Origin of the sequence: Xenorhabdus sp. SGI246 (assembly GCF_040838225.1) — a bacterium.
GTDB lineage: Bacteria > Pseudomonadota > Gammaproteobacteria > Enterobacterales > Enterobacteriaceae > Xenorhabdus > Xenorhabdus indica.
This window is the reverse complement of sequence record NZ_JBFPEZ010000048.1, coordinates 1-57,671: the sequence shown is the minus strand read 5'-3', so window position 1 is coordinate 57,671 and position 57,671 is coordinate 1. Positions and strand designations below refer to the sequence as shown.

Genomic DNA, 57,671 nt, shown 5'->3' with positions numbered 1-57,671 from the left:
ATCTTAATTCTGATTAAGCATCCAGCCTGCCTTCAGGCAGAATCAGTAATAAAAAACCTGCGTAATCAATGCGCAGGTTTTTTATATGTGACAGAAGAGATCACTTCTTACTTTTTAGTCTGGCAAGAAGAGGATTTATCAAAACGGATTTTACCTGTCTGAATTAATGCATTATCAAATAACCCATCTTCCATTGAAGGACGAAGCGTATAATATCCTTCCACTTCCACATAAACAGGCTTTTCACCTTCCACGCCCGTTGCGCTGTAACCTCGTTCCAGCTCGATATTTTCCGATGCATCATAGAATTTTCCGCTGTGGCATTCGATAAAAGTAGCACTGTCAGCAAAATAGCGATACTCACCTGCCAGTTTCTTCGGAGTCACTTTTGCCAGCTTATAATTTAATTCTGACTGGATCGGCTCGCCTTTAATATCCAGCATAACCAGATCCTCTCCTGTCATCTGGTAATAGGCTTTTTCACCTTCATTACTGGTTAAATTTATTTTTTTACCATTGACAACCCAATGCCCTATTTCAAAAAAGGGTTTTTCTTGTCCGGATTCCAAATAAGTTTGTCCCAGAATATATGTGCCGCCATTTGAAAGCTGTAAGGTAGTCTCAATACCGGCACAATCGGCGCAAGGTATCACACCGTTAAACACTTTCTCATTGATTCGAAACTGATTCTGAGGTGTCGAATCATTCTGATGAGTAGGATTATGCTGACACCCAACCACTGTTAGCACTCCTGATGCTACAAGAGCAAGTAATATGTTTTTATTCATCGCCATTTCCATTCAATAAACCTAGCAGATACACCATCTTTATAACATCAGTCTTGTATAAGATATGAAGTTTTCTTAATCAGGTTGACATTACTTTACCGTATCTCAAAATTCACAGTGAAAAGCCAAGTAATAATGGCGTAATTTTGTTGCGTAATGGTAGAGTAAGGATTTAACCTACTGACTTTTTCAAAGTAACTCAACAGACTTATCCAGTCATCAAGGAAAAGTTACTATGCTATAGTCGAAGGTAGCATTTTTGCATTTGAGTTTGGTCAATCACGGGCGGCACGATAACCGCCACTAACATAGTGGTGAGCAAATATGTCTATAGATACTGAATATCAACCAATTAACTGTGATGATTACGATAGCCTTGAGCTAGCTTGCCAAAACCAGCTTCACTTACACATCCAGCTACGGGGTGGTGAAATATTTGAGGGAAAAGCTAATAAATTGATTTTGAGAAAAAAAGTCGAATATATTCTCGTAGAATCAAATGAAGAAACCCGTGAATTAAGATTAGATCACATTATCAGTTTCAGTAATCCAGAAATTGGAACAATTGTTATTGAACATTCTTCATTATAAGTAGCATGTAGAACACGTTTACTACACAACAAAGGCTGACTACATAACAAAAAGTCCTCGCACTAAGTGAGGACTTTTATCGTTGAAAAAGTAAATTTCCCATGTAAATCAGACATAAAAAAACATTCTTCTTACCATTTTTCATGATACTCGCAAACGTCAACATAACCTAATTATAAAACGAATCATTCAATAGCATCCCAGGCACCTTTTCCGCTATTTCCAGATACAACTGTTGATGATCCATCGCCAATAAAAAAACCTAATAATGAATTATTATCATCAAAAAATAATATGCCTGCAGTTGCAATAAATGTGTTGGCCCAATAATTAGTGGTATATCTCAAAAGCTTTTCATAATCAATGGCGTAACATGTCCCCCAATATTTCCCCCACCCAAGTGTACCTAACGCATCTCCCTTTCCGTTGAATGTCCGATCAGTGCTACTTAAATAGACAGTAATGTATGTTTTAAGTATAAAGCTAGAAATACTAAAAGTTGCATCATAAAAATGACTTAATTTAATCAGAGCAAACGCGTGACATATTTCATCAATCTTATTTTGATCCAGTTTATCTTTCATTGCTGTAGAAAATGACTGTAAAATTTGAATCTTAGTTTCACGCTTATTATTTTCAGTACTCATAACAATAACCTTAATCAAAATGAAACACCAAATAAATCACAAAATTATTTTCATGACAGAGTTATATTTAAATATTTTTCTCAAAAATCTGTGACACCAGATTATTATCCGATGTTTTTCATTATTCACTCATTTGAGAGTAAATTGGGTTAAATTTATAGTGATATTTATTTTTATAATAAATAACTCCACAAGATAAAACTTATTTGAATTTATAATCGGCTATACCTCTTAAAAATCATCCTATATTTTAAAATTTAGTACACATTCTTATAATTTCAATAATAAATTATTATATCTTGCGTTTTTTAATTTATCGCGTTAACACCTTAAAATTAATTCATTAAATAACAAGAAATTACATTATCCCTAATGTAATCTCCTAAAACCGCAATTCAGACTCCTACCATGAGTAACTAAGTATGAGGTAAGATAGTATGAGGTAACATTTTCTGCCACTGAACTGAAAAACCTATCTCTTCAGCCAAAGGTTGCCCCTCTTTCGTCACAAAAACCCCCAATGCTGCAATGAGCTTATCATCATAGTAGAGCAATGGCGTTCTTTCCCTGAGCCAGGGTGCCACACCGAGCTCCTGCCATAACTTTTTGCTATGGCGGGAATGCTGCCGCCCCACGATATTGATATTTCCCTGAACCCCAAAGCGGATTGCAACCCGCTCATTATTCTTAGGTGCTCTGATGTTAACCGTATCTCCTTTATTCTCCCCACTTTCGGAAAGGAAAAGTGTTCCCAGACCATCTGGTAATGGCAATTCCTGTTCTGTATTCCATTCGATAACCATACCAGCAAGTGATTGATATTGAGAAACCAGCCATAACTGTTGTCGATAACGACGGATATCAAACTGCCCTAACCTGAAACAAGGTTCTGCATCCTGTCGGGAAAGTGCCACTTCTGACCAGATCCGTTGAAGCTGTTCACGAGCGGGCATTTTCACGCCATGCCGATTGAGCCACCGACGTAGTAATGCGTTACGTTTAGCCACAGAATATGTTTCCAAAGGGGGAATGACTATCGCTCCCTCTGGAGTTATCAGCGAATTCAATAAATCATCAAGCAATTCATCCAGCAATTGTTCTTGCTCACCACACAAACTGGCACTACGGGAAACTGCTTGTGAAAAGTGTGGCCAACGCTGGTTGAGCAGTGGCATGATATTCAAACGCAAGAAATTGCGATCATACCGATCATCCTGATTACTATCATCTTCAATCCATCTAAGCCCTTGTTCTTGTGCATAGTTCTCTAATTCTGCACGGCTGACATTCAGTAATGGGCGCATGAGTGTTGTCTCAGCAAATGACATAGAGGATGGCATGGAAGATAAGCCAGCCGGTCCACTTCCCCGTTTTAACGCCAACAAAAATGTTTCAGCCTGATCATCAAGGTGCTGTGCCGTTACCAGAATCTCACCCTGTTGCAACTTATGCCGAAAAACCTGATAGCGGGCATCACGAGCCGCAGCTTCGACACCTTTCTTGCGGCTATCCAGGCTCACTCTTTCGGCGTGGAAATCAACCTGCCAGTCAGCACAAATTTGACGACAATGAGCAACCCACTCATCCGCTTTTTCGTTTAAGCCATGATGGATGTGGATTGCCCTTAATGTGATAGAATTCTGTTTATCACAGCCCGCTTGTGAAGATTGCTGGCGCAGACGAACCAGCAAATGCAGCAACACGGTAGAATCCAGTCCACCACTAAACCCAACCAAGATTTTTTTATGTGTCCCTATCTGATCCGTCAACGCAATCATCAGAGGCTCATGTGTACTATTCATTGTGGATAAAACTCTTTTTTTAATTCGGAATATCAATCCTCAATCAAATCATCCGACAATTTCTTTTTCGTCGAAGTTTCATTCTTTGCACTGATACAAAGGACCCCGGATAGGATAACAAGCCCTAATCCGACCACATAGGCCGGAACGAATTCATCACCAAAAAACAAAATCAACCACATCATCGACAATATTGGTGATAAAAATAGGATCGAGGCAATTTTCGGTGAATCAGGGCTGCTCATAGCCTTGAACCAGATAATATAGGAGATCCCATTCAATATGATGCCATTTAGCAGTGTTGGCATCAGTGAATCTCCCATAGGCCACTGGAATTTGCTAAACGCGAATAAAAATATGAGAGATACCACAGTTGAGTTAGCGAAAACCCAAAACGTACTGATATAAGGATCAATAGCAAAGTGTTTTGATAAAACAGACAGTAACGCAAAACAAAACGCGCCGCTAAACACCAGTAATAGAGCCTGTGGATGCTGCACAGAAATTTGAGTGATATTACCTTGAGTAAAAGTGATGACAACTGCAATAAAACCAATTGTCATACCTATCATCTGCTTGATAGACAATTTCTTTTTGAACAAAAGAAATGATAGTCCAATTATCATCAACGGCCAGCTATATTGAATGACCAAAACAGCAACGCCATTTTCGATAGAATAGCCATAGTAGAGCAGTAAATAAAAGAAACAGTCCAAAGCCCCTAATATGAGAACCTTAATCATTACAGGAAAAGGAATAAATAAGAGTTGCTTCCAGTTTCTCCCCATCATAACCGCAACCAGAAAGACAGCTAAAACTGACAGTACATTTGACCAGAATAAAAATTGGAAATGATCCATCTCTTTCTGACCAAAACGCGATATAGACGGAATAAAACTCCAGATGAATACACAGGAAAACGCATAAATAATATATTGATATTTGGCCATCGAAAACCCAACTTATTATTTTTAATACCCTGTAAATAAGATAATTTATCTCAACGTGTAATAAGAACGATAATATTGTTCAATATAGTTTCTGCTGATTTTTTTACCATATTCAATAAAACAGGTGGAAATAATGAAGAATCTCTATCCTCCAATACTTCCACCTGTAGAAGACACCTGTAAAAGAATTACCTGCAAAAATGATATGTAAAATTATACTCAATCAGGTTATCAACAATAGCCATACTGCATTAAACGTTCATAACGACGGTTCACTAATTCTTCACTGCTGAGCTCACTCAATTCAGTAAGATCAGCCAGTAATTGTGCTTTCAGCGTATCTGCTATTACTTCGTAGTTACGATGTGCACCACCTAATGGCTCCGGGATCACTGAATCAATCAATTTCAGCTCTTTCAGGCGGGGAGCTGTATTTCCCATCGCTTCTGCTGCCAAAGGGGCTTTATCAGCACTTTTCCATAAAATGGAAGCACAACCTTCCGGCGAGATGGTGGCAAACGTACTGTATTGCAACATGTTCACTTTATCACCAACACTCAGTGCCAATGCACCACCGGAGCCACCTTCACCGATAACCGTACAGATAACAGGCACAGACAAACGAGACATTTCACGCAGGTTACGAGCGATAGCTTCTGACTGCCCACGCTCTTCTGCTCCCACACCCGGATACGCGCCCGGAGTATCAATAAAAGTGATGATTGGTAGTTTGAAACGCTCTGCCATTTCCATCAATCGCAGAGCCTTGCGATACCCTTCTGGCGATGGCATACCAAAGTTACGACGGATCTTTTCTTTTGTCTCACGACCCTTTTGGTGCCCAATCACCATCACCGGACGACCATTAATACGCGCCAATCCACCGACTATCGCTTTGTCATCTGCATAAGCACGATCACCAGCCAATTCTTCAAAATCAGTAAAAATACGCTGAATATAATCCAGTGTATAGGGACGAAGGGGATGACGTGAAAGTTGGGAAATCTGCCATGCTCCCAGATCAGAAAAAATTTTGCGGGTCAGCTCTACGCTTTTTTCCCGCAAACGCTGGACTTCTTCATCCAGATTGATATCTAGCTTTTCGTCTTGACGGCTAACTGCGGTGAGCGAATCGATTTTCGCTTCCAGCTCGGCAATCGGCTGTTCAAAATCCAGAAAATTCAGAATCATAACGTTCCTATTTTAGTCAAATTCTAATTCTACCTGCTCGCTACCCAGCAGAGTTCGTAGATCTGTCAAAAGGGTATCCGTTGGAGTTACCCGCCATGTTGCCCCAAATCGTAAACGGGCGCGGGCATCCACCCGCTGGTAATAAAGATGAACCGGTATCGTACCTGAACGGTGTGGCTCCAATGTTCCACGGAGACGGTTCAATAATTGTTCATCAATTTGCCTGTCTGACAACGAGATAGCAAGCCCACGTGCAAATTTTTCACGGGCCTCACTGATATCCATTAATTCCCGGGCTGTCATTTTAAGCCCACCACTGAAGTCATCAAAGCTGACTTGTCCGGTTGTGATTAAAATTTTGTCCTTCTCCAGCAAATGCTGATATCTTTCCAGGGCATCAGAGAACAACATAACTTCCAGCCGTCCTGAGCGATCATCCAATGTGCAGATACCAATACGATTACCCCGTTTGGTCGTTACAATTTTGGATGCCAGCACCAAACCTACCACAGTTGTAACTTGCCCACGAGGTGTTGGATTCACATCTTTTAGACGTAATCCATTTGTATATCGTTCAATCTCTTTTAAATAACCGGTGATCGGATGACCGGTCAAATATAGTCCTAGTGTCTCCCGCTCACCATCCAATACCACTTGGTCCGGCCATTTTGGTGTACTGGCATATGAACTCTCAACCTGTTCAGGTTCTTCCGCCAGCACGCCAAACATATCCGTTTGCCCAATGGCTTCGGCCTTAGCATGTTGATCTGCTGCTTTCAGAGCATCTTCCAGTGAGGACATTAAAGCTGCACGGTGTGGTCCTAGCCTATCGAATGCTCCTGACATAATCAGTTTTTCCATCACCCGGCGGTTCAGTTTTTTGATATCAACACGGGCACACAGTTCAAACAGTTCCTTAAAATGTCCACCTTTCTGACGAGATTCAATAATGGCTTCAATCGGCCCTTCACCAACACCTTTGATCGCACCAATGCCATAAACAATTTCACCTTCATCATTGACGTGAAAATGGTATAAACCGCTATTAATATCAGGAGGCAGAACTTTCAGCCCCATACGCCAGCATTCATCCACTAAGCCAACGACTTTCTCGGTGTTATCCATATCAGCGGTCATTACAGCAGCCATAAATTCTGCCGGATAATGGGCTTTTAGCCATAATGTCTGATAAGAAACCAATGCATAGGCAGCAGAGTGAGATTTGTTGAAGCCATAACCTGCGAATTTCTCCACTAAGTCGAAGATTCTCATTGCAAGTTCGCCATTTATCCCCTGTTTTACCGCGCCATCTTCAAATACTGAGCGCTGTTTAGCCATTTCCTCCGGTTTTTTCTTCCCCATCGCACGGCGTAGCATATCTGCACCACCGAGGGTATAACCTGCCAATACCTGAGCAATCTGCATCACCTGTTCCTGATACAAGATGATGCCATAGGTTGGCTCCAATACAGGTTTTAAGGACTCATGTTGCCATTCGACATCTGGATAAGAAATTTCTTCCCGCCCATGTTTACGGTCAATAAAGTTATCCACCATGCCTGATTGCAGTGGCCCCGGACGGAACAGTGCTACCAGAGCGATCATGTCTTCAAAACAGTCTGGGCGCAGACGCTTGATCAAATCTTTCATGCCACGGGATTCAAGCTGGAACACAGCCGTTGTTTCAGAACGTTGCAGCATGTCAAAACTTTTCTGGTCATCCAGTGGAATTGCCGCAATATCAATTGGTTCCAGATTTTTCTTGGCGCGACGTGCATTTACCATCTCAAGTGCCCAGTTGATGATGGTTAATGTTCTCAGTCCGAGGAAATCAAACTTCACCAATCCGGCATATTCCACGTCATTTTTATCAAACTGGGTAACCGGGTTCTGACCTTCTGGATCGCAGTAAATAGGAGCAAAATCAGTGATTTTAGTTGGCGCAATAACTACCCCGCCCGCATGTTTACCTGCGTTACGAGTTACCCCTTCCAATTTACGCGCCATGTCAATCAACGCTTTGACTTCTTCATCCGCTTCGTAAATTTCAGGTAACTGAGGCTCTGCCACAAATGCCTTTTCCAGTGTCATTCCCGGATCAGGAGGAACCAGCTTTGATATTCGATCAACAAAACCATAGGGATGCCCAAGTACTCGCCCAACGTCACGAATTACTGCTTTTGCCGCCATCGTACCAAAAGTGATGATCTGTGACACAGCATCCCGTCCGTACATATCAGCAACGTGTTCAATAACCTGATCGCGTTTTTCCATGCAGAAATCGACGTCAAAGTCAGGCATGGAAATACGCTCTGGGTTAAGGAAACGTTCGAACAATAAATCGAATTCAAGTGGATCGAGATCAGTAATTTTCAGGGCATAAGCGACAAGAGAACCCGCACCAGAACCACGCCCTGGCCCTACTGGTACACCGTTATCTTTCGACCACTGGATAAATTCCATCACGATCAGGAAATAGCCCGGAAAACCCATCTGGTTGATCACTTTCAACTCAATATCCAGACGCTCATCATATTCTGGGCGCTTTTCTGCCCTGATTGCCGGATCAGGATAAAGGAATGCTAAACGCTGCTCTAAACCCTGTTTTGATTTTTCAATCAGATAGTCTTCCGTGCTCATTCCCCCTGTCGGGAACTTTGGCAAGAAATATTCACCAAGACGGATCGTAACATTACAGCGTTTCGCAATTTCTACGCTATTTACTAATGCTTCAGGGATGTCAGAAAAAAGCTCACACATCTCCTGCTCACTGCGCAAATATTGCTGGGGACTGTAATTTTTCGGACGCTTGGGATCAGAGAGGGTATAGCCGTCATGAATGGCAACTCGAATTTCATGAGCCTCAAAATCTTCACTTTCCAGAAAACAGACATCATTAGTTGCTACAATCGGCAGATTTTTTTCTGCTGCTAATTCAACAGCAGCATGAAGATAAGTCTCTTCATCCTGACGTCCAGTACGGATGAGTTCCAGATAGTAGCAGTCTGGAAAGTGTTTCTGGTAAAAATCAAGACATTGCTCAACTAACACCTGGTTGCCACGCAGCAAAAACTTGCCGACATCGCCCATACGTCCGCCAGACAACAATATTAGTCCCGCTTTATATTTTACCAGCCACTCTTGTTTGATGGTTGGGCCAATTGCGCCATAACCTTTCTGATAGGCTTCGGAAATCAGTAAAGTCAGATTCTGATAACCTTCATTATTACGGGCCAGAATGGTCAGATGGGCGTATTCATCGCCCAATTGATCACTTTCCATGTAGAAATCAGCCCCAATAATGGGTTTAATACCTGCACTATGAGCACTGCCATAGAATTTCACCAGACCACACAGATTAGTAAAATCCGTGATTGCAAGTGCAGGCATACCCAGTTCAGCCACTTTTTTTATCAGTGGTCCTGTTTTGGCTAAGCCATCAATCATTGAATAATCACTGTGAACACGCAAGTGCACAAAACGTGGTTCGGTCATAATCTGCTCAGATACTTATTCCAGATTTTATCCAAGAGTCAGCGCACGTTTGACTGGCGCAAAACTTCTACGATGGTGTTCCGTAGCCCCCAACAAAGACAATTTTTCCAAATGCAGTGCGGTGGGATAACCTTTGTGTTTCGCAAAACCGTACTCAGGGAACTGTTTATCCAGTTCAGTCATTTCCCTATCTCGTGTTACTTTCGCCAAAATAGAAGCGGCACTGATTTCCGCTACCAGGTTATCTCCTTTTACTACCGACTGTGCTGACATCGACAATACAGGGCAACGATTTCCATCAATCAAAACATAATCAGGCTGAATAGCCAGAGCTGCAACAGCACGCTGCATAGCAAGCATTGTGGCATGAAGGATATTGAGCTGGTCAATTTCTTCTGGCTCAGCGCGCCCAAGGCTCCAACACAACGCTTTTTCTTTAATTTCCAGATAAAGCGCTTCACGACGTTTTTCTGTCAGTTTTTTCGAATCCATCAAGCCTGCAATGGGGTTAGCAGGATCAAGAATAACTGCCGCAGTAACCACTGCACCTACCAGCGGGCCACGCCCAACTTCATCAACACCGGCAATCAAATTCGCCTGAGGATAAACAAAATTCATTATCTTCTCGCTAACTCCAGTACCGCCTGTGCCGCCTGCTCATCAGCATCACAACGAATACTTTCATGCAAATGCAGGAAGGTCTGCTTTAACGCTTCCACTTCAGCACCACCACGCAAGAGCGGCAGCAATGCCTCTGACAGCGCTTTTGGCTCGCATTCATCCTGTAGTAACTCTTTGACTAACTCTTCACCTGCCAACAAATTAGGTAGGGAGACATAAGGTGTTTTCACCAAGCGTTTTGCCAACCAATATGTAAGAGGTTTCATTCTATAGCCTACTACCATTGGGCACTTAGCCAGCATACATTCCAATGCTGCTGTACCGGATGCCAGTAAAGTCGCATCGCTGGCTATCATCGCTTCACGGGCTTTACCATCTAATAAATGAATGGATAATTCCGGTGCAATTTCATCTTTTATACGCTGAAATTGCTCACGCCGTTTGGCATTTACCAATGGAACCAATACATGCAAATCAGGCAAATCCTTCCTTAGCAATTGTACAGTTCTGAGAAAATCGGCACTCAGCATTTCTACTTCGGCATTGCGGCTACCCGGCAAAAGCGCCAGGCAATGAGCATCCAATGGAATATCTAACGTTTCCCTGGCGGCAGTTTTATCGGTTTGCAGCGGCATTGCATCTGCCATTGTATGCCCAATAAATCGGCATGGAACATTAAATCGATCATAGAACGCTTTTTCAAACGGCAAAAATGCCAGTACCAGATCTGTCGCACGACCGATTTTGAACACCCGTTTCTGACGCCATGCCCATACCGATGGGCTGACGTAATGGATAGTTCTGATCCCTTGCTGTTTCAGCCGACCTTCCAGGGTGATATTGAAATCAGGGGCATCAATGCCAATAAAGACATCTGGTTTCAACTCAGTAAAACGCGTTGTTAAATCTTTACGAATTTCTAACAAACGGGACAAACGTCCTAAAACCTCAACGACTCCCATGACCGCCAGTTCTTCCATCTCATACCAGACTTCACAACCTTCGGCTTGCATAAGGGGGCCTGCGACACCCACAAAACGGGCATCAGGGATTTTAGCTTTCAATGCGCGGATCAGTGCCGCACCAAGGATATCACCGGATGTTTCTCCGGCGACTAAGCCAATGATCAGCGGACGTTGATTATTGGCAGAAGAAAAGGTAGTCAAAGGAGTGTCCTTCATCTACTTAACGAATGATGCCACGGCTGGATTTTGCTGAACTCGCCAGAAAATCACTGAATACTTTTACATGTGGGTTGTTTGCAGCCTGAATTTCAATCCCTTTTCTGGCTTCTTCCAAAGTTTTTCCACTACGATAAAGTTCCTTGTACGCATTACGGATAGCGTGCAGCGATTCTTTATCAAATCCACGACGTTTCAGGCCTTCAATATTCAAACCAAAAGGCGTGGCATGGTTACCCTGTGCAATAACATAAGGAGGCACGTCCTGAGCAACGCCGGAACACCCTCCCACCATAACATGGGAACCAATCTGACAAAATTGATGAACTGCTGTCATTCCACCGATAATCACGTAATCACCAAGAATAACATGCCCCCCCAACGTACCATTATTAGCAATGATACAGCGATCACCGACAATACAGTCATGAGCAATATGGGCATTAATCATCAGCAAATTATCACTGCCAACTTTGGTGACACCACCACCCTGGACAGTGCCACGGTGAATCGATACGCTTTCGCGAATACGGTTACGATCACCGATTTCAACACGAGTGGGTTCACCCTGATATTTGAGGTCCTGATTAGCTTCACCAATTGACGCAAATTGATAAATCTGGTTATCACGACCAATCTTAGTTATCCCGTTGATCACAACATGGGATTTCAATTCAGTCCCTTCACCAATTTCTACTTGCGAACCGATATAACAAAATGGGCCAATGCGAACATTGGCACCAATAACAGCTCCCTTTTCAACAATAGAAGAGGGATGGATAGTAGCAGTCAAATCAATCATGCATTAAGCCTCACGGCGGCGGGCACACATCATTTCAGCTTCGCAAGCCACTTCTCCATCGACTTTTGCTACACCTCTGAAACGCGCAACACCACGGCGTTCTTTAATAAATTCTACTTCCAAAATCATCTGGTCACCCGGCAAAACTGGTCGTTTAAAACGCGCATTATCAATAGTTGCAAAGTAATACAATTCTCCCGGCTTCAGTGTACCAACACTTTTGAATGCCAGAATTCCAGTTGCCTGAGCCATTGCTTCAAGGATCAATACGCCAGGAAAAACCGGCTTACCTGGGAAATGCCCCTGAAAGAATGGCTCATTAAACGTTACATTTTTAACTGCTCGTAGAAACTTGCCTTCTTCAAAATCCAGAACGCGGTCTACCAGCAAAAAAGGGTAGCGGTGAGGCAGTAAATCCAAAATTTCTTCAATTTGCAGAGTATGATTATCACTCATCTAAATACTCTTCCTGTCTGTATTCCAATCGTAGTATCAAAAAATATGTTATTAAACAATATCGTCAAAACATACAGCATTAACGACACGGCCTGCGTCAACTCCCGGAGGAGTTATCAGACAGGCCGCAAAAATAAAAGTACAACCAAAACGTTTGTATGATTACTTGCTGTCACCTTCAAGCTGGCGTTCCACAGATTTAAGCCGCTTATTCATTTCGTTAATATTCATTACTAAAGCAGTAGCCTTACGCCAAACTTTATTCTGCTGTACTGGTATACCAGATGAATATACACCCGGCTCAGTAATAGGGCGTATCACCATGCTCATACCAGTCACAGTTACTTTATCACAGATTTCCATATGTCCGTTTATGGCACTGGCTCCACCAATCATACAATAACGACCAATTTTCAGGCTCCCCGCCATAATGACACCACCCGCTATTGCAGTGTTATCACCAATTGTGACGTTGTGAGCAATTTGGCATTGGTTGTCAATGATAACACCATTACCGATGACAGTGTTATCCAGAGCACCACGATCTATAGTAGTACAGGAACCTATTTCAACACGATCACCAATCATTACCGTGCCTAACTGAGGGATTTTAATCCAATTACCGTGATCATTGGCATAACCAAAACCATCAGAGCCTATAACAGCCCCTGACTGAATGAGACATTGTTCACCGATTTCAACATTGTGGTACACAGAAACATTGGCCCAAAGGCGAGTTCCTGTACCGATACGCACATTTTTGCCAATAAAACAACCAGCACCAATGATAACGTTATCACCAAGCACAACACCTGATTCGATAACTGCATTTGCCCCAATTGCAACATTTCTGCCCAATGTTGCTTCAGAAGAAATCACTGCTGATGGATGGATATCCTGCGCAGGTCGTGGCGTTGTATCCATGATTTGCGCCATACGTGCATAGGCAAGATAAGGATTATCAACCACCAGAGCTGGAATCTTACAATGAGGTAAATCGGCTTCGCGCAGCACAACAGCAGCGGCCTGACACTCTGCAAGTTTCTCGGTGTAACGGCTATCCGATAAAAATGTAATTTGTTCGCTATTTGCTGAATACATAGGGGCAATACCAGTGATGACGATATTGCCATCACCATGCAATTGCGCATTCAACTGCTGAGCAAGGTCAGCCAATCGAATCGAAACCATTTATTTATTTAACCTGCTTCAATACTTCTGAGGTAATATCTTTGCCAGATGCAGCATATACTACGGTGTTTGCATCAATAACAAGGTCATAACCTTCTTTACCTGCAACCACTTTAACTGCATCCTGAATTCGGCCCAAGAGCTTGTTACGTTCTTCCATTCGACGACGACTGTTATCATTTTCGAAAGCCTGTGCTTTTTGTGCAAATTCATTACGTTTAGTCAGTACTTCCTTTTCTAATTTTTCGCGCTCACTTGCCTTCATGGTTGAACCATCACGCTGCAATTTTTGGAGCTGAGACTGCAAGTCGGATTCCATGCGCTGTAAATCAGATGCACGGCCTTTAAACTCGTTTTCCAACTGTTTTGCAACAGCTTCATGAGCAGGCAGTTGTTGGAATATTTCACCAACATTCACGATAGCGATTTTTTCTGCCGCCTGAACACCAGCAGAAAAAGCTAATGCGATACCAAGGCTTGCTGCACACAGTACTTTCTTCACGATAAACTCCTTTGACTTACGCTATTTATATGTTGGGATATTTATAATCGCCTTATTTAATAATAAGGCGATTTTCCACCAAGAACGATTGATTTTTACCAGGTTCCACCAATATTAAACTGGAATTGCTCTGTTCTATCCCCTTTATAATCTTTGATTGGCTGAGCATAAGAGAACGTTAGAGGCCCCAATGGAGATAACCATTGCAACGCAATACCAGTAGAAACACGGACATTATTCGGCTTGCTGTAATCAGGTAAACCAGCGTAAGCATTGCTCCAATTGGTATCCCATACTGTTCCTGCATCTACAAACAGAGATGTCCGCACAGAGTTAGAATATTTTGCATCCAGGAAAGGCGTTGGCGTAATCAGCTCGAAGCTGGCAACTGCTGTTGCATTACCACCAACTGCATCCTGGGACACTCCCCTGCTATCAACTTCAGGCAGACCATCTTTCCCTTTTTTGAGATAAACTGCTTTTGGACCAATATTATTGGGGCGGAAACCTCGAACACTAGTGGAACCACCAGCATAGAAGTTTTCATAGAATGGCATTTCCTTGCCACCGAAACCACCACCATAACCCAGACGAGCACGTCCCATTATGACCCATGAATGATCATCATCAATAGGATAATAACCCGCAGAGTTCAGAGTAACTTTATAGAATTGGTTATCTGAGCCAGGCACAGTGACTCTCGTATCTACCCCTGCTTTAAGCCCGGAAGTCGGGAAGAAACCACGGTCAAGACTATTGTAATTCCAGCCAACTGTTAGCATAAAGTCATTGGAATCAAACTTGACCTTATCCGTAAGACCCGGATCTTTGTTCATTTTCTTCATGTAACGCCACATAGCCAACTGAGGACGTATATTAGACAATGAGTTATGAACATAGCCTAGCCTGAAGAATAACGAGTTATTTTCATTCAGTGGAATGCCAAAAGAACCATCTGTACCGTATGATTTGTTGGTATAGTTAGAAAGAGAGGCATCATCAGCACGAAAATCATTATAAAACAGCCGACCACCCAGACTCACACCGTTAACAGTGAAATAAGGGTTCGTAAAAGACAAATCCGCAGACGTTGAGTAATCATTCTTGCTGGCATTGATACCTACGGCATTACCTGTTCCTAGCCAGTTATCCTGCTGGACTCCGATCTGAAAACTCATCCCACTTTCAGTACCGAAACCAATCCCAAAGTTCATGGAGCCAGTATTACGCTCTTTAACTTTATAGACCACATCAACTTGGTCAGGGCTGCCCGGTACACGTTCGGTTGCAACATCAACCGTTTCAAAATAGCCCAATCGATTGAGACGTTCTTTTCCGTACTCAACCAGATCATTACCCAACCATGCCCCTTCCATCTGACGCATTTCACGGCGTAATACAGAGTCTTTGCTGGTGTCATTACCAGTGAAACGTATGTTACGGACGTAGAAACGGTTACCTGCATCTACGTTGACATGGAGTTTCACAGTTTTGTCTGCATCATTGATTTCAGGTTGTGTCATGACACGAGGATAGGCGTAACCATAGCGGCCAAGAAGATATTTGATCGCCATTTCCATATGGGTTACCCCGGTTCCATTATACAATGAACCTGGTTTAATATTAGTCAGTTTCGTTATTTCAGATTGGTATCCTGCCAAATTACCATTTACATCAACACCTGAGATTTTATATTGATCCCCTTCTGTGATGTTGATAGTGATATAAATCCCTTTTTTATCAGGTGTCAGATTGACTTGAGTCGAATCAATGTTGAAACGGGCATAACCCCTATCAAGATAGAAACTACGCAGTTTTTCAAGATCGCCTTCTAACTCCTGTTTTTGATATTTCTGATTAGCGGTCAGATTCCACCACGGAACATCGTCCCTGAGTTGGAAATTATCGAGCAATTCATTGGTAGCAAAGGTCTTATTGCCAACAATATTAATCTGCTGAATTTTGGCTGAAATACCTTCGGAAAAGACAAGTTTCAGGTCGACACGATTACGGGGGAGGGGTGTGACAACGGCTTTTACTGTGGCATTGTATTTACCTACACTATAGTAGAAATCTTCCAGCCCCTTTTCGATATTTGACAGCATAGTGCGGTCAAGAGCTTCACCAACACGAACACGAGAGGCCTCAAGGTTTTTCTTGAGCATGTCATCTTTCACCGCCTTGTTACCGGAGAAAGTAATGCTGGCGATGGTTGGCCGTTCTTTTACCTGAACGACCAGTGAATTGCCATCACGCAAGACACGAACGTCTTCAAAATTTCCAGTCGCGAACAAGGCGTGGATCGCGCGACTGATATCTCCGTCGCTGACTGTATCACCTACGCGAACAGGCATATTCAATAATGCTGCACCAACGGTGACACGTTGAAGACTCTCAAAATGAATGTCCCGAACTATGAATCCGTCTGAACCGTATGCAGTGGCGCTGCCGAACAGCAGCGACGCTATGAGCAACTTTTTCATCGCCATCGTTGTTATGCGTTTTCCTAACTGGTCTCCCACCTTAAAAGCGGGAGAAATCATTGAAAAGTGCAAGCCCCATTAATAACACCAGCAATATAGCACCAATGCGATAACTGAAGTCTTGTACACGCTCGGAGACCGGCCCTCCCTTGATCTTCTCGATAGCAAGGAAAAGCAGGTGTCCACCATCTAGTACAGGTAATGGGAACAAGTTAATGATCCCAAGATTGACGCTGATTAGCGCCAAAAACATCAAATAATACACCAAGCCAGAATCAGCCGATACACCAGCTCCTTTGGCTATGGAAATAGGGCCGCTGAGGTTATTGAGTTTTACATCTCCAACAATCAATTTGCCAATCATATTGACGGTCAACTTCATCAATTGCCAGGTTTTATCCCCTGCCTCATAAAAAGCATAGAATGGCCCATATTGTTGAACTGTTTTGTATTCATCTGCCAGCGGGATGATTTTAAATTCGATACCAGCAAAACCTATTTCACGCCCATCGGAAAGCTTTTTAGCCGTTGGAGTCAATGATAAAGTGATTATACTGCCAGCTCTCACAACGTCTAATTTTAGAGAAATATTCGGATTCTTCCTGACATAAGATGCAAAACTGTGCCAGACATCTATATCCTGATCATTGACTTTAACGATCCTGTCCCCACTTTGTAAACCCGCTTTTTCGGCTGCCGAATCAGGATGGATTTTATCCACCTGAGAACTGGGATGCGGAATAACCGGCATAATTCCTAAAGATAGCAAAATATCCTGTTTGGATGGATCAAATGCCCAATGTCGCAAGTCCAGTGTTTTTTGAATAGCATCAGAAGAGTCCATTGGTGCTACACTCACCTCAACGGAGGATTCACCAACTTGACTCACTAACGCCAGCCTTGCTGAGTTCCAATCAGGAGTTTCGATACCGTCAACAGCTTTTAGTTCCATTCCGGGCAAAATATTTGCCTGCGCCGCTATAGAATCGGGTTTGATATCCAAAACCACCGGGCGTACCGAAGGCACACCGATCACAAAAACCAACCAATAAGCAACAACAGCCAGAATAAAGTTTGCGATTGGGCCTGCGCTGACAACCGCCGCACGCTGACCGATGGTTTTGTTGTTGAATGCCATATGACGACGTTCAGGAGCAACAGTTTCAACCCTTTCATCAAGCATTTTGACGTATCCGCCCAAGGGAATAAGGGCAATAACGTATTCGGTTCCCTGTTTATCTGTACGACGCCAAAGTGCTTTACCAAACCCGATGGAAAAACGCTCAACGTAAATACCACATCGTCTGGCCACCCAAAAGTGACCAAACTCATGCACTGTGATAAGCACACCCAATGCAACAATAAATGCAGCCAGATTCCAGAGAATATCCATTAATGTACCTTCAGAGACCAAATCCAGAAGAAATTAACATTACCAGCCCTGCAAAAACAGGAACCGCCGCGGTCAAACTGTCTACCCTATCCATCACACCTCCATGCCCTGGGATCAACTGACTACTGTCTTTAATTCCTGATTCCCGCTTGAACATACTTTCGGTCAGGTCACCGAAAACAGATGCAATAACAACAACGGCGGAAATCAACAATAAGTTCTCAGGCATAACAGGCACTGGGGCAAATTTACTGAACAGCCATGATATAAGCGCAGCAGTCAACAATCCACCAGCCAGTCCTTCAAGTGTTTTGCCCGGAGACACCTTAGGTGCCATTTTATGTTTACCTAATGCACGCCCAAAAATGTAAGCCCCCGAATCAGCGGCCCACACCAGCAACATCACATACAACAGCCACCACGCACCGTGATAAGTATTATTCTCATATCCTTGGGTACGCAATACCATCATTCCACAATAAAATGGCACAATTGTCAGAAAACCAAATGACATACGCAGTGTAACGGAGGATTTCCAAATAGAAGCTGAAGCAGGATAAGCAATAACTAATAAAATAGCCGCAGCCCACCAGAGCATGCCTGCCCACAATAGATATACAATTTGTGGCTTTTCAGTAAGGTGAGTAAGATCTGCCAAAGAGTATTGCAAGACCAGCAACCCCACAGTACACAACACTGCCAGAGTAACACGTTTAGTCTGTGTCAATAATCCGGCAAATTGCCCCCATTCCCATGCAGCAAGTGCTGAAACTGCAATAACAACCAACCCAAATCCTGAGGGAGGAAGCAAAAACAGAGCTGCAATAACAAGTGGAATTAATACTAACGTAGTTAAAAGACGGTACTTCAGCAAGTTCTCCTCCTATGATCCCACTTCGGCATCGTCTGGTGTTCCGCCAAATCGGCGTTCTCGTTTGGCAAAGGCATGAATAGCACCTTCAAAAGCTGTTTCATCAAAATCAGGCCAAAGTATATCGGTAAAATATAATTCTGCATAAGCGATCTGCCATAACAGGAAATTACTGATACGATGTTCACCTCCCGTCCTGATCACTAAATCAACTTCAGACTGCTGACTCAAGTTCATAAAACTACTGACTGTTGCTTCGGTAATTTCCTCAGGATTAAGCTGATCTGCTCTGACTTTCTCAGCAATCTGCTTGACACTCTGTACCAAATCCCAACGGCCTCCATAATTGGCGGCAATATTAAGCTGCAATCCGGTATTGTCCGCCGTCAATTCAACTGAACGGCGGATACGTTCCTGTAACCGTGGGCTAAACCGACTGATATCACCAATAACAGACAATTTCACATTGTGCTTATGTAAGCTCTTCACTTCATTATCAAGGGCAAAAACAAACAGTTCCATCAATGAACTGACTTCTTGTTGTGGACGATTCCAGTTTTCACTACTGAAAGCATATAATGTCAGTGATTCGATATTATTCTTAACTGAAAAGCTCACAGCACTTCGTACAGCTTTAATTCCAGCACGATGACCAAAAACTCTTAATTTCCCACGCTTTTTTGCCCAACGACCATTACCATCCATAATGATAGCAACGTGTCTGGGTAATGTTAGCGATGAGCCACAATCACTAGGCGATATCACTCAAACTAATCCTTAAATAACTAAGCTGGCTTATTGTGGTTCAAGAACTTTCACACATGAAAAAGCCGTGTTAACGATTACCACGGCTATTTCTGGCATAAACCCGAATGAAAGCCTTTATCTCTGATATACCCTTAACCTCTTACGCTGTTTCTTTCGTTGTTGACTGTGCAACAACTCAGAATCTATTGGGTATATACGCCCACAAAAACGTATGCCAAATATCAAACTGGTTATTATAACAACTATAATTTACCTGCGAACTATATCATCTGACCAAACGCAAACAAACATATACTTATCAGTAAAATTCGCTATTTAGCAAAGGCTTTGATTTCCTCTTTCGCTAAAATTCTCGCTATGTTATCGATTTCTAAGACCTCTTCGATGCTTTGAGGTTCAGATAAATTTAATTTTTCAACTACCTGTCGATTCACTATAGCGATATCAGTAAAACAAATTCTATTCTGTAAAAAAGCACTGACGGTTTCTTCATTAGCTGCATTTAATGCTGTTGTTGCAGCCTGACCTTCATGACATGCATCAATTGCCAATTTAAGGCATGGGTAGCGGCGATAGTCCAACGCTTCAAAAGTGAGTGTACTGAGTTCAGTAAAATCCAGCGGTTTCGCACCGGATAGAATGCGATTAGGATAGGCCATGCCATAAGCTATCGGAGTACACATATCCTGTGTTCCCAATTGCGCAATGATACTGCCATCATGGTAACGAACCATTGAGTGGATCACCGATTGCGGATGCAACAGCACTTCCATTTCATCAGCAGAAGCATTGAAAAGATTACGGGCTTCAATATATTCCAACCCTTTATTCATCATTGTTGCAGAATCAACAGAAATTTTACGCCCCATTGACCAGATTGGGTGAGCACAGGCTTCATCAGGTGTGACATAGGGTAATTTATTCAAGGAGGTTTTGCGGAACGGTCCACCGGAACCCGTCAAAATAATACTGGATATACCATGCTCTTTTAAATTCGCAGTACCGAGGTTATGTTGCACTGATTCAGGCAAACTTTGGAAAATAGCATTATGTTCGCTATCAATTGGCAATAATTGCGCTTTATATTGGCTAACCGCCTCCATAAACAAGCGGCCACTAGTAATAAGAGATTCTTTGTTAGCGAGTAGAACTTGCTTACCCTTGCGAATCGCTGCCAGTGTTGGCAATAACCCGGCGACACCAACAATAGCAGACATGACTTGATCGACCTCTTCCAGTGCTGCTAAATCACAAATGGCATCTTTTCCAGACAGGACTTCGATTTGACTGCATTGTTCCTGCAATAAACTCCGCAATTCTGTTGCTGAATATTCATCTGCCATTGCGGCATATAGAGGCCGAAACTCCAGACATTGTTGTGCCATGAGTTCGCTATTTTTCCCGGCAATAAGTGCCACAACTCGGAATTTATCTGGGTTATTTCTGACAACTGAGAGTGTACTTTTCCCGACGGACCCCGTTGAACCGAGGATAGTTAAGCGTTTCATTTTTATACTCTAAGTATTCTACTGACATAAAATCGCAATAGTTTGATCTGTCCTGATCGCCATGTCCATTGCTTAAGAAAGAAATGTGATACGAAATGGAAAACATTAATAATATTTAAACAATAAGAGCAACGCCGCAGGGCTGCGGCGTTGATTCGAGAAGTGGCAATTAGAAATCCATCAACTCAGCTTCTTTATTCGTCAGCGCTTCATCAATCTTTTTGATGAAACTATCAGTCAGTTTCTGAATGTCGTCCTGTGAACGACGTTCTTCATCTTCACTGATTTCTTTATCTTTCAGCAGTGCTTTCACCTTATCGTTAGCATCACGGCGGATATTACGAATGGAGACACGGCCTTGCTCTGCATCACCACGAACGACCTTGATCAGATCCTTACGACGCTCTTCAGTCAGTGGTGGCAGAGGGACGCGAATGATGGTTCCAGCAGAAGATGGGTTTAACCCCAGATCAGAAGCCATAATCGCTTTTTCAACGGCTGCGGTCATAGAACGATCAAATACCGTGATCGCTAAAGTACGTGCATCTTCGGCAACAACGTTTGCGATCTGACGCAATGGCGTTGCAGCGCCGTAATATTCAACGCTGATACCATCCAACAAGCTAGGAGAAGCACGGCCAGTACGCACCTTGTTGATTTGGTTTTTTAGTGCTTCGACGCTTTTTTCCATGCGGTCTTGTGCGTCTTTTTTGATTTCATTAATCACGTTATAAACCCTTGGGAGCTGGTTATGTTCTAGACCATAAATATTAACATGATATTTTATGGCCCTGTGTCATTAAATTCGGCACATCAGGACACTGATCATACCGTCAAATTTCACCAATGTCTCTGAGTACGGGAAGTGATAAACCGGATCGTGAGAAATCAGCCGTGAGAAATCAACGTACCTTCACTTTCCCCCATGACAACACGACGAAGTGCGCCTGGTTTATTCATATTGAAAACACGAATTGGCAGGTTATGGTCACGGGCCAGCGTAAAGGCGGCAAGATCCATGACTTTCAATTCACGCTCCAATACTTCCTGGTAAGTAAGCTTATTATAGAGAACAGCTTCAGGATCTTTTGTAGGGTCAGCAGAATAGACCCCGTCAACTTTGGTTGCTTTTAACACAACATCCGCTTCAATTTCAATGCCACGCAAACAAGCCGCGGAATCTGTCGTAAAGAACGGGTTGCCAGTACCTGCCGAGAAAATAACAACACGACCGTGACGCAGTAAGCTGATAGCTTCAGCCCAACTATAGTTGTCACATACGCCATTCAGCGGGATAGCGGACATCAAACGGGCGTTCACATAGGCGCGATGTAAGGCATCACGCATCGCCAGACCGTTCATCACGGTCGCCAACATGCCCATGTGATCGCCGACTACACGGTTCATTCCTGCTTCAGCCAACCCGGCTCCACGAAACAGGTTACCTCCGCCAATAACGACACCGACCTGAATACCCAACTCAACCAGTTCTTTGATTTCCTGAGCCATGCGGTCTAAGACGCTGGCATCGATACCAAAACCTTCTGCGCCTTGTAGGGCTTCTCCACTGAGCTTAAGCAGGATTCTCTGATATACGGGTTTTGCATTGGTTGCCATGGTGTTCAGTCCTAAGCAGATAAGGATTATTGGGGATTACTACGGTTTATTCAATGACTACACATCCACGCTATGCAGCCAGATGTAAAATTCATCTTTAAATAAAACAGAACCGCCAATCGGCGGCTCCGTTTAAACAATTAAGACTGTTTGCTCATTGCAGCAACTTCTGCTGCGAAATCAGCTTCAACTTTCTCAATGCCTTCGCCCACTTCGAAGCGAATAAAGTCGATAACTTTAGCATTGTTTTCTTTCAGCAGAGCACCAACAGTTTTGCTTGGGTCCATCACGAAGTTCTGACCAGTCAGAGAGATTTCGCCAGTGAATTTGTTCATACGGCCAGAAACCATTTTCTCTGCGATTTCGCGTGGTTTGCCAGACTGCATAGCGATGTCTAGCTGGATCTGATGCTCACGCTCAACAACGTCAGCCGGAACGTCAGTTGGGTTTACATATTCTGGCTTGCTTGCAGCAACGTGCATTGCGATGTGTTTGATCAGCTCTTCGTTTGCGCCTTCAGCAGCAACCAGAACGCCGATACGAGCACCGTGCAGGTAAGAACCTACCGCTTCACCTTCCAGAATAGCAACGCGACGGATGTTGATGTTTTCACCTATTTTCGCTACCAGAGTAGTGCGCTGTTCTTCGAATTTAGCTTTCAGTGCATCAATGTCAGCGTTTTTATCAGCCATAACAGAAGCAATAACTTCTTTACCGAATGCCAGGAAGCCTGAATCTTTAGCAACGAAGTCGGTTTCACAGTTCAGTTCAACGATACCTGCGAATTTAGCATCAGATGAAACTTCAACCAGGATAACGCCTTCAGCCGCAACACGGCCTGCTTTTTTAGCTGCTTTTGCCTGACCTGATTTACGCATGTTATCGATAGCCAGCTCGATATCGCCATTTGCTTCAACCAGTGCTTTTTTACATTCCATCATGCCTGCGCCAGTACGCTCACGCAGTTCTTTTACCAGAGCAGCGGTAATGTCAGCCATTTGTTTTATTCCTCGATGTGTCTCGCGGGAAGATAAGATTCCGCGTGGAAAGTTATCAGATAATAGTTCTATATCAGATAAGTAAAGGGGGCCATAACAGGCCCCCTAACCAATATATTTCAATACCTGGTCAATAAGGGGCTCAAGAACGAGCATGCCTTATTATTCAGCGTCTACAAGACCTTCTTCAGCCTGAACAGCCAGATCTTGTGAACGGCCTTCACGAACAGCAGTAGCCGCAGCATTCAGGTACAGTTTTACTGCACGGATTGCATCGTCGTTACCAGGGATGATGAAATCAACACCGTCTGGATCAGAGTTAGTATCAACAACAGCAAATACTGGGATACCCAGGTTGTTTGCTTCTTTGATAGCAATGTGTTCGTGTTCAGCATCGATAACAAACAGAGCATCAGGCAGGCCGCCCATGTCTTTGATACCGCCCAGGCTGTTTTCCAGCTTGCCAAGTTCACGAGAACGCATCAGCGCTTCTTTCTTGGTCAGCTTGTCAAAAGTACCGTCCTGAGATTGAACTTCCAGATCTTTCAGACGTTTGATTGACTGACGAACAGTTTTCCAGTTGGTCAGCATACCACCTAACCAACGGTGGTTAACAAAGTATTGGTCACAGCTCAGTGCTGCTTCTTTTACTGCTTCGCTTGCAGCACGCTTGGTGCCAACAAACAGAATCTTGCCTTTACGGGAAGCAATTTTGTTCAATTCTGCCAAAGCACCATTGAACATTGGAACAGTTTTTTCCAGGTTGATGATATGAACTTTGTTACGAGCACCAAAGATGAAAGGTTTCATTTTTGGGTTCCAGTAACGAGTCTGGTGACCGAAGTGAACGCCCGCTTGCAGCATATCGCGCATGGAAACAGTTGCCATTTTAGACCTCTATAAAATTAATTGGGGTTATGCCTCCACAGATCCCATGACACCGACTCTTTAACTGTGTGCTATTCATACCATATGAAAGATATTCATACGAATTAGCCACATGAGAGCACCCCGGTGTATGTGCCGATCCGTGTGTGTTATTTACACAGATGAGTTTATTTAGCATTTCTGTAATATTACTTCTGCTATAGGAAATAATTACACAGAATACCGGCGCGCTTTATACCATAAACCGCCCCCATACACCAACATTTGTTACAGCTTTCTGCTAGTCTTGGCGATCAGCGGTTATTGTTAGATATACAGTGGGCTGATACCATTACCATCATCATTTTTTTCTTAATTAATATCAAAGAATCGGTAACTCCCCGATTCTGATGGACTGATTTCATGGCTATTACTATCAAAACAGACGAAGACATTCAGAAAATGCGCGTTGCCGGGCGTCTGGCAGCCGAGGTTCTGGAGATGATCGAACCGCACGTTAAGGCGGGCGTAACCACTGGTGAACTTGATCGCATTTGCCACGAATACATCACGAATAAACAGCAGGCCATTTCTGCCTGTCTGGGCTATCACGGTTTCCCTAAATCCGTCTGTATCTCTGTCAATGACGTGGTTTGCCATGGTATTCCAAGCGATGACAAGGTACTGAAAGAAGGTGATATCGTTAACATTGATGTGACTGTGATTAAAAATGAATTTCACGGTGATACCTCCAAAATGTTTATTGTCGGTACACCAACTATTCAGGGCGAACGCCTGTGCCGTATCACTCAGGAGAGCCTGTACCTTGCCCTGAGAATGGTTAAACCGGGTATCCGTCTGCGCAGCATCGGCAAAGCAATTCAGCAATACGTGGAAAGTCACAATTACTCTGTAGTTCGCGAATATTGTGGTCACGGCATCGGCAGGGGTTTCCATGAAGAACCTCACGTGCTTCATTACGATGCTGATGACGGCGGCGTTATTCTGCAAAAAGGCATGGCCTTCACTATTGAACCAATGGTTAACACCGGCGATTTTCGTATCCGTACCATGAAAGATGGCTGGACAGTCAAAACTAAAGATCGTGGCTGGTCTGCGCAATATGAACATACCATTGTCGTTACCGACAACGGTTGTGAAATCATGACATGGCGTAAAGAAGAAGAGCCACATATCTCAGCCAAATTGGTTAATATATAATCACAAAAATAGGCAAAATCAGACCTTAAAAGCCCAATATCAAATTGGGCTTAAATAACTCATCTATTCAAAACGTCAATCTGCCTTAAATATAATATGGCCGCTTTCTCTTCATGGAAATATCAAAGAGAACCTATATGCCTAGCCAAGTATCTCGCAGTTTAATAGATTAATTTAGTTACATAAAATTAAATTTTTATTCATTCATAAAAGGACTTCACGCTACTTTGCCACATTATCTATAACATGTTTGTTGTATTTATTGGTTAGATTCAGTATTAGCTCCCCATATAAAGAAAGGTAAATATTTTATAAACGGTAGATTAATCATTATTGGAATACACAAAACAGAGCATGTTAGAATAATTAATATAAATGCCATTAATTTCTTGGGTTTTTTAAAATAATCAATCAAATATCCAATTAACAAGCTACCAAATAATCCACCTACTCCCCAAGCCCATAAATACATTGTTAAGTTATTTGAACCATTAAGGTCTTGTAGTAAAGGAGATAAATAGGTATATAAGCCTAAGCTTGCAATACTTGCAAAAAATGTTATCAGATTACTAATTTGAAATAGTATGAATTTTTACATATTTTGCGTATTTATTGTGACGATGAGATTGACGATTTTTTCAGATATAAACTGATTAAATGTTTAATTGGACATGGAACACCTGAATAATGATGTTCTTGGCTATATATTAAATATTTTATATGGGTCTGGTATTTCATAAAATTATCAGGTGATTGCTGAATAGGATATTGATAAATGCAGCCCTTGTACATAAACTGTCCCCATCAGAGCTTCATCATCGACCACTAACGCCTGTTCATCCCACAGTTTTCTTATCATAGGTTTCTGAATATGCCAGTTGATATTGCTTTTGCGCACGCCCCCATTCCTCCTCTGTCTCCGGTGGAATTTTCCCATGATGATCTTCGGTGTCCCACGCTGAAACAACATATTGATGAGTTTCAATTGTGGCTTGAGCAAGCATTCAAAGCTGGCATTTCCCCGACAGCATTGATTTATACCCGCAGTGATTATATTGACAGGCTTCTGATACGGTTATGGCAGCAACAAGGGTTTGATCAGATAGATTCACTTTCCCTGATTGCGGTCGGTGGTTATGGCCGACGGGAGTTGCACCCTCTTTCTGATATTGACCTTCTGGTTCTGAGCGAACATCCACTGACTGAAGAACAATCAATCCGTATCGGGCAATTTATTACACTGCTCTGGGATATTCGCCTGGAAGTCGGCCACAGTGTCAGAACATTAGAAGAGTGCATTGAAAAAGGACTTGCTGATCTGACAATCGCCACAAATCTGATCGAATCCCGTTTAATTTGTGGTGACCTACCGCTATTCCTGCGCTTGCAGAAGCAAGTTTTCAGTGATGATTTCTGGCCATCAGCCCAATTTTTTGCTGCCAAACTAACAGAACAGAAAAAACGTCATCAACGCTATCACAGCACCAGCTACAATCTGGAACCCGATATCAAAAGTAGCCCTGGGGGATTGCGTGATATTCATACTTTACTTTGGGTTGCTCACCGCCATTTCGGGGCAACATCTTTAGATGAAATGGTCGACTTTGGCTTTCTGACCCGTGAGGAGCGTAATGAATTAAACGAATGCCAGAATTTTCTCTGGCATATCCGTTTTGCCCTCCATCTGACTGTTACCCGTTATGACAATCGGCTGCTGTTTGAGCGTCAGTTTAGTGTAGCCCGGCTGCTCGGTTATGAAGGCGAACGCAATCAACCCGTCGAGCAGATGATGAAGGATTTCTACCGCATGACACGTCGTGTCACTGAGCTGAATGAGATGCTGCTGCAACTCTTTGATGAAGCCATTCTGACACTACAGCCTGACGAAAAGCCACGCGCTCTGAATGATGCATTTCAGTTACGGGGAGAACTTATTGATGTTATTGATGACACACTATTTAGCCGTGAGCCTGCCGCAATTCTGAAAATGTTTCATCACATGGCTGTTCATCAGGAGATTACCGGGATCTACTCCACGACGTTGCGCCAACTTCGCTATGCCCGCAGAAATCTCAGCCAGCCTTTGTGTGAGCTGCCTGAGGCCCGAAAAATATTTATGGAGATCCTGCGCCATCCTCATGCGGTCAAAAGTGCTTTGCTTCCAATGCATCGCCATAGTGTTTTAAGTGCCTATACGCCACTTTGGAGTAATATTGTCGGTCAAATGCAGTTTGACTTGTTCCATGCTTATACCGTTGACGAACATACTATCCGGGTATTGCAGAAGCTGGAAAGCTTTGCTGATGAAAATAACCGCATGCTCCATCCCGTATGTGTCGAACTTTATCCTCGAATTCCACAACCTGAATTGTTGCGACTGGCTGCTTTTTTCCACGATATCGCCAAAGGACGTAACGGTGATCACTCCGAACTGGGTGCCAAAGATGCGTTCACCTTTGCCATACAACACGGGCTGACAAATCGTGAAGCAGAGTTAATAGAGTGGCTCGTTCACTATCATTTACTGATGTCAGTCACTGCACAACGGCGGGATATCCAAGATCCGGAAGTCATCCAGCAATTCGCCTGCCAGGTCAAAAATCAAAATCGCCTCAATTATTTGCTCTGCCTGACCGTTGCAGACATCTGCGCCACAAATGCCAAGCTATGGAATAATTGGAAACAGAGCTTGTTGCGTGAACTCTACTTTGCTACCGAAACCCAGTTACTCAAAGGAGTACAGAATACACCTGATTTACGTGATCATATCCGTCACAATCGTTTGCAGGCACTGGCTCTGCTGCGACAGGAGAATATTGACGAACAAAAACTACACTCTATTTGGAGTCGCTGCCATGCAGATTATTTTTTGCGTCATACACCGGATCAATTAGCTTGGCATGCCAGCCATCTGGTTAACCATCAATCACCAGAACCAATGGTATTAATCAGTACTTCATTTTCTCATGGTGGAACGGAAATTTTCATCTGGTGTCAGGATCGGCCTTCTCTTTTCGCTGCTGTTGTTGGTGAGTTAGATCGACGCAACTTAAGCGTCCATAATGCCCAGATCTTTACCAATCGGGATGAAATGGCGATGGATACTTTTGTCATACTGGATCCGAACGATCACTCACTGGCACCAGATCGTCATGAACCCATTCGCCGGGCTTTACTCAAAGCGATTAATGCACCTCATCCCAAAGCCCCTAAGACACGTAATTTACCCACTAAATTACGTCATTTTGATGTTCCGCCTAACGTGAATTTTTTACCGACACAAAATTCCCGCCGTAGCTATATGGAATTGGTTGCGTTGGATCAACCAGGGCTGTTGGCACGGGTTGGCAGTATTTTCGCTGAATTAGGGGTTTCCCTACATGGTGCCCGCATTACAACTATCGGTGAGCGCGTGGAAGATCTTTTTGTGCTGGCTGACAAAGATCACCAGGCACTGGATAAAAAAATCAGAGAGGAATTATCAGAAAGGTTGACAGAAGCCCTTAACACCAAGGATAAAGTATAACGTTAACTAACCAATATTTGACTAAATATGAGGGACCTCATACCAATGCAGCAATTACAATCCATTACCGAATTAATGACCATTATCGAAAATGCATTTGAAAACCGCGCCGACATCTCACCTGCAACCGTTGACGAAGCAACTCGTAACGCCGTCAATCAAGTGATTCAAATGCTGGACAGCGGTAAACTACGTGTCGCTGAAAAAATCGCCGATGAATGGATCACACACCAATGGCTGAAAAAAGCAGTATTGCTCTCTTTCCGTATTAATAACAATCAAGTTATAGAAGGGGCTGAAAGCCGCTATTTTGACAAAGTGCCTATGAAATTTGCTGATTATGATCAGGCTCGTTTCGAAAAAGAAGGTTTCCGTGTTGTACCTCCTGCGGCAGTCCGTCAGGGGGCATATATTGCACGTAATACAGTGTTGATGCCATCTTACGTCAACCTCGGTGCCTATGTAGATGAAGGTACAATGGTAGACACTTGGGCAACTGTCGGCTCCTGTGCCCAAATCGGTAAAAACGTTCATTTGTCTGGTGGTGTTGGTATTGGTGGTGTTCTGGAACCATTGCAAGCCAACCCAACCATCATTGAAGACAACTGCTTTATCGGTGCTCGTTCTGAAATCGTAGAAGGGGTTATCGTGGAAGAAGGTTCCGTGATCTCAATGGGTGTTTACATCGGTCAAAGCACCAAGATCTATGATCGTGAAACTGGCGAAATCCACTACGGCCGTGTACCAGCAGGATCTGTCGTCGTATCCGGCAACTTGCCTTCCAAAGATGGTAGCTACAGTCTGTATTGCGCAGTTATTGTGAAGAAAGTGGATGCTAAAACTCTTGGCAAGGTTGGCATTAACGAATTGCTACGCACAATAGACTGATTCTTTTAATAACGGATAATAAATCTACTGTTTTTGATATTTCCATTTCATTTAGGTGACTAGGTGACGCGCTATGTACGATAACTTGAAGAGTTTAGGGATCACACATCCTGAAGATATTGATCGCTATAGCCTCCGTCAGGAAGCGAATAACGACATTCTTAAGATTTATTTTCGTAAGGATAAGGGCGAATTCTTTGCCAAAAGCGTTAAATTCAAATACCCACGCCAACTGAAAACGGTATCTGATAATAATTCAGGGCAAGGTTACAAAGAAGTCAAAGAGATCAACACTAATCTGCGTTATGTGCTTGAAGAGTTGGATCAAATCTGTAAGCATGATCAGTCAGAAGTGGATTTGAAACATAAAATTCTGGATGACTTACGTCACCTTGAGCATGTTGTTGCCAATAAGATTGCAGAAATCGAAGCGGATTTGGAAAAACTGACTCGTAAGTAACGATATCAGCCGTGTCATACACCGCCTATTCCTCATAAAGAGGATAAGCGGTGTAACAGAAATCCTATATCAGGGTTCCCCACTCCTCAACCCAATCCTGGGCAAAGACTTCCGGCTCGACCACTTCAGCGGCATCGATCAGCAAAACCTCTCCGATCCGTTTAGCGCCCTGTTCTTGTAACAGTTCATCAAAGGCATGACCGCCTCCGCAAAATGTATCATAACTACTGTCACCCAATGCAATGAGACCATAACGTAAATCAGGCTGGTAGCCCAATTGATCACTCAACTCGGTATAAAGCGGTTGAATATTATCAGGCAGATCACCTTGTCCGGTCGTTGATGTCACCACCAGAACAACCTGTTGCAAATACATTTGCCATTGTTCCAGAGTCGCATCGTCAAAGACCTCGATCTCATGCCCCTGCTGTTCAAGAACTTGCTGCGCTTCTTCCGCAACCGCCAGCGCATTACCGTAAACTGTACCAACGAAAATACCAATCTTTGCCATAGATATGATCTCTTTAATGTTTGATACTGCTTTTATTCGTGAGTGGTTGGCCCCTTTATGTTTCAAGCTGCTATTTTTTGGCTACAACTCGAAAGTTATCGGGCGTGGATATTCCAACTCTGGCACAACACCTTGCCAGCCAAATTGTTCAAGCAAATGCTGCCACGCTGAATCCCATCGGGCAGTCAACAACAGGTTTTCTCCTGTCACCGGATGCTGAAGCTGAAGATGGCTTGCATGCAGCATTAATCTGCCCGTTTGATAATATTTAGCAACTCCTCGATTTTGGCGCAAATCCCCATGTGTAGTATCCCCGATGATGGGATGACGGATATGCGCCATATGCCGCCGCAACTGATGCTTACGGCCAGTGTCGGGCTTCAGTTCCAACAAACTAAACCGTGATGTCGGATAACGCCCAATTTCAACCGGACATTCAACTTTTGCTAATGCACGGTAACGAGTAATTGCTGATTGTGCTTCCCTATCCGTATCAGCGAACTTATCCGCAATTTTATCCAACTCTTCCATTAATGCGTAGTCAATAATATCTTCTCCTTCGACATAACCACGCACAACCGCATGATAGGTTTTTTGCATCTGTTGGTATTCGAATTGTTGAGAAAGTGTTCTTGCCACTTCGCTTGACAACCCCATCAACAAAACGCCCGATGTCGGTCTATCCAACCGATGAACAGGAAAAACATGCTGCCCAAGTTGATCACGTAATGTCTGCATGACAAACACGGTTTCATGACGAGCCAACCAACTACGATGAACCAACCAGCCCGCAGGTTTATTCACAGCAACAATATGTTCATCCTGATAAATAATCTCCAGCATATCAACTATTCCGTGTCACTATTCTGGGTACAATGTCCCTGTACAAACAGCTTGTCCAATTCGCGCAGGTGCTCAAGCAACGGCAAATAATGTTTTGTGTCTTCCTTATAGACCTCTTCAAAATAAGGAGCGATAACAAACGCCGTCGGTAGACAGGCTTTTTGTTCAATCAGAGCACACATTCTCGGAATGAGCACCCACTGGAGCCACTCTTCAGCAGCCATAGTATCAATTGAAAAAGGTTCTGTGCTTTCGAACGCTTCTGGTTTAGGAGGATAGCTCTGCCATAAGCCAACGGTTTTCATAGTGGCTTCAATAAGCTGTAATTTATGTAGAATTTGTTTCTCGATACTCATAGTTGTTTATCTTATCTGAGTTGTGCTGATGACTGATGTTCTGATGACAGAAGTTGCCATCACGTCATTAGACCGTAAGAGTACCATTGTTCGATTTCAGCGGAAAATTTGTGGCAAGATAAGGTGTCATAAAATAAGAGGGGGAGACAAAATCTCCCCCTCTTATTTGATTGTCATAGCAGTCCTGCTAAATTGGTCGCTTCCTGCTCATTCCCTGATAAAATACGTCCCTGTCACTTATTCCTTAAAAGATCATTATATTAATAGTATCCGACAAACCTGCCTATACTTTTTCGTCCCTGAGCCACCTTCCTGATGGTTCGATTCCTTAATGATTTTTTTGCTATGATTCCTAATGGAATAACAAAATGATCTATTATTCGGTGGATTGAAACAAGCTATCTGGATCGACAGAAGAAGTCTGTTATAAGAAAGATATCATGATAATAATTTGCATATTATTGATATAAAATAAAAATAATATTCATCAAAGATATTCATTATATGATTATGAGAGATATCTTACATAGTATGTAAGATATCTCTTACAAAAAATTAAACCGATATCTGCATCTACAAAATTGCCACGGGACTGATAGTAGAAAGAAAGGTCACTAAATTAGCAGATAAGATGGTTCGTTCATGGCTGCCAAACTGTTCAAGTATCACCTGTCCCGTCAGATTACATACAGAAACCAGTTGCATCTCTGTATCCGTTGTTCCGATAAATGCCGTAGGTGGAAGTTTCAGCCGTTTCTGCGTCACAAGATGGCCTATCAGATTTTCCTGCAATCGGATGAAGTCATCTTCACTCCATACCTGAATCAAATTGAGAAATTGCCCCTCAAAATTGACAGTCATATCACCAGCAAACTGCGTGACATAGTAATCATGGATTGAGTCTTGCAAACGGATCTCCAGCGCATTTTCTACCTTACTGAGTTTTTCCTGGACAAAAAATGGCTTGGGAAACCAGTGCACTACACTATCTCCCGTCCGTTCGATACAAGGTGAAGGTACGCCATACAGCTCGCTGCTGGCAGGCGGTAACCCTGTTTCTTTCTGCCACAGTTCAACATAGCGTTTGGTAAAGTCAGAAAGTGCCTCTGTTACATTGAAGGTCATATGATTATTTCTTCCATTTTTCAGTCCAATACTGCTGTTTTACTCATTCCTATACGTTTTTCAACGAAATAACAACTATATCCAAAAGATTTTAGGTGGCATCACGTCCATAAAGTCATAGTATAAAAAATGATATTATTTATAGTTACAAAGAGAATTAATTCCCTTCAAGTAACATATCTTTTGCACTCGATTTAGGTTTATTGGGAATAGTCAATAAAAACGTCTGCAAGCAATAAAATAAACATGATATTAATATAAAAAATAACATCACTGTATATTCATATTAAAAACATGAAATTAGAATGGTGATCTTATTTAGATAAAATAGGTCAATAACATTATGGATATAGAAAATAAAAAAGATCGTGAACTACATAAAGAATATACTGGTATTAAGGAAAATCACAGTTTAATTAACTTCCCTGAAAATGTAAAACTAACATATCGCCGTTTTACCAATTGGTCAGAAGAAATTCATGCAGAGAATATTCCATGCTGTATACCTGATTCTGACAAAGATGTTATTTCTGTCGTCAATTGGGCCTGGAAACAAAATTATAAACTGAGAGTTGTGGGTGAATCACATAATTGGTCTCCTCTGATCATTCCACCGAAAGGTCAAAATAGCAACCGCATTATACTTATCGATCTCACACAACATTTTACACAAATAAGTATTAAGCACCTTCCTCAATATTCAATTGTTACCGCACAAACTGGCGTATTGATGGAGACACTGACAACAAAAATGGAAGAACAAGAAATAGGCTTTACAGCTATCCCTGCACCAGGTGATTTAACACTGGGGGGAGTACTGGCGATAGGAGGTCATGGAACAGGTATAAAAGCACTGAATGAAAAATCGCCGCCAGGTCACAGTTATGGTTCACTCAGCAACGCTATACTGTCTTTGTCTGCTGTAGTATGGGATGAAAAAAATGCACAATATGTCATTAAACACTTTAAACGAAATGATCCGAATTGTGCGCCTCTTCTTGTTCACTTAGGATGTTCTCTGATTTTAAACGTCGAACTTCAGGCAGGAAAAAACCAACGTCTTCGGTGTGAAAGTATTATTAATATTCCGGCAACAGAATTATTTGCTCCCGTACAAGACGAAAAAAATAAAAGAACTTTCAGCTATTTCCTTGATAAAAGTGGTCGTGCTGAAGCCATTTTATTTCCATTTACAATTCATCCTTGGTTAAAGGTATGGAGTGTTTCACCTGAAAAACCCCTTTCCAGCATCCAAGTTACACAACCGTACAATTATGCATTTTCCGATAATATTCCCATTCAGCTATCTGATTTAATTAAAAAGATAACCCATGACCTCCCAAATATCACGCCGGCATTTGGGGCTGGCCAATATTTTATCATGGCAAGTTATTTTTTAACTGGGGGAGCCGACCTCTGGGGTTGGAGCAAAAACTTATTACTCTACGTCAAGCCGACTACATTACGTGTTACTGCAAATGGTTACGCAATATTAACTCGCCGAGATAATATTCAGAAAGTCCTCAATCTTTTTTACTCACAATGGAAGGCGTTGATAAAAGAATATGAGAGACATGGAAAATATCCTGTCAACGGGCCAATCGAGATCCGTGTTTCAGGACTGGATACGCCTTCTGAAGTCGTACAAAAAGATGCGGTTGTGCCAAGTTTATCTGCGAACCGCCCACGTCCGGATCATCCAGAATGGGATGTCGCTATTTGGCTTGATGTTTTAACCCTGCCAGGAACGAAATATGCCGCTGATTTTTATAACAGACTTGAAGAATGGATGTTTCAGGAGTTTGACGGTTCTTACGCATCTATTCGTGTCGAATGGAGTAAAGGCTGGGCATACAGTAAAAATGCAGCATGGGATGACGAAGATGTATTAACCAAAAAAATTCCTGCTTCGTTTACTGATGGATTACCCACTGATACTCACTGGCATTCAACTGTTAACACATTAAAAAAATTTGATCCCTATGGTTTGTTCAGATCACCATTGTTAGAAAGGTTACTTTCCGGTAAATAAAAAATGACATTTAGTCAAGTAACATTAAATGTCATAGTTATATTCTTTTCGTTGTTCAAGTTGTAGACTTTGTTCTGCAACTTGCGTGATACAAGAAATCTCGCCAGCTAAATAAAATTAAACATCCGTAGTAATCACCAAATGATAAAGTAACAAAATATAATTATTTCCAATGTATGCAATGGTTAATTATATGTATAAAGATGTTAATTAAATTGTTTTAATTATCGGGCAATGAGGGATAAAAAAATAAATTTGTTCCTATTATAAACAGATTATTTAAATTTTTTGCCGAATTTGTGATAAATGTCACTGACAGATATATATAATAAACTACCTTAATGACCATAATTTATATTATCAATATATTTACATTTAGTTAGCAATCTAACGCTCCAGAGAACTTAGGTGAAATTATGTTTACTGACCAACAAAAAATAATGATACCCCTAAATAAATTAAAATTGAATCATTAATAATAGGCTGTAATATATATCGCTGTAAATGTTTACATCATGTTGCTTTTTCTCTGTTTCATGTTCCAGTTGATGGACATTTTTTTAGAAGGTAATAATGAATAACAAAATGACAGAAGCCATTAAATCGATATTTAATGGGCTACCTGATATCCCACATGAAACCTATTTTCAAGAAGGTTTTTTCAGGGATCCGGCGAGAACAATTAATACAGATGACAGGTATTTTTTATCTCCTGCTGATGGGTTCGTTATTTATAGTGGAATAATAAACCCAGATGAGGCGATTACCGAAGTAAAAGGGAAAAAATACAGCATTCAGGATATCATCAGAGATAAACATTATGATAAGCGTTCACTTGTCATTGGTATCTTTATGACATGCTATGACGTACATATTAATAGAGTTCCCTATGATGGCATCCTTAGTTACTCAGAACATGAACCTCTAGAAACAAACAATCTACCCATGATCGACGTAGAGAATAATATTTTTTATAAAGAGAATATTGAGTTAGTTTATGACGATTATTTATCTCTGAATCAGCGAGTCGTCAATAAAGTCTATTCCCCTGGCATTAATAGAGAATACTATATGGTTCAGGTTGGTGATTATGATGTTGATACAATCACACCATTCCATATACAACAACATAAGCCAGTATATCAGGGTGATAGATTCTCAATGATTCGGTATGGTTCACAAGTTGACTTAGTGATCCCGGTTACTGATGATGGTGAATTAACCTCATTAGTGACTGAAAAAGAACATGTCACGGGTGGCATGACTAAGTTAGTCAGAATCAATGACAGCTCTCTATAAATAAACTCTCTATAAACGAATAATATAAACTAGATTTGAGGTTTTAAGATGTTAAAGAATTCTCCCAATATCATTTCTGATTTAAAAATGCCAGCCTTTTTATTGGCTCCTCCATTTTCATTAAATACCAACGTAAGAAATAATATTTGGATGGAGGAACTTGATGAATCCGCTATTACTGTTAACAGTAATAACGCATTAAGACAGTTTTATAAGCTGTACAGCTTTATGTCATCACAATCATTGGTTTATTTACTGCCATCTGACACGCATCAAGAGCTGCAAGATCAAGTATACGTTGCCAACTTGGGAATTATTGTTGGCGACGAAGATCCAACAGCAATAGTTGCCAATTTTGCATCAGAAATCAGAAGATCAGAAACACCTATTGGGGTGCGTTTCTTTGAATCATTAGGCTATAAAACTGAAGTTGCGCCTTACTTTTTTGAGGGTGAAGCTGAATTAAAATACCTGCATGACAATGTATTGGTCGGCGGTTATGGCATCAGAAGTGACATCAGAACTTTCGACTGGATGGAAGAGAAATTCGGTCTTAAGATCGTGAAAGTTGAAGAAAGAGATCCATATCTTTACCACCTGGATTGCAGTATCTTCTCTCTGGATAAAGAAAATACTCTCGTATATACCGATGGATTCAGCAGTGACGAACTGAAAGAACTGGAAAAAGTTACCAACATTATCAGCATCAGTAAAGATATCGCTTACAGTGGGATCTGTAATTCTGTCAGAGTTAATCAGTATGTTCTCTGTTCATCCAATATCAACGACCTGAAAGCAGGTACGGAGGATTATATCTATGAAATGAACAAAAACCATGAATTGGAAAAAATCTGTTCCAAACTGGCATTAACGCCAAAACTATTCAACTTATCTGAATATATGAAGAGCGGTGCGCTACTTTCCTGCATGGTTATGCATTTAAATAGATATTCTCACAAAATACAGGTAATATAATATTGTGATAAAAAAAGCGATAATATTGATCACATCGTTTTCACTCATAGTTATTGAGTTAATTACAATATAAATAGTATCTTTGGTTTATATTATGCTCGTGCTTATTGGGTTCTTAATCCATTATATATGGCACCATGATGATTTTTAAAACCGCCTGTATTTTTTAGGATATATATATACCCTATGGATTTCAAACTGTAATTTGAAAGACAACGGGTATATTCCAGGGATGGAGTCGGCTGCCTTTTTATAGGATGGTAAGCTTTAACATGTCGTCTATACTAGTTAAATTGATAACTTAACAGTGATCAGTATATGAAATATATTACATTCCTTTACTCTTTTATACGGAAACAAAAAACAGCATTAGTGCTGGCTATTGTTTTTACTATAGTGGCAGCTTTAGCTGAGGTGGTATTTCCATTTCTTGTACAGGAATTAGTTAATACCTTGTTGAAGGACAAGTTGATTCTCTCCTTCTCATTTAACCAATTAATTGCTTCTCTAATTGGAGTATCATTATTAATTGTTATTAGTCACGCTATTATTATCTGGATGCAGACAATTAATGCGTCAGAACTGAGTTATAATATGAGGAAATCGCTGGTCGATTCTTTCCTCTCTTTTCCCTACCATATAACCAGAAAATTTCATTCAGCTAATCTGGCATTCAGAATAAAAAACGATACTTATCTCGTATCGGATAGGGTCAGAGATTTATATAGCGAATTTCTCTATGATACGCTATCTATAATTGGTCCGTTCATTGCCATGGCTTTGATTGATATTAAATTAGCCATTTTGGCATTTATGATGGTTTGTTTGACTACCTTGATCAGCAAACCGATCACTAATCGAGTCGCAGTTTATGAAAGAATTCTACAAATTTATAACTCACGATTAACTGGATTGATACAAGAGTCTCTTTCCTGGATCAAATCTGTCAAAATTTTTAATTCTGAAGAGTCAGAAAAAAAGAGAATTAATGATGCCAATACTAAAGTAAAAAATGTCGAGAGGATCACAGGGTTATTTATGTCCTTATCTGTTCCGCTTGGCTTTTTTGCACAGTTAGCATCAACAATTGCCGTGCTTTGGTATGGTGGTTTGTTATTGATGGATGGAACGATCAATCCCGGTAACTTTGTTGCTGCTTTTACCTACGAGCAACTAATGTCTGATTCGATTAAGAGATACAGCAATCATTTAAATAAATTTGCTTCACTCAAGTCGCTGTTAGACAGGGTTTTCGAATTGTTAGGTTCTAATAAGCCAATTACTAAAAAACACAATAAATCAGCAGACAATTACAGTCCTGATACTATTGATATCAACATCAATACATTTTCCTATAATGACAGAGATACTTTGTTCAAAGATATGAACATCTCTATACAAAAAGGTGAACGTATCCTTATTGTTGGTGATAACGGTCAGGGTAAAAGTACGATATTTGATATTGTGACTGGTTTAACTCCATTAACTGACGGTTATGTTTCAATTTTTGGTGAAGTTCTGGATAACCCCGATCATCAGCGTTGGTTGCAAAAATTTGGCGTGATGTCACAACAGACTCAGATCATAAAAGGCACGTTATACGATAATCTGCACATCGCCAATACAGAATCAACCAGAGAAGATATGGTTTCTGCGTTACTTAAAGCGGGTGGCAGTGAACTATTAGATAAACTGAAAGATGGTCTGGATTCACACATTGATGAAAAAGGCTCTTCTTTGTCAGGCGGTGAAAGGCAGGTCGTTGGTTTAGCGCGTCTGTACCTTAAGACGCCGGAAATATTGCTCTTTGATGAACCGACCACTTATCTGGACAATAGTAAGATAAATAACTTTGCAGAAGCACTGAATAATATCGTTCATGGTAAAACAGTGCTTATGATAAGCCATGATCCACGTGTCTTTAGGCTTGCAGAGCGGGTTATCAAAGTCGACAAAGGAAGAATTGCCTTTGATGGTTCTCTCCAAGAATATATGGAACAACCAAGAACAAACTGATATTTGATGATTGATATAACTCAGTCCGCTTAATGATTTGGTGATGAATCCGATCACAAGAGCTGGACTGAGTCCCCTTCAAGTAACCGACTCTTTCAATTAACCTATTATTATAAAAGGTTATGTAACTTTCTTCCTCGTATAAAATCAACATGAAAGTGTCGAAAGAAGACTTGGCTCCACACAGACTAAACTATACCGGTTTGTTAAATACGGTAAGTAATGATTAATGCACAATAAAAATACGAATCATCAACATTCCTTGATACACTACAAGCTATTTGAACAACAATAATCTCTACCCGATAGCGCTTACATGCAGGGTAATTATCTTTAAGGAATCTTATGTCTTTGTATCAAAATAATCAGGCCCTCACCGAACTTACTCTCGGAAAACCCACTTCCTATTGCGATACTTATGAACCATCATTATTACAAGCCGTTCCTCGTAGTATGAACCGTGAGCCGCTTGGATTGTTTCCCGATAGCCTCCCATTTCACGGGGCTGATATCTGGACAATGTACGAGCTATCCTGGCTCAATTCACGGGGTATTCCTCAAGTCGCTATTGGTCACGTTAGCCTGAATGCGGCCAGCGAAAATCTTATCGAATCCAAAAGTTTTAAACTTTATCTGAATAGTTTTAACCAAACCCGCTTTAATGATTGGGAAACAGTACAAAAGACCCTGCAACAGGATTTATCCGCTTGCGCTAAAGGTGATATTGACGTTGTTTTGCATCCTCTGCATGGTTTCAATCAGCAACCAATTAACGATTTTGAAGGTAAATGTATTGATAACCAGGATATTGAAATTGATGATTATGAGTTCAATCGCGATTATCTTAACAATGCAGCAACCGGGCCTGTTGTTGAAGAAATTCTGGTCAGCCATTTACTGAAATCAAATTGTCTGATCACAAATCAACCTGATTGGGGTTCAGTACAAATTCGCTATAAAGGCCCAAAAATCAATCAGGAAAAATTATTACGTTATCTGGTTTCATTCCGTCATCACAATGAGTTTCATGAACAATGTGTTGAACGTATTTTCAACGACTTAATCGAATTGTGTAGCCCGGAAAAACTCACTGTTTATGCACGTTATACTCGTCGTGGTGGATTGGATATTAACCCATGGCGTAGTAACGACACATTTGTACCAACAACCGGAAGATTAGCCCGCCAGTAATTGAATTAGTACAGATGGCATTCATCCTAATGCCATATCTAATCTCCTAATGGGCTGATTTTAATGTTCAATTAGCACCCAACATATTTCAGGGTAAAATCATTATTCAGGAAACCCCACTGGGGTATAAAGGAGCTATTCTTGATTACACATGTCAGCCCGTTAGGGTCAATGGATTTACTCTCTCAGCTTGAAGTTGATACATTGAAACACATCGCAAGCAGCGACTTATACCGTCTTTTCCGTAATTGCTCACTGGCCGTGCTCAACTCCGGCAGTCAGACTGACAACGGTAAAGAATTACTGTCAAAATATAAAGATTTTGATATTAACGTCCTGCGCAGAGAGCGAGGCGTCAAACTGGAGTTAGTTAATCCGCCAGAAGAAGCATTTGTTGATGGCAAGATCATTCGATCCTTACGAGCAAATTTATTTGCAGTATTGCGGGATATTCTGTTTGTTCACGCTCAACTTGTTGATGCCCAAAAAGCAGACTCTCTGAATCTGAAAAATGGTATGCACATTACCAATACCGTTTTCTCCATTCTGCGCAATGCTAAAGCTCTGCCTCTTGCAGAAGATCCCAATATGATCGTTTGTTGGGGTGGGCATTCCATCAGTGAAGAAGAATATTTGTATGCCCGCAATGTAGGTAACGAACTAGGCTTACGCGAGCTGAATGTTTGTACTGGTTGTGGAGCAGGTGCAATGGAAGCACCGATGAAAGGGGCTGCTGTCGGACATGCACAACAGCGCTATAAAAACAGCCGTTTCATCGGTATTACAGAGCCTTCCATTATCGCAGCCGAGCCACCCAATCCAATGGTCAATGAACTGATTATTATGCCGGATATCGAAAAACGGCTGGAAGCCTTCGTTCGTATCGCTCACGGCATTATCATCTTTCCGGGAGGCGTTGGAACAGCAGAAGAACTGCTTTATCTACTGGGGATTTTGATGCATCCTGAAAATCAGAATCAGGTACTGCCTCTGGTATTAACAGGACCAAAAGAAAGTACTGATTATTTTCGTGTTCTGGATGAGTTTATCGTCAATACATTAGGTGAACAGGCCCGTAATCACTATCGCATTATTATGGAAAACCCATCAGAAGTTGCCAAAGTGATGAAAACAGCCATGCCAAAGGTTAAAGAAAACCGTCGTTCAACCGGAGATGCTTATAGCTTTAACTGGGCAATGAAAATCTCTCACGATTTGCAGTTTCCGTTTGAACCCACTCATGAAAATATGGCAAATCAGAATTTACATCCGAATCAGTCAACTGAAAAACTCGTGGCTGCTCTGCGACGTGTATTTTCCGGCATTGTCGCAGGTAATGTGAAAGAGATAGGAATTCAAGCCATCGAAAAACATGGAGTGTTTAAAATTCACGGTGATGCAGAAATTATGCGCCGAATGGATAATCTGTTGGAAAATTTTGTGAAACAAGATCGCATGAAACTTCCAAGTGGCACAGCTTATGAACCATGTTATAAGATCATCAGATAAGCACCCCAATGAGGCAGTCGCCACGGAATAACACCACGGATGGAGTATATAGTTAAAGATCATGATACACCTTTTGATTGTAGATGCCCTGAATTTGATTCGACGTATCCATGCCGTGCAAGGAAGCCCTTGCATTGCCGCTTGTGAACATGCGTTGAAGCAATTAATCTCCCATTCTTCTCCAACCCATGCTGTTGCTGTATTTGATGAAGATGGGAGACACCATAGCTGGCGCCATCAGAAACTGCCTAATTACAAGGCCGGGCGTTCTGCTATGCCAGAAGATTTACAGCAAGAAATGCCACTGATTAAGCAAGCATTTGATATTCAAGGTGTCGCTTGCTGGCATGCTGAAGGGCATGAAGCGGACGATTTAGCTGCAACACTGGCAACCAAGGTTGCAGCTACAGGGCATCAGGTGACCATTGTTTCCACGGATAAAGGTTATTGCCAGCTACTATCCCCCAACATCCAAATTCGTGACTACTTCCAAAAACGTTGGCTGGATTTGCCTTTTGTACAACAGGAATTTGGCGTTTCTCCTGTTCAGCTTCCCGATTATTGGGGGCTGGTGGGTATCAGTAGCAGCAAGATCCCAGGCGTTCAGGGGATTGGTCCAAAAACAGCCGTTGCTCTGCTACAACAAGCGGGCTCATTAGACAATTTGTTCCAACATTTGGACGCTCAGCCAGAGAAATGGCGCAATAAATTAGCCTCTGACAAAGAAATGGCTTATATCTGCCGTGAAGTTGCTTCGCTAAAAACTAATTTATCGCTGAACGGTAATTTGCAACAACTTAGGCTGACCCGTAATCAGGCTAATTCATCTCTAAGCCAGAGATGACCAAATCACTCAACCAAAATAATTCGAAATTAACTTAATGTGTTCACTATTTAACTGGCCGGATTCACTCAACAAACCAATCCAGGATTTCATATAGTCGTATTTTGCCTGGGAAAGCTCACGACGGGCAGTATAAAGTTGCTGCTCTGCATTCAATATATCCACGTTTACCCGCTGCCCTAATAAAACGCTTTTTTGCGTAGCTTGAACCTGTAATTCTGCCGCTTCCACCGCCATTTCATAAGCACGTATTCGCTTCTGACCATGAACACATCCATTATAATAGCGTCGCAGTGCATTCAGTATTTCCCCGGCCTGTGCATCCATTTCGAATTTGCTCTTGTTATAATTAGCCGCCGACTGGCGCACCAATGCTGATGTCGCATTGCCGTTATAAAGATTCATGGAAACACGCACTCCGACAGAATCAGTCCGGTATTTCTGATTAACACTGCTATCGTTACTGGATTTATTCTCACTGTGAGAAGCGTATAACTCTAGTTTTGGCAGGAACCCTGATCGACTGCGTTCAATATCATGATATGCCACATCAATTTTCCGGCGGGCAACCGCTAATTGGGAGTTCTGGCGTAATGCTGTCTGTTCCCAATCGGCATAATGTTCAAATTCCAGCTTTATTGCTTTGAAATGCTTAGCATCAGATAAACGTATCACTGGTACATCCGTCGGCAACGGAATGCCTACTAATAACTGTAAATCACGGATCGCAGCATCCAATTCATCCTGCACCGTTAACGCATCAGCCTGTACCTGACTGTAACGGGCCTGAGTTTCCGCTACATCAGTACGGGTGCCTTCACCAGAAGCAAACAACTTTTGGTTAAGTTCCAGTTGCTTTTCATAAGCCATCCGCTGCTGAACAACCTGTGTCAGTTTGTCCTGCGCATAAGCGACAGCCACATAACTGTTCACCACTCTCACAACCAGTTGCTGGCTGTCAGCCCGAAAACGAGCATCACTCATCAACGCATAAGCTTTACGGGTCTGATAACGTGCCCATGCTTCGACATCGAATAGTGGTTGGGTCAGGACCAGCGCACCACTGTAACTGTCGTACTGTCGATCATAACGCTCTTTAACCCCATTACTCCGCCACTCTGAAACATTGGTTTCCACTTTTTGCCAATTCTTCGGGGCATTCTGGTAACTAATTGACAACTTGGGTAACAATTCTGCCCGACCAAGCGTTTTTTCTTCCTGTCCTGCTTCCAGTTCTTTGATCGCAGCCTGAAATGTTGGATCATGTTGCAGTGCCAACACATAAGCCTCAGTCAAAGAAAGTGCTTTAGCCGGGACAGAACACAACATTGTCAGCACAATGATCAAAAACAAGCTCATCAACAAGGAGAATCGCGCATAAGATTTCCCCGCTATTCGATGATTCCTGAACATGCCCATTACTCCTCAATCAGCGACGTAGATGCTCTGTCCACCAATGGCTTAAATAAATAGCTCAGCAATGAGCGTGACCCTGTTTTGACAAAAACTTCAACTGGCATACCCGGTTTGATATGTAAATCAGCCAGTTTTTCCATACCTTCTGGCGTAACCCTTACCCGAATTTGGTAATAAGATTCTCTGGTCACATCATCGACTAAACGATCGGCAGAAATGACCAATAGTTTTCCGGTCACTTTAGGTGTACTGTTCTGGTTCAATGCAGTAAACATCAGATCAACATCCTGTCCGATATCCACTTTATCAATCAGGTGCACCATCAAACGTGCCTCAATTTCCAGCGCACTCTGATCAGGCAAGATTTCCATCAGTTTCTCCCCCGATGCCACAACGCCTCCCTGAGTAAACACTTTCAACCCCACAACGGTTCCCTCAACAGAGGCCGTAATAGAAGTGTGGGATAGGTCAAACTGCGCTGTTTCCAGTTTATTTTTCAGCTCATTGGCCTGAACCTGAATATCTGCAAGCTGGCTGCGTACTTCACGTTGATAATCTGCCTGCCGTTGAATCATACGCTGATGTGTTTCCTGTTGCTGCTTCTCAAGCTGTCCAATTCGCCCGGCCATCTCAGCCATACTGCCACTTAACTCAATTTGGTTACGTTGCAGTTCCAGATAACGGTTACGGGGAAAATAGCCTTCTTCCGTCAACGGACTCAGGTTAGTGATTTGTTCTTTAAGTGAAGCCTGCTGGCGCTGTTTATTTGCCATTGCTTCCCGCAGCCCTTTGATCTGGAAAATCAATCCTTCCTCTGCCTGCTGTATTCCCGCCAGATCACTTCTCAACATTTCCCGGCGTGACATGAAAAGCTGTTTCTGCAACGCCAGGATATTGTCAAACCGTGGTTCTGAGCGTTGAGCCAGTAGATCAGGCGGAAAAACCAGCGTGTCCAACTCCTGTTGTTCCGCCAGTAATCGCGCCTCAGTTGCCAATATGGTATGTAACTGTTGCGTTAAAGAATCAATCTGAGCATTCACTTGAACTTGACTGAGCTGAACCAATACCTGGCCTGCACTGACATGCTCTCCTTCTGTCACCAAGATCTGCCTGATGATGCCATTAGTTGGGGACTGCACCGTTTTACGATTACCATCCACCACGACAATGCCAGAAGAGGCGACCCCTTTATCAAGCGGAGCAAATGCCGCCCAGATGAAAAATCCCAATATGCCGATGCCGATAATCAACCAGCCTAGCCGCAGATAGCGATTTGCATTCAGCGGCAATAATCCTGGCTCATCATTTTGTGCACTCTTTATATCAGTCTGAACAATTTTGGTCTGATAGGACATCTTTACTCCCGGACAAGTTTTTTCCCGGCCAGCGGCTAAAACTATGTTGAAACCATACTGAAACTGTATTAATGCTATGAAAAAGATAGCAGGTCATGATGCTGTACGCTCAGCAGCCTTTGACTGTGATAATGCCGCCATAACTTGCTGAGATGGGCCAAATAGTTTCATTTGCCCTTGTACTAACAATAAAACCTTATTCGTTTGGGAGAGCAATGCCGGGCGGTGGGTAATGACCACAACTGTTTTTCCTTGTTCCCGTAATTCTCCAATCGCACCGCTCAGCGCTTTTTCACCGATATCATCCAGATTGGAATTAGGCTCATCCAATACAATTAACGATGGATTACCGTACAATGCCCGTGCCAATCCAATCCTCTGTTTTTGTCCACCAGACAGCCCCATCCCTCCCGCACCGATGACGGTGTCATAACCTTGCTCAAGATTAAGCACCAGATCATGTACGCCTGCTTTCTGCGCCGCTTCAATGATTTTTTCCGGATCAAGATCATTAAAACGTGCGATATTCTCCGCAATTGTCCCGGCAAAGAGTTCAATATCCTGCGGTAAATAACCAATGGAAGTACCCAGTTCATCCTTGTTCCATTGGTAAATATCTGCGCCATCAAGTCTCACTACTCCCTCTTGAGCAGGCCAGACGCCCACCAGCAAACGGGCCAGAGTGGATTTTCCTGATGCACTGGGGCCAATGACTCCCAGCACATCCCCGGCTTCCAGAGAAAAATTGATGTCTTGCAAAACCTGCTGATTCTTTTCAATCGGTTGAGCTGCTTTAGTTTTACCGGGGGGAGAGGCAAATACTTTCTCTAACAACAACGCACCTTTGGGTACGGGTAATGTCATACCACTTTCACGCTTTGGCTGTGCTTGCAGTAATTTATCCAGTCGCTGCCATGATAGACGAGCAGAACTCCAGCTTTTCCATGCCTGGATAAGTTGTTCAATCGGAGACAATGCCCGTCCCATCAAAATTGAGCCAGCAATCATCATACCCGGCGTAATATTACCTTCAATTGCCAGCCATCCTCCGAGGCCAAGAATTAATGACTGCAAAGCCATACGTACTGTTTTAGTGATTGCAGTAATGGATACCGCCCGTTCACTGGCAATGCGCTGGAAATTGAGAAAACGCTCATGCAGACCAAACCAACGCCGGCGTAATGCAGGCAACATACCCAATGCTTCAATGACTTCGGCATTACGTAAGTTGGTACTGGCAAGATTAGCGGAACGTAAAGAGAGCTGGTTTGCTTCCGCCAGCGGAGACTGAGATAACCATTGATTTAATACTGCCAATGCTATCAAAATCAGTGCCCCAATCAGCGCCAACAACCCTAAATATGGACTGAACAGAAAAATGACACCGAGGTAAACAGGGAACCAAGGGGCATCAAAAAAGGCAAATAATGCACTGCCCGTCAGAAATTGACGAATTGTTGATAAATCATTCAGCATCTGCCCCGCATCCGTAGAGCCATTTTTCAGATTGGATTCATATGACGCGGTATAAACACGCTGATTCAGACACATATCGAACTGGCTGCCGACCCGGATCACTACCATACTTCGGATATATTCCAGCCCACCGATAATGGCATACATACCAAGCGTAATTAACGTCAACATCAACAAAGTCATCTCGTTGCCGGATGGCAGCACTCGATCATATATCTGAAGCATATAAATGGAGGGAACCAGCATCAGTAAGTTAATAAACGCTGTAAACAAACCAATCGTCCAGAATACTTTGCTGCGTGCACGGATAACATCCGTCATTTCATCTTTTGGCTGGCGTAATTTCACAGAAATCCCTTCATTATCAGAAGCAAAATAGTTTAATTATGTTCTTATCTTTATATTATTTTTGAATATCGCTTTCTTGCTCACAGTTACATTTTTTTCTTGAGTGTCATGACAAGTTCCCTGCCATCAACAAGGTATGCCACCCATTGTTCAGATTCCTGACCAAAAAAGGCCCGGCTATTACCATCCGCGTCTGTCAAAGTGATACCATCAGGCGTTGGTCGCCAGCCTGCAACGGTATTTCCTACCAGTTTTGTCAGACAATCATCACTTTTCAGCGCCCAGATGGAACCTTCTGGCAAACGTGTATCCGTGAGTTCAACGTTGCACGCTTGATGCTTATCCGATATCAGCCATAATCCTGTCAGTTCAGTCGGTGCAGGGAGATTCAAACTACTGGCCATACTTCCTCCAATCAAAAACAAAGATAACATTATTGATAATGTGCAAGATTTCAACAAAGTAAACAACGCATTGAAGGAAACTAAATGTCGTTGCAACATTGCCTCTCCTATAAAAAGCTGCCGCCTGAACAACAGGCAGCAGTTTGTTTTATTAAAATGAATGTTACTAAACAATGAAATCAGCTTCAGGCGATGGCTGACCAATAATTTTCACCAGAAAATCGTTGCCAGCTAACTCTCCGCCAAGGCTGATAGACATATCCGTTACATCTGTTGATTCGTTATAAGTCAGTAAAACTTCACCAGCCTTACCTGAGAATGAATCAACAAATTTAAGATCCCCCTTGTCCCCAAAGTTAAATTGAGACAAATCGATTTTGTCTTCGCCAGACACAAAATCATGGATCCAGTCCGGGTTGTCTTTTAAGGATTCTTTGCCATCCAGATAGACAAACGTGTCCTTGCCTGCTCCACCCCAGAGATGATCACCGCCTAATCCGCCATAAATGACGTCATTTCCGGCTCCACCTTTCAGAGTATTGTCTGCACTGTTACCAACAATGATATCGTCACCACTGCCGCCAATCGCATTTTCAATAACGACACCACGCGCAATAGAAACGTTACCTTTCAAGCCGCCTACATCAGAGAAAGCGCCTTCATTCAGGTTAATGCGCTGATTTTGGGTAAAACCGGAGAAATCAAATGTATCTTCCCCACCCGCATCCCAGACACTGAATATCAGTTTGCTATCAGCATCTGTTGCTGTCATAAAATCACGGTCAGTATTGGAATTAAAGCCATAGACTGTGTCACCTTTACGGGTTTCAGTATTGGCACCATATAAAGCCTGAATGGCAGAGATATCATTCAACAAAGGCGCTGATGAGAAATCTCCTTTAAAATCTTGCCCAGTGTATTTCTCGTTGAAATAACTCATCACGGTATAAGCACGGCTATCTTCGAAATATTCACCGACAGTGACATAACTTGGTCTTACGACATCGGAAGCATCATATTCAGCAGGATGTTCCAGACCCAGAGTATGTCCTATTTCATGAACAAACGTCTGCCGTCCATAACCATTCACACCAATATCATTTGTTTTGAAAGTTTCGTCTTTAGCATGATACCAAGAGTACGTTGTTTTTTGTCCTCTCGGCAAAGTTGCAAATGCATAATCATCAGTCTTACTATAATCAAAAAAACCAAAAGTAATATTGGCATCGAAACGTGAGCTGACTTCAGTAAATTTTATATTAGCAACATCAGACCAAGACTGTAATGAATACCTTGCGGCTTCTTTTTGTTCCTCATTAAAAGCACTAAAACCTGCAATATCAAGTTTCGACATTATTAATGCAGGCGCAGTTTTTAAAAAGTGATAAGACAATTCCAACGTGCCAGAAGGCCCGATTTTACTGTCCTGCCAATGAAAATCAGTCCGCAAAAGCTCATTAGGGGCCTTATCCCCCAAAGGCTTATGTATGACACGAATATTTATATCAGAGTTTGGAACGTAGGCTGAGAGTAGTGCTTTCACATCCTGAACAGAGTTAGAGTCGGATAACCCCGTATAGGTATATTTTTTCTTTGAGGTCATGTAAATCTCCTATAAAAAAGACTCATAATCTCAGATCCGATATATCAGCTATAACGGATACTTGAGTTTTTTTATTCTTCCTAAGCAAGGTATTAGAAATAAAACCCTTGAATAAAATAACGTCAGTTTTTGGCCATGTAAAAATGATTAAGATATCATTTTAAAAAATACATTAAACAAAATTAATTTATATGTCTAATTATTAATTTTTGATTAAACATTTGCGTTAACAAAAAAATATATTTTCTTGACAATACACAAATTAATTCTTACCAAACTAAAATTAATTTAAATAAAGAATTAATTTAAAGTTAATATCTATAATTAGTTTTATTTTAATAAAAGAAAAAATAAATAAATGCCCCGGTTACGCAAGAAATTCGATAACCGGGGCATTTTCAGATTACTTTCAGCAACAACAGCGGGGGAAAACAAAGAAAAGTATATACCCTATGGATTTTAAGATGCAGCTTGAAAGACGACGAGTATACCAGGCAACAATCAATAATCGCGGTTCATTGCATAAACAGACCAGATACGTTGAACGTGTACTGTTATCTCTTCACGGTCGTGATATAAATGCTTCGCCTGGATTTTGGCATTAACTCCATTTTCTTTCAATTTTTGTTCAATTTTTTTTAAAATATTAGCAACTTCTTCGTAACGTTTTTTCATTGGCAACTTGAGGTTGAAAATAGCTTCCCGACACCAGCTTTTAACCAACCAATCTGTCATAAGCTGTGCAACTTTAGCCGGTTTCTCAACCATATCGCACACTAACCAATAAATATTTTTTACCGATGGTTCAAACTTAAAGCCATCCACACGATGATGCTTCACCTGACCAGTATCCATCAAGCTCTCAGCCATTGGCCCATTATCTACCGCATGAACGATCATACTGCGCTTCACTAGCTGGTAAGTCCATCCCCCCGGACAAGCCCCCAGGTCTACGGCATACAGGCCACTATCAAGACGCTCCTCCCATTCGTCATAAGGAATAAAGATATGAAAAGCTTCTTCCAGCTTCAATGTCGAACGGCTCGGAGCATCTGACGGAAATTTCAGACGCGGGATCCCCATGTAAAAACGGGAATTATTATTACTGTAGGAGTACCCTACATAGCAACATCCGGGGGCAATAAAAAACACATGAACCACTGGGCGGGTATAGTTTTCCTTAGCCAGCAGGATCTTTTCCTGCCGCATTGCATTACGCAAAGGAACTGTAAACTTGCGACAGAATTTCATCAGCTCCTTGCTTTCATTGGTATCCGGCACTTCCACACGCAGTTCACCAGCACGCTCAATGACACTGTGCAGCATCCCAATGATCGGTGTTATACGATCTTCCTGCGGTAAATCTTTCAGCAACTCACCGACAACCAACATTTGGCGTGCAAAAATCAATTCACGGAATGGAATTTCACGAATAAGACGATCAGCATCATCATGTTGATAACACTCAAACAGTACATAACCACTATTTTCTTTCACACGAGCGAAACCGTAAATATCTTTCTTACTCGCTTTATCTGTAATTTCTGCCGCACACTCTTTTTCAAACCCAGGGCGGCAATACAAAGCAACTTTATTCATGGCTAGGCGCCGATTTCCTTAGACGCAAAGCGCCAATTAATACACACAACCAACCGATGAGGAAACTCAACCCACCGATAGGTGTCAGATAAACCAAAAATTTTAGCGGTAAAAAGGCCAGACAATAAAGGCTGCCACTAAACAATACGATCCCTATTACAAAAAATATTCCTGCCCGGCTGAATTGCACCGATGGCTGCCATATCCATACAGCCGCCAAAGCCATCATAGCCAGTGTATGTAGTCCTTGGTATTGCAAGCCAGTCTGGAGCCATTCCATTTGCTGTGGACGCAATACCGATGCCAGAAGATGAGCACCTATTGCACCAAAAGCTACATAGAAGAAACCGCTGATCCCGGAAAAAATAAGCATCGCACGGCTGTTCATCGCTCTGCTCCTACTCTCATTCGTTAGTGTCATTCATTAGTAATAAAACCTAATCTTTCCTGCTCACTTGCAGCCTGTGCAAGGATCCATTTACGGAAAGCCGCTATCTTGCCCAATTCTGCCTGATTATCATGACAAACTAAATAAAATGCATTCTTACTGACCAGGACATCATTGAATGGACAAACAAGACGACCTGCATCAATTTCATTTTGTGCCATCACATTATTCGCAAGTGCTATGCCCTGCCCATGTACCGCAGCCTGAATGACCATTGCACTATGGCTGAATATCGGGCCTTGTTGCACATTGATCAATTGCTGTATATCAAGTTGGCGAACATAGGCTTGCCAATCCCGTCGGGAAGAATCATGCAATAAAGTGTGGTTGGCGAGATCCGCCGGTGTTTTCAGTGGCCGCTCCCCCATTAACAAAGAAGGAGAACATACAGGCAACAAATATTCAGGATAAAGACGGTCTGTCCGCAACCCCGGCCAGTGGCCCCGACCATAAAAAATCGCCACATCAACATCATCTGCCAGCTTATCTTCTTCCCGATCCACAGCCTGAATTCTGACATCAATACCCGGAAAACTCTGGTTAAAACCAGAAAGCCGCGGTACTAACCATTGAATCGCAAAGCTAGGGGATAAACTTACCGTCAACGCCCCCTTGGCACTACGTGCCTGAAGTTTTCGGGTAGCTTCATTGATAGCTGTGAAGATTTCTTTAATATCCAGATAGTAACTTTGCCCATCTTCCGTCAGCAACAAAGAACGGTTACGACGACGAAACAACTTCAGCCCCAAAAAATCCTCCAGACTTTTCATCTGGTGGCTGACCGCAGCTTGAGTGACAAATAATTCTTCTGCCGCTTTAGTAAAACTTAAATGACGAGCGGCAGCATCAAAAACTCGTAACGCATTGAGTGGTGGTAAACGTTTGGACATGTTGGTTTCTTGTATGGTGGTTACGATACCGGTAACTCTTTTCGCTCAGGTATTAGTTTTTATAATCCGAATCATTATAATTTGTCCATTGATGATATACCAGCAAATCCCTATAGTGTGCGCACTTCCTAAGCCGGAACGAAAAGTAGCTCTGTCGCAAGGCAAATTTGGAATGATACAAATTTGTAAAAGCACACAGATACTTTTGGCTTTGTGGTTGTGATGTTGTGTTTGCAAGTTGTCTGGGAAACCAGACTTTGTAGCATGTGCTACTGTTTTTTTTCACTTTCTGTACATTTACCCTGTCTGTCCATAGTGATTCTTTAATGCACCGCAATTGCGGTGCTTTTTTTCCCTGCTTTGCTGTAAAATCCTTCAAACTTGATTAAAGAAAAATTTATTCTTTTATACCTTCTGGACTGTTGAACGAAAGGTATACGACATAGCATTCAAATTAACATCATTTATGAAAGCCTTTGATTCAGAAAAATTTCGCCAACAATTTCCTGCGTTACAACCATCCTCTGAGTATCCAAAACCGACTGTGTTTCTGGATAGCGCAGCGACTTCTCTCAAACCCACATGTATGATTGAGGCGACTCAGCGCTATTACCAGAATCACAGTGCAACTGTTCATCGCAGTCAACACGCGGCGGCCCAGGCAATGACCGCACGTTATGAACAAGCACGTTCTTTAGTCGCTGAATTGCTCAATGCACCGCAACCTGAAAATATTATCTGGACAAAAGGCACCAGCGAATCTATTAATCTGGTTGCACAAGGGTATTTTCGTTCCCGCTTATCTGCTGATGATGAGATTATCGTCAGTGAACAAGAACATCACTCCAATCTACTACCGTGGCTGATTCTGGCAGAACAAACTGGTGCAAAGCTCGTTAAGTGGCCGATTGAAAAACGATATCAACAAAAACAGTATCAACCAGAAATTGAGACGCTGGCAAAACTACTTAATGAAAAAAGCCGATTGGTTGCTATCAGCCAAATGTCAAATGTGACCGGAGCTACTGCTGATTTAACACAAATCACAGATCTCGCCCATCAATATAACTGTCTGGTGCTGGTCGATGGTGCTCAAGGCATTGTTCACGCTCCCGCCGATGTACAACAGTTAGATATCGATTTTTATGCTTTCTCTGCACATAAGCTCTATGGGCCTAATGGGTTAGGAGTATTGTATGGAAAAGGATCATTGCTGAATGCCATGTCTCCGTGGCAAGGGGGCGGGAAAATGCTGACTCAGGTCTCCTTCGACAGTTTTATACCAGAAGCAGTACCTTATCGTTTTGAAGCCGGAACACCGAATGTTGCTGGAGTCATCGGGTTTGCTGCTACATTGGCATGGTTAAAAACACTCGATATTTCACTTGCCGAATCCTATGCTGTTGCCCTGACAGATTATGCTGAGCAGCAACTCAGCGCGATACCAGGCTTTATCAGTTATCGTGCGGCAAGAGCCAGTCTATTGTCCTTTAACTTTGCAGGCATACATCATCATGATCTGGCAACGCTGCTCGCTGAACAGAATATTTCCCTGCGTTCAGGGCAGCACTGCGCCCAACCTCTGCTTGATGCTTTGGGGATCAACGGTTGCCTGCGGGCTTCTTTTATGCCTTATAACACCCAACAAGATGCAGATAAATTAGTCAGTGCAATAAAATTTGCCCTGTCACTGCTTGAGGAATAAATCACCAATGACATCACTGCCAACTCCTATCCTTGCCCCACATCCGTTTGGTACAGAAATTACGGAGCAACAACTGATTGAAAAATTTGAGCAATGCCGGCTGTGGGAAGATCGCTATCGGCAACTCATCGGGCTTGCTAAAAAGCTACCGAACTTGCCCGATGAGTTAAAACAACAGCAGATTGAGATTTCCGGTTGTGAAAATCGAGTTTGGTTAGGGCATCAATTGCTTGCTGAAAACCGTCTGCATTTTTATGGTGACAGCGAAGGGCGCATCGTGAAAGGTTTATTAGCATTTATCCTGACCGCCGTGGAAGGAAAAACAGTGGAACAGGTTTTACAAACGCCATTAACCGAGTTGTTTCAGCAAGCGGGCCTTGAACAGCAATTAAGTGGATCACGGCTCAACGGTGTAAAATCCTTGATTAAGGCCGTGCAGGAAATTGCCCGCTCGTACTAAAATTGTTCATACCAAAACTAAAGACAGCTTTCCCGTTCCGCTTTAGCCACCATTTTTTTCAATGCGTGAGATACAGCAACAAAGCCAAAAGTCGCCGTAACCATCGTTGCGGCACCAAAACCAGAGGCACAATCCATCCGTTTTGAACCATCAGCCGTACTTTTGGCCGCACAAACCGTGCCATCAGATTGTGGATACACCAGTTGTTCCGTTGAGAAAACACAGTCGATGCCCAATTTTCCTTTACCATTCTTCACGACCCGATAATCAGATTTCAGGCGTTCTTTCAATTTCGCGGCTAAAGGGTCCTGCACGGTTTTGGCTAAATCCACGACCTGAATCTGGGTCGGATCAAGCTGCCCACCCGCGCCCCCCGTTGTTACCACAGGGATCTTATAACGGCGACAATAAGCCAGCAGAGCTGCTTTCGGACGCACACTGTCAATTGCATCAATGACATAGTTAAAATCCATTGATATCAATTCAGCAACATTGTCGGGCGTAACAAAATCATCAATACAAGTGACCTGACATTCAGGATTAATCGCCCGTATCCGCTCTGCTATCACTTCCGTTTTTGGTAATCCCACATTCTGCACTAATGTATGTAGTTGACGATTGGTATTGGTAATGCAGACGTCATCCATATCAATCAGCGTAATCGTCCCAATACCTGTGCGGGCTAACGCTTCCGCGGCCCATGAACCGACACCACCGATGCCAACCACACAAACATGTGAACGGGCGAATAATGAAAGTGCTTTCTGGCCATATAATCGTGCAGTACCAGCAAAACGCTGAAGATAAGCATCAGAGAGAGAAACTTGCATCAATAATAAATCCTGAATAAAACCTATACCATCAGATACACTTTATTTTCTGCGTCGCCTCTTTGATTTATTAGTGGCAATTTCGCGCGAAAATATCAGGCAAAGATAAGTCATCAATTGTTTGAATTGAGCAGGATCTTACTGGTTTACCGCCAAAAAGCCAGATAATGCTTTCTTCAATATCCAAACACGTCCATAGTGGTTATAAAAACCGGCCATTTCTCCGGCACGACTACCAACTCCATGATAAATATCGAAATGATGTCCTTTGATTGCTCCACCAACATCCAGCGCTACCATCAGCCGCATTCGGTACTGTCCGGTAAACTTGCCGAAGTTATCCAATACCGGTACTTCCGCCAGCAACACGGTTCCTGGTGGAACTAATGCCTTATCCGATGCTACCGAAGCTTTTGCTACCAAAGGCACTGCACTAGCTCCCCGCACTGCGGTATAAGGTTCAGGCTTAAAAAATACGAAAGAAGGATTCTGTTCCAGAACTTGCCGAACTTTAGATTCATTATGCTTTTCAGCCCACTGCCGAATAGCTTTCATTGATATTTCTTCCCAGGGAATTTCTCCACTATCGACTAACACCTTACCTATACTGCGATAAGCATGGCCATTCTTTCCACCATAACCAAAAAAGGTTAATGGTTTGTCATCACCAAAATCCACATAACCACTTCCTTGTACTTCCATCAAAAAATTATCTATCAGAGAGTTGCTGTAGCCAATGATCCACTTTTTATCAAGAACCCCATTATATATAGCCGCCCGATCCGGCAAACGTGAATACGATTTATCTGGCATTTGGTACAGAGGATATCTAAATTCACCTTGTTTAATATGGCGAGCCTGTAATATAGGGGTATAGTAGCCGGTAAATTTGACATTACCGTAATTATCTTCGCCTTCCATCTGGTAAGCGAGCAAACCAAACTGAGCTAAATTGCGAATATTTCCACCATACTGCATCCAGTTTTCGATGGCATTAAAGGTAGCACGTTGATTGGCATATAATTGGGGAGAAGACTCGCTGATTAATTTGACCTGAGTGACAAAATCTCCAGCATTGACGGGAGAGCCTTGCGCGTTTGGCATATTAACAAGCTGGAAGTCCTGAGTAAAATGACCATCTTTATACTGCTGACCTTGCTCCGTCGGACGCAATTGACAAGCAGATAACAGAAAAACGACAACGCTACATAAAAGATATTTGCCCCAAAGTTTCATATAATGCTCTATCTCCCGCCATTTCGTTCCGAAAGCGAACAATATCAAACCCCAATAAATAATAAAATGCAGTTAGAAAAAAATAGCTTACTCTGCTTAAATCACATGAGAACAAAAATAAAACAACAAGCTTTATTTTTAAGCAAAAAACAAACAAAATTGGTAAGTATCAACAAAAAAGCTTGCAACGGAATCGATCCAGAGTATAGTGTGCCGACATCGGACGCGGGGTGGAGCAGCTTGGTAGCTCGTCGGGCTCATAACCCGAAGGTCGTCGGTTCAAATCCGGCCCCCGCAACCAATTCAGTATTGTTTTCATCGATACTGTTTTTTATAGATATGATGTAGCATTTGCAAGCAGACGGACGCGGGGTGGAGCAGTC

General features: G+C 42.3%; 50 protein-coding genes and 1 tRNA gene (1 of these 51 running past the window's edge). 16 read left to right on the top strand and 35 right to left on the bottom strand.

From position 1 onward, the window contains the following. On the top strand, positions 1 to 7 hold the end of the coding sequence (proS, locus tag ABLA85_RS12285; protein ID WP_367964497.1) for a proline--tRNA ligase. Its footprint begins 1,715 nt before the window's first position; only the last 7 of its 1,722 coding nucleotides appear in the window; its start codon lies beyond the left edge, outside the window; its stop codon occupies positions 5 to 7. A 100-nt stretch (positions 8 to 107) separates the two neighbouring features. Here proS and nlpE read toward each other — a convergent pair whose 3' ends face one another. Further along, positions 108 to 788 (bottom strand): envelope stress response activation lipoprotein NlpE, encoded by a 681-nt coding sequence (gene nlpE / locus ABLA85_RS12280; RefSeq protein ID WP_367964495.1) that lies wholly within the window; start codon positions 786 to 788, stop codon positions 108 to 110. Positions 789 to 1,112: 324 nt separating this feature from the next. On the opposite strand from nlpE, the gene rof reads away from it, so the two are divergent. Then, on the top strand, positions 1,113 to 1,379 hold the full coding sequence (rof, locus tag ABLA85_RS12275) for a Rho-binding antiterminator (RefSeq protein WP_367964493.1): 267 nt from the start codon (positions 1,113 to 1,115) through the stop codon (positions 1,377 to 1,379). A gap of 185 nt (positions 1,380 to 1,564) precedes the next feature. On the opposite strand, the gene ABLA85_RS12270 is transcribed toward rof, so the two are convergent. The 20 genes from ABLA85_RS12270 to rpsB all read right to left on the bottom strand — a co-directional run bounded on the left by ABLA85_RS12270 (position 1,565) and on the right by rpsB (position 24,743). Then, positions 1,565 to 2,026 carry a VapA/VapB family virulence-associated protein gene (locus ABLA85_RS12270; protein ID WP_367964492.1) on the bottom strand — a complete coding sequence of 154 codons (462 nt, stop codon included), beginning with the start codon at positions 2,024 to 2,026 and terminating at the stop codon, positions 1,565 to 1,567. 416 nt (positions 2,027 to 2,442) lie between these two features. Then, complete coding sequence (gene tilS, locus ABLA85_RS12265; protein WP_367964491.1) at positions 2,443 to 3,828, bottom strand: tRNA lysidine(34) synthetase TilS; 1,386 nt, start codon at positions 3,826 to 3,828, stop codon at positions 2,443 to 2,445. A 32-nt stretch (positions 3,829 to 3,860) separates the two neighbouring features. Further along, positions 3,861 to 4,778, bottom strand: coding sequence for a DMT family transporter (locus ABLA85_RS12260; RefSeq protein WP_367964490.1), 918 nt, complete (start codon positions 4,776 to 4,778; stop codon positions 3,861 to 3,863). Between the two features lie 231 nt (positions 4,779 to 5,009). Further along, positions 5,010 to 5,969, bottom strand: a complete 960-nt coding sequence (gene accA, locus ABLA85_RS12255; RefSeq protein ID WP_367964488.1) for an acetyl-CoA carboxylase carboxyl transferase subunit alpha — start codon at positions 5,967 to 5,969, stop codon at positions 5,010 to 5,012. Between the two features lie 12 nt (positions 5,970 to 5,981). Next, positions 5,982 to 9,464, bottom strand: coding sequence for a DNA polymerase III subunit alpha (gene dnaE, locus ABLA85_RS12250; protein ID WP_367964486.1), 3,483 nt, complete (start codon positions 9,462 to 9,464; stop codon positions 5,982 to 5,984). Positions 9,465 to 9,491: 27 nt separating this feature from the next. Then, complete coding sequence (rnhB, locus tag ABLA85_RS12245; protein ID WP_367964484.1) at positions 9,492 to 10,082, bottom strand: ribonuclease HII; 591 nt, start codon at positions 10,080 to 10,082, stop codon at positions 9,492 to 9,494. Continuing rightward, positions 10,082 to 11,266: a lipid-A-disaccharide synthase gene (lpxB, locus tag ABLA85_RS12240; RefSeq protein WP_367964482.1), complete on the bottom strand. Its 1,185-nt coding sequence runs from the start codon at positions 11,264 to 11,266 to the stop codon at positions 10,082 to 10,084. The genes rnhB and lpxB overlap by 1 nt, the downstream gene beginning before the upstream one ends. 4 nt (positions 11,267 to 11,270) lie before the next feature. Continuing rightward, positions 11,271 to 12,068 carry an acyl-ACP--UDP-N-acetylglucosamine O-acyltransferase gene (lpxA, locus tag ABLA85_RS12235; RefSeq protein ID WP_367964480.1) on the bottom strand — a complete coding sequence of 266 codons (798 nt, stop codon included), beginning with the start codon at positions 12,066 to 12,068 and terminating at the stop codon, positions 11,271 to 11,273. 3 nt (positions 12,069 to 12,071) lie between these two features. Then, positions 12,072 to 12,524 carry a 3-hydroxyacyl-ACP dehydratase FabZ gene (gene fabZ / locus ABLA85_RS12230; protein ID WP_367964478.1) on the bottom strand — a complete coding sequence of 151 codons (453 nt, stop codon included), beginning with the start codon at positions 12,522 to 12,524 and terminating at the stop codon, positions 12,072 to 12,074. A 162-nt stretch (positions 12,525 to 12,686) separates the two neighbouring features. Beyond that, positions 12,687 to 13,715 (bottom strand): UDP-3-O-(3-hydroxymyristoyl)glucosamine N-acyltransferase, encoded by a 1,029-nt coding sequence (gene lpxD / locus ABLA85_RS12225; protein WP_367964476.1) that lies wholly within the window; start codon positions 13,713 to 13,715, stop codon positions 12,687 to 12,689. Between the two features lie 4 nt (positions 13,716 to 13,719). Continuing rightward, positions 13,720 to 14,217, bottom strand: a complete 498-nt coding sequence (skp, locus tag ABLA85_RS12220) for a molecular chaperone Skp (RefSeq protein WP_367964474.1) — start codon at positions 14,215 to 14,217, stop codon at positions 13,720 to 13,722. 95 nt (positions 14,218 to 14,312) lie between these two features. Continuing rightward, complete coding sequence (gene bamA / locus ABLA85_RS12215) at positions 14,313 to 16,706, bottom strand: outer membrane protein assembly factor BamA (RefSeq protein ID WP_367964472.1); 2,394 nt, start codon at positions 16,704 to 16,706, stop codon at positions 14,313 to 14,315. 34 nt (positions 16,707 to 16,740) lie between these two features. Beyond that, positions 16,741 to 18,093, bottom strand: coding sequence for a sigma E protease regulator RseP (gene rseP, locus ABLA85_RS12210; protein ID WP_367964470.1), 1,353 nt, complete (start codon positions 18,091 to 18,093; stop codon positions 16,741 to 16,743). Positions 18,094 to 18,103: 10 nt separating this feature from the next. Continuing rightward, positions 18,104 to 18,967, bottom strand: coding sequence for a phosphatidate cytidylyltransferase (cdsA, locus tag ABLA85_RS12205; RefSeq protein ID WP_367964468.1), 864 nt, complete (start codon positions 18,965 to 18,967; stop codon positions 18,104 to 18,106). A 9-nt stretch (positions 18,968 to 18,976) separates the two neighbouring features. After that, complete coding sequence (gene ispU, locus ABLA85_RS12200; RefSeq protein WP_367964466.1) at positions 18,977 to 19,729, bottom strand: (2E,6E)-farnesyl-diphosphate-specific ditrans,polycis-undecaprenyl-diphosphate synthase; 753 nt, start codon at positions 19,727 to 19,729, stop codon at positions 18,977 to 18,979. Positions 19,730 to 20,043: 314 nt separating this feature from the next. Next, entirely contained in the window at positions 20,044 to 21,240 is a 1,197-nt protein-coding gene (gene ispC / locus ABLA85_RS12195; protein ID WP_367964464.1) for a 1-deoxy-D-xylulose-5-phosphate reductoisomerase, read from the bottom strand. Between the two features lie 169 nt (positions 21,241 to 21,409). Then, positions 21,410 to 21,967 (bottom strand): ribosome recycling factor, encoded by a 558-nt coding sequence (gene frr, locus ABLA85_RS12190; RefSeq protein ID WP_367964462.1) that lies wholly within the window; start codon positions 21,965 to 21,967, stop codon positions 21,410 to 21,412. A gap of 161 nt (positions 21,968 to 22,128) precedes the next feature. Further along, positions 22,129 to 22,857 (bottom strand): UMP kinase, encoded by a 729-nt coding sequence (gene pyrH / locus ABLA85_RS12185; protein WP_340620934.1) that lies wholly within the window; start codon positions 22,855 to 22,857, stop codon positions 22,129 to 22,131. Between the two features lie 140 nt (positions 22,858 to 22,997). Then, positions 22,998 to 23,855, bottom strand: a complete 858-nt coding sequence (gene tsf / locus ABLA85_RS12180) for a translation elongation factor Ts (protein ID WP_047679437.1) — start codon at positions 23,853 to 23,855, stop codon at positions 22,998 to 23,000. 162 nt (positions 23,856 to 24,017) lie between these two features. Then, positions 24,018 to 24,743 (bottom strand): 30S ribosomal protein S2, encoded by a 726-nt coding sequence (gene rpsB / locus ABLA85_RS12175; RefSeq protein ID WP_047679435.1) that lies wholly within the window; start codon positions 24,741 to 24,743, stop codon positions 24,018 to 24,020. Between the two features lie 402 nt (positions 24,744 to 25,145). Here rpsB and map point away from each other — a divergent pair, with 402 nt between their 5' ends. The 4 genes from map (at position 25,146) to ABLA85_RS12155 (ending at position 30,817) form a co-directional block, all read left to right on the top strand. Beyond that, positions 25,146 to 25,943 (top strand): type I methionyl aminopeptidase, encoded by a 798-nt coding sequence (gene map / locus ABLA85_RS12170; RefSeq protein ID WP_367964460.1) that lies wholly within the window; start codon positions 25,146 to 25,148, stop codon positions 25,941 to 25,943. An 871-nt stretch (positions 25,944 to 26,814) separates the two neighbouring features. Continuing rightward, the gene (gene glnD / locus ABLA85_RS12165) at positions 26,815 to 29,469 is read left to right on the top strand and encodes a bifunctional uridylyltransferase/uridylyl-removing protein GlnD (protein ID WP_367964458.1); all 2,655 of its coding nucleotides are present in this window, start codon (positions 26,815 to 26,817) and stop codon (positions 29,467 to 29,469) included. Positions 29,470 to 29,514: 45 nt separating this feature from the next. Further along, a complete protein-coding gene (dapD, locus tag ABLA85_RS12160) occupies positions 29,515 to 30,357 on the top strand; it encodes a 2,3,4,5-tetrahydropyridine-2,6-dicarboxylate N-succinyltransferase (RefSeq protein WP_367964456.1) in 843 nt (280 codons plus the stop codon). Positions 30,358 to 30,430: 73 nt separating this feature from the next. Continuing rightward, a complete protein-coding gene (locus ABLA85_RS12155; protein ID WP_047679425.1) occupies positions 30,431 to 30,817 on the top strand; it encodes a DUF3461 family protein in 387 nt (128 codons plus the stop codon). Between the two features lie 64 nt (positions 30,818 to 30,881). Here ABLA85_RS12155 and ABLA85_RS12150 read toward each other — a convergent pair whose 3' ends face one another. The 4 genes from ABLA85_RS12150 to syd form a co-directional block, all read right to left on the bottom strand. Further along, positions 30,882 to 31,328: a flavodoxin gene (locus tag ABLA85_RS12150; RefSeq protein WP_367964454.1), complete on the bottom strand. Its 447-nt coding sequence runs from the start codon at positions 31,326 to 31,328 to the stop codon at positions 30,882 to 30,884. 81 nt (positions 31,329 to 31,409) lie between these two features. Beyond that, positions 31,410 to 32,171 (bottom strand): tRNA pseudouridine(65) synthase TruC, encoded by a 762-nt coding sequence (gene truC, locus ABLA85_RS12145; RefSeq protein WP_367964452.1) that lies wholly within the window; start codon positions 32,169 to 32,171, stop codon positions 31,410 to 31,412. Positions 32,172 to 32,176: 5 nt separating this feature from the next. After that, positions 32,177 to 32,527, bottom strand: a complete 351-nt coding sequence (locus tag ABLA85_RS12140; RefSeq protein ID WP_367964450.1) for a YqcC family protein — start codon at positions 32,525 to 32,527, stop codon at positions 32,177 to 32,179. A gap of 573 nt (positions 32,528 to 33,100) precedes the next feature. After that, positions 33,101 to 33,652: a SecY-interacting protein gene (gene syd, locus ABLA85_RS12135; protein WP_367964448.1), complete on the bottom strand. Its 552-nt coding sequence runs from the start codon at positions 33,650 to 33,652 to the stop codon at positions 33,101 to 33,103. Positions 33,653 to 33,995: 343 nt separating this feature from the next. Between syd and ABLA85_RS12130 the strand changes: the two genes are divergently transcribed. The 7 genes from ABLA85_RS12130 to xni all read left to right on the top strand — a co-directional run bounded on the left by ABLA85_RS12130 (position 33,996) and on the right by xni (position 43,518). Further along, complete coding sequence (locus ABLA85_RS12130; protein ID WP_367964446.1) at positions 33,996 to 35,684, top strand: cholesterol oxidase substrate-binding domain-containing protein; 1,689 nt, start codon at positions 33,996 to 33,998, stop codon at positions 35,682 to 35,684. Between the two features lie 573 nt (positions 35,685 to 36,257). Continuing rightward, the gene (locus ABLA85_RS12125) at positions 36,258 to 36,983 is read left to right on the top strand and encodes a phosphatidylserine decarboxylase (RefSeq protein WP_367964444.1); all 726 of its coding nucleotides are present in this window, start codon (positions 36,258 to 36,260) and stop codon (positions 36,981 to 36,983) included. A gap of 48 nt (positions 36,984 to 37,031) precedes the next feature. Continuing rightward, positions 37,032 to 37,958, top strand: a complete 927-nt coding sequence (locus ABLA85_RS12120) for a dimethylarginine dimethylaminohydrolase family protein (RefSeq protein WP_367964442.1) — start codon at positions 37,032 to 37,034, stop codon at positions 37,956 to 37,958. Positions 37,959 to 38,276: 318 nt separating this feature from the next. Further along, positions 38,277 to 39,974, top strand: coding sequence for an ABC transporter ATP-binding protein (locus ABLA85_RS12115; RefSeq protein WP_367964440.1), 1,698 nt, complete (start codon positions 38,277 to 38,279; stop codon positions 39,972 to 39,974). 345 nt (positions 39,975 to 40,319) lie between these two features. Next, positions 40,320 to 41,165 carry an NADPH-dependent 7-cyano-7-deazaguanine reductase QueF gene (gene queF, locus ABLA85_RS12110; protein ID WP_367964438.1) on the top strand — a complete coding sequence of 282 codons (846 nt, stop codon included), beginning with the start codon at positions 40,320 to 40,322 and terminating at the stop codon, positions 41,163 to 41,165. A 141-nt stretch (positions 41,166 to 41,306) separates the two neighbouring features. Next, a complete protein-coding gene (gene ppnN, locus ABLA85_RS12105) occupies positions 41,307 to 42,674 on the top strand; it encodes a nucleotide 5'-monophosphate nucleosidase PpnN (protein WP_367964436.1) in 1,368 nt (455 codons plus the stop codon). A 58-nt stretch (positions 42,675 to 42,732) separates the two neighbouring features. Further along, positions 42,733 to 43,518: a flap endonuclease Xni gene (xni, locus tag ABLA85_RS12100; RefSeq protein WP_367964511.1), complete on the top strand. Its 786-nt coding sequence runs from the start codon at positions 42,733 to 42,735 to the stop codon at positions 43,516 to 43,518. Positions 43,519 to 43,527: 9 nt separating this feature from the next. Here xni and ABLA85_RS12095 read toward each other — a convergent pair whose 3' ends face one another. From ABLA85_RS12095 to ABLA85_RS12060, 8 genes are all read right to left on the bottom strand, one after another. After that, the gene (locus ABLA85_RS12095; RefSeq protein ID WP_367964434.1) at positions 43,528 to 44,931 is read right to left on the bottom strand and encodes a TolC family outer membrane protein; all 1,404 of its coding nucleotides are present in this window, start codon (positions 44,929 to 44,931) and stop codon (positions 43,528 to 43,530) included. 5 nt (positions 44,932 to 44,936) lie between these two features. Then, positions 44,937 to 46,289, bottom strand: a complete 1,353-nt coding sequence (locus ABLA85_RS12090; RefSeq protein WP_367964433.1) for an HlyD family type I secretion periplasmic adaptor subunit — start codon at positions 46,287 to 46,289, stop codon at positions 44,937 to 44,939. Positions 46,290 to 46,382: 93 nt separating this feature from the next. Further along, positions 46,383 to 48,086, bottom strand: coding sequence for a type I secretion system permease/ATPase (locus tag ABLA85_RS12085; RefSeq protein WP_367964509.1), 1,704 nt, complete (start codon positions 48,084 to 48,086; stop codon positions 46,383 to 46,385). 113 nt (positions 48,087 to 48,199) lie between these two features. After that, a complete protein-coding gene (locus ABLA85_RS12080; protein ID WP_367964431.1) occupies positions 48,200 to 48,616 on the bottom strand; it encodes a protease inhibitor Inh/omp19 family protein in 417 nt (138 codons plus the stop codon). 67 nt (positions 48,617 to 48,683) lie between these two features. Continuing rightward, positions 48,684 to 50,120: a serralysin family metalloprotease gene (locus ABLA85_RS12075; protein ID WP_367964429.1), complete on the bottom strand. Its 1,437-nt coding sequence runs from the start codon at positions 50,118 to 50,120 to the stop codon at positions 48,684 to 48,686. 501 nt (positions 50,121 to 50,621) lie between these two features. Beyond that, the gene (rlmM, locus tag ABLA85_RS12070; protein ID WP_367964427.1) at positions 50,622 to 51,719 is read right to left on the bottom strand and encodes a 23S rRNA (cytidine(2498)-2'-O)-methyltransferase RlmM; all 1,098 of its coding nucleotides are present in this window, start codon (positions 51,717 to 51,719) and stop codon (positions 50,622 to 50,624) included. Further along, positions 51,712 to 52,107: a DUF423 domain-containing protein gene (locus ABLA85_RS12065; RefSeq protein WP_367964425.1), complete on the bottom strand. Its 396-nt coding sequence runs from the start codon at positions 52,105 to 52,107 to the stop codon at positions 51,712 to 51,714. The genes rlmM and ABLA85_RS12065 overlap by 8 nt, the downstream gene beginning before the upstream one ends. A 29-nt stretch (positions 52,108 to 52,136) precedes the next feature. Then, entirely contained in the window at positions 52,137 to 53,057 is a 921-nt protein-coding gene (locus tag ABLA85_RS12060) for a transcriptional regulator GcvA (protein WP_047679385.1), read from the bottom strand. 466 nt (positions 53,058 to 53,523) lie between these two features. Between ABLA85_RS12060 and csdA the strand changes: the two genes are divergently transcribed. Then, positions 53,524 to 54,762, top strand: coding sequence for a cysteine desulfurase CsdA (gene csdA / locus ABLA85_RS12055; RefSeq protein ID WP_367964423.1), 1,239 nt, complete (start codon positions 53,524 to 53,526; stop codon positions 54,760 to 54,762). Positions 54,763 to 54,769: 7 nt separating this feature from the next. Further along, on the top strand, positions 54,770 to 55,222 hold the full coding sequence (csdE, locus tag ABLA85_RS12050) for a cysteine desulfurase sulfur acceptor subunit CsdE (protein ID WP_367964421.1): 453 nt from the start codon (positions 54,770 to 54,772) through the stop codon (positions 55,220 to 55,222). A 17-nt stretch (positions 55,223 to 55,239) separates the two neighbouring features. Here the strand turns inward: csdE and tcdA are convergent, their stop codons facing one another. Both tcdA and mltA read right to left on the bottom strand, forming a co-directional pair. Further along, a complete protein-coding gene (gene tcdA, locus ABLA85_RS12045; RefSeq protein WP_367964419.1) occupies positions 55,240 to 56,052 on the bottom strand; it encodes a tRNA cyclic N6-threonylcarbamoyladenosine(37) synthase TcdA in 813 nt (270 codons plus the stop codon). A 138-nt stretch (positions 56,053 to 56,190) separates the two neighbouring features. Beyond that, on the bottom strand, positions 56,191 to 57,288 hold the full coding sequence (gene mltA, locus ABLA85_RS12040; RefSeq protein ID WP_367964417.1) for a murein transglycosylase A: 1,098 nt from the start codon (positions 57,286 to 57,288) through the stop codon (positions 56,191 to 56,193). A gap of 224 nt (positions 57,289 to 57,512) precedes the next feature. Here mltA and ABLA85_RS12035 point away from each other — a divergent pair. Continuing rightward, positions 57,513 to 57,589 (top strand) — tRNA-Met (locus ABLA85_RS12035). The last annotated feature ends 82 nt before the right edge of the window (positions 57,590 to 57,671 follow it).

What these genes read in the sequence shown, in the direction of transcription:
- rnhB (WP_367964484.1), bottom strand. Translation starts at nt 10,082, where the DNA reads ATGAATTTTGTTTATCCTCAGGCGAATTTGATTGCCGGTGTTGATGAA.
- ABLA85_RS12090 (WP_367964433.1), bottom strand. Translation starts at nt 46,289, where the DNA reads ATGTCCTATCAGACCAAAATTGTTCAGACTGATATAAAGAGTGCACAA.
- ABLA85_RS12130 (WP_367964446.1), top strand. Translation starts at nt 33,996, where the DNA reads ATGGATATAGAAAATAAAAAAGATCGTGAACTACATAAAGAATATACT.
- pyrH (WP_340620934.1), bottom strand. Translation starts at nt 22,857, where the DNA reads ATGGCAACCAATGCAAAACCCGTATATCAGAGAATCCTGCTTAAGCTC.
- queF (WP_367964438.1), top strand. Translation starts at nt 40,320, where the DNA reads ATGTCTTTGTATCAAAATAATCAGGCCCTCACCGAACTTACTCTCGGA.
- bamA (WP_367964472.1), bottom strand. Translation starts at nt 16,706, where the DNA reads ATGGCGATGAAAAAGTTGCTCATAGCGTCGCTGCTGTTCGGCAGCGCC.
- tcdA (WP_367964419.1), bottom strand. Translation starts at nt 56,052, where the DNA reads ATGCAAGTTTCTCTCTCTGATGCTTATCTTCAGCGTTTTGCTGGTACT.
- ABLA85_RS12155 (WP_047679425.1), top strand. Translation starts at nt 30,431, where the DNA reads ATGTACGATAACTTGAAGAGTTTAGGGATCACACATCCTGAAGATATT.
- csdA (WP_367964423.1), top strand. Translation starts at nt 53,524, where the DNA reads ATGAAAGCCTTTGATTCAGAAAAATTTCGCCAACAATTTCCTGCGTTA.
- csdE (WP_367964421.1), top strand. Translation starts at nt 54,770, where the DNA reads ATGACATCACTGCCAACTCCTATCCTTGCCCCACATCCGTTTGGTACA.
- rlmM (WP_367964427.1), bottom strand. Translation starts at nt 51,719, where the DNA reads ATGAATAAAGTTGCTTTGTATTGCCGCCCTGGGTTTGAAAAAGAGTGT.
- ABLA85_RS12125 (WP_367964444.1), top strand. Translation starts at nt 36,258, where the DNA reads ATGAATAACAAAATGACAGAAGCCATTAAATCGATATTTAATGGGCTA.
- ABLA85_RS12270 (WP_367964492.1), bottom strand. Translation starts at nt 2,026, where the DNA reads ATGAGTACTGAAAATAATAAGCGTGAAACTAAGATTCAAATTTTACAG.
- fabZ (WP_367964478.1), bottom strand. Translation starts at nt 12,524, where the DNA reads ATGAGTGATAATCATACTCTGCAAATTGAAGAAATTTTGGATTTACTG.
- ABLA85_RS12080 (WP_367964431.1), bottom strand. Translation starts at nt 48,616, where the DNA reads ATGTTGCAACGACATTTAGTTTCCTTCAATGCGTTGTTTACTTTGTTG.
- lpxD (WP_367964476.1), bottom strand. Translation starts at nt 13,715, where the DNA reads ATGGTTTCGATTCGATTGGCTGACCTTGCTCAGCAGTTGAATGCGCAA.
- ABLA85_RS12140 (WP_367964450.1), bottom strand. Translation starts at nt 32,527, where the DNA reads ATGAGTATCGAGAAACAAATTCTACATAAATTACAGCTTATTGAAGCC.
- rseP (WP_367964470.1), bottom strand. Translation starts at nt 18,093, where the DNA reads ATGGATATTCTCTGGAATCTGGCTGCATTTATTGTTGCATTGGGTGTG.
- dnaE (WP_367964486.1), bottom strand. Translation starts at nt 9,464, where the DNA reads ATGACCGAACCACGTTTTGTGCACTTGCGTGTTCACAGTGATTATTCA.
- ABLA85_RS12065 (WP_367964425.1), bottom strand. Translation starts at nt 52,107, where the DNA reads ATGAACAGCCGTGCGATGCTTATTTTTTCCGGGATCAGCGGTTTCTTC.
- ABLA85_RS12085 (WP_367964509.1), bottom strand. Translation starts at nt 48,086, where the DNA reads ATGACGGATGTTATCCGTGCACGCAGCAAAGTATTCTGGACGATTGGT.
- truC (WP_367964452.1), bottom strand. Translation starts at nt 32,171, where the DNA reads ATGCTGGAGATTATTTATCAGGATGAACATATTGTTGCTGTGAATAAA.
- ispC (WP_367964464.1), bottom strand. Translation starts at nt 21,240, where the DNA reads ATGAAACGCTTAACTATCCTCGGTTCAACGGGGTCCGTCGGGAAAAGT.
- ABLA85_RS12060 (WP_047679385.1), bottom strand. Translation starts at nt 53,057, where the DNA reads ATGTCCAAACGTTTACCACCACTCAATGCGTTACGAGTTTTTGATGCT.
- rof (WP_367964493.1), top strand. Translation starts at nt 1,113, where the DNA reads ATGTCTATAGATACTGAATATCAACCAATTAACTGTGATGATTACGAT.
- ABLA85_RS12150 (WP_367964454.1), bottom strand. Translation starts at nt 31,328, where the DNA reads ATGGCAAAGATTGGTATTTTCGTTGGTACAGTTTACGGTAATGCGCTG.
- ABLA85_RS12260 (WP_367964490.1), bottom strand. Translation starts at nt 4,778, where the DNA reads ATGGCCAAATATCAATATATTATTTATGCGTTTTCCTGTGTATTCATC.
- ABLA85_RS12075 (WP_367964429.1), bottom strand. Translation starts at nt 50,120, where the DNA reads ATGACCTCAAAGAAAAAATATACCTATACGGGGTTATCCGACTCTAAC.
- ABLA85_RS12120 (WP_367964442.1), top strand. Translation starts at nt 37,032, where the DNA reads ATGTTAAAGAATTCTCCCAATATCATTTCTGATTTAAAAATGCCAGCC.
- mltA (WP_367964417.1), bottom strand. Translation starts at nt 57,288, where the DNA reads ATGAAACTTTGGGGCAAATATCTTTTATGTAGCGTTGTCGTTTTTCTG.
- map (WP_367964460.1), top strand. Translation starts at nt 25,146, where the DNA reads ATGGCTATTACTATCAAAACAGACGAAGACATTCAGAAAATGCGCGTT.
- rpsB (WP_047679435.1), bottom strand. Translation starts at nt 24,743, where the DNA reads ATGGCAACTGTTTCCATGCGCGATATGCTGCAAGCGGGCGTTCACTTC.
- dapD (WP_367964456.1), top strand. Translation starts at nt 29,515, where the DNA reads ATGCAGCAATTACAATCCATTACCGAATTAATGACCATTATCGAAAAT.
- syd (WP_367964448.1), bottom strand. Translation starts at nt 33,652, where the DNA reads ATGACCTTCAATGTAACAGAGGCACTTTCTGACTTTACCAAACGCTAT.
- lpxB (WP_367964482.1), bottom strand. Translation starts at nt 11,266, where the DNA reads ATGAAGGACACTCCTTTGACTACCTTTTCTTCTGCCAATAATCAACGT.
- lpxA (WP_367964480.1), bottom strand. Translation starts at nt 12,068, where the DNA reads ATGATTGATTTGACTGCTACTATCCATCCCTCTTCTATTGTTGAAAAG.
- nlpE (WP_367964495.1), bottom strand. Translation starts at nt 788, where the DNA reads ATGAATAAAAACATATTACTTGCTCTTGTAGCATCAGGAGTGCTAACA.
- ABLA85_RS12095 (WP_367964434.1), bottom strand. Translation starts at nt 44,931, where the DNA reads ATGTTCAGGAATCATCGAATAGCGGGGAAATCTTATGCGCGATTCTCC.
- ABLA85_RS12115 (WP_367964440.1), top strand. Translation starts at nt 38,277, where the DNA reads ATGAAATATATTACATTCCTTTACTCTTTTATACGGAAACAAAAAACA.
- tilS (WP_367964491.1), bottom strand. Translation starts at nt 3,828, where the DNA reads ATGAATAGTACACATGAGCCTCTGATGATTGCGTTGACGGATCAGATA.
- glnD (WP_367964458.1), top strand. Translation starts at nt 26,815, where the DNA reads ATGCCAGTTGATATTGCTTTTGCGCACGCCCCCATTCCTCCTCTGTCT.
- tsf (WP_047679437.1), bottom strand. Translation starts at nt 23,855, where the DNA reads ATGGCTGACATTACCGCTGCTCTGGTAAAAGAACTGCGTGAGCGTACT.
- accA (WP_367964488.1), bottom strand. Translation starts at nt 5,969, where the DNA reads ATGATTCTGAATTTTCTGGATTTTGAACAGCCGATTGCCGAGCTGGAA.